The sequence below is a fragment of the Streptomyces sp. NBC_01197 genome (assembly GCF_036010505.1).
Taxonomy (GTDB): domain Bacteria; phylum Actinomycetota; class Actinomycetes; order Streptomycetales; family Streptomycetaceae; genus Streptomyces.
Genome location: NZ_CP108569.1, coordinates 4,992,809 through 5,050,264, shown reverse-complemented (window position 1 = coordinate 5,050,264; position 57,456 = coordinate 4,992,809). Strand labels below are relative to the sequence as shown.

General features: G+C 69.5%; 48 protein-coding genes, 1 tRNA gene and 4 pseudogenes (2 of these 53 only partly in view). 33 read left to right on the top strand and 20 right to left on the bottom strand.

Annotated features, from left to right (window positions below; translation table 11 throughout):
• Positions 1-1,190, bottom strand: the 5' portion of a protein-coding gene (locus OG452_RS23200) for a sodium:solute symporter (protein WP_327297511.1). Its footprint begins 319 nt before the window's first position; 1,190 of the gene's 1,509 nt are visible here — the first part of the coding sequence; its start codon is at positions 1,188-1,190; its stop codon lies off the left edge, out of view.
• A gap of 129 nt (positions 1,191-1,319) precedes the next feature.
• On the opposite strand from OG452_RS23200, the gene OG452_RS23195 reads away from it, so the two are divergent.
• The 4 genes from OG452_RS23195 (at position 1,320) to OG452_RS23180 (ending at position 4,852) form a co-directional block, all read left to right on the top strand.
• A complete protein-coding gene (locus OG452_RS23195; protein ID WP_327297510.1) occupies positions 1,320-2,807 on the top strand; it encodes a PucR family transcriptional regulator in 1,488 nt (495 codons plus the stop codon).
• Between the two features lie 71 nt (positions 2,808-2,878).
• A complete protein-coding gene (locus OG452_RS23190) occupies positions 2,879-3,118 on the top strand; it encodes a CopG family transcriptional regulator (RefSeq protein ID WP_327297509.1) in 240 nt (79 codons plus the stop codon).
• Positions 3,115-3,549 (top strand): PIN domain-containing protein, encoded by a 435-nt coding sequence (locus tag OG452_RS23185; RefSeq protein ID WP_327297508.1) that lies wholly within the window; start codon positions 3,115-3,117, stop codon positions 3,547-3,549. Before OG452_RS23190 ends, OG452_RS23185 begins: the two co-directional genes overlap by 4 nt.
• Positions 3,550-3,835: 286 nt before the next feature.
• Positions 3,836-4,852: a hypothetical protein gene (locus tag OG452_RS23180; RefSeq protein WP_327297507.1), complete on the top strand. Its 1,017-nt coding sequence runs from the start codon at positions 3,836-3,838 to the stop codon at positions 4,850-4,852.
• 66 nt (positions 4,853-4,918) lie between these two features.
• Here the strand turns inward: OG452_RS23180 and OG452_RS23175 are convergent, their stop codons facing one another.
• The gene (locus OG452_RS23175; protein WP_327297506.1) at positions 4,919-7,069 is read right to left on the bottom strand and encodes an ATP-binding protein; all 2,151 of its coding nucleotides are present in this window, start codon (positions 7,067-7,069) and stop codon (positions 4,919-4,921) included.
• Between the two features lie 514 nt (positions 7,070-7,583).
• Here OG452_RS23175 and OG452_RS23170 point away from each other — a divergent pair.
• The 3 genes and pseudogenes from OG452_RS23170 to OG452_RS23160 all read left to right on the top strand — a co-directional run.
• Positions 7,584-8,741, top strand: coding sequence for an acyl-CoA dehydrogenase family protein (locus tag OG452_RS23170; RefSeq protein WP_327297505.1), 1,158 nt, complete (start codon positions 7,584-7,586; stop codon positions 8,739-8,741).
• 29 nt (positions 8,742-8,770) lie between these two features.
• Positions 8,771-9,643 carry an acyl-CoA thioesterase gene (locus OG452_RS23165; protein WP_327297504.1) on the top strand — a complete coding sequence of 291 codons (873 nt, stop codon included), beginning with the start codon at positions 8,771-8,773 and terminating at the stop codon, positions 9,641-9,643.
• A 79-nt stretch (positions 9,644-9,722) separates the two neighbouring features.
• Positions 9,723-10,054 (top strand): annotated as a pseudogene (locus OG452_RS23160) (glutamate synthase-related protein); the annotation flags it as partial.
• Between the two features lie 403 nt (positions 10,055-10,457).
• Here the strand turns inward: OG452_RS23160 and OG452_RS23155 are convergent.
• Together OG452_RS23155 and OG452_RS23150 are read right to left on the bottom strand one after the other, a co-directional pair.
• A complete protein-coding gene (locus OG452_RS23155) occupies positions 10,458-11,027 on the bottom strand; it encodes a hypothetical protein (protein WP_327297503.1) in 570 nt (189 codons plus the stop codon).
• A gap of 7 nt (positions 11,028-11,034) precedes the next feature.
• The gene (locus OG452_RS23150) at positions 11,035-12,540 is read right to left on the bottom strand and encodes an alpha/beta hydrolase (RefSeq protein ID WP_327297502.1); all 1,506 of its coding nucleotides are present in this window, start codon (positions 12,538-12,540) and stop codon (positions 11,035-11,037) included.
• A gap of 182 nt (positions 12,541-12,722) precedes the next feature.
• Between OG452_RS23150 and OG452_RS23145 the strand changes: the two genes are divergently transcribed.
• A complete protein-coding gene (locus tag OG452_RS23145) occupies positions 12,723-13,031 on the top strand; it encodes a hypothetical protein (RefSeq protein WP_327297501.1) in 309 nt (102 codons plus the stop codon).
• Between the two features lie 135 nt (positions 13,032-13,166).
• Here the strand turns inward: OG452_RS23145 and OG452_RS23140 are convergent, their stop codons facing one another.
• Positions 13,167-13,946, bottom strand: a complete 780-nt coding sequence (locus OG452_RS23140; RefSeq protein WP_327297500.1) for a phosphatase — start codon at positions 13,944-13,946, stop codon at positions 13,167-13,169.
• A gap of 91 nt (positions 13,947-14,037) precedes the next feature.
• The gene (locus OG452_RS23135) at positions 14,038-14,664 is read right to left on the bottom strand and encodes an SACE_7040 family transcriptional regulator (protein ID WP_327297499.1); all 627 of its coding nucleotides are present in this window, start codon (positions 14,662-14,664) and stop codon (positions 14,038-14,040) included.
• Between the two features lie 157 nt (positions 14,665-14,821).
• Between OG452_RS23135 and OG452_RS23130 the strand changes: the two genes are divergently transcribed.
• Genes OG452_RS23130 through OG452_RS23115 form a run of 4 tightly spaced genes read left to right on the top strand, consistent with a single transcriptional unit; the run spans position 14,822 to position 20,635 of the window.
• Complete coding sequence (locus tag OG452_RS23130) at positions 14,822-16,444, top strand: carboxyl transferase domain-containing protein (RefSeq protein ID WP_327297498.1); 1,623 nt, start codon at positions 14,822-14,824, stop codon at positions 16,442-16,444.
• Between the two features lie 11 nt (positions 16,445-16,455).
• Positions 16,456-18,537, top strand: a complete 2,082-nt coding sequence (locus OG452_RS23125; protein ID WP_327297497.1) for an acetyl/propionyl/methylcrotonyl-CoA carboxylase subunit alpha — start codon at positions 16,456-16,458, stop codon at positions 18,535-18,537.
• The gene (locus tag OG452_RS23120) at positions 18,534-19,475 is read left to right on the top strand and encodes a hydroxymethylglutaryl-CoA lyase (protein ID WP_327297496.1); all 942 of its coding nucleotides are present in this window, start codon (positions 18,534-18,536) and stop codon (positions 19,473-19,475) included. The genes OG452_RS23125 and OG452_RS23120 overlap by 4 nt, the downstream gene beginning before the upstream one ends.
• A gap of 2 nt (positions 19,476-19,477) precedes the next feature.
• Positions 19,478-20,635, top strand: a complete 1,158-nt coding sequence (locus OG452_RS23115; RefSeq protein ID WP_327297495.1) for an acyl-CoA dehydrogenase family protein — start codon at positions 19,478-19,480, stop codon at positions 20,633-20,635.
• Positions 20,636-20,667: 32 nt separating this feature from the next.
• On the opposite strand, the gene OG452_RS23110 is transcribed toward OG452_RS23115, so the two are convergent.
• Positions 20,668-21,399 (bottom strand): ArsR/SmtB family transcription factor, encoded by a 732-nt coding sequence (locus tag OG452_RS23110; RefSeq protein WP_327297494.1) that lies wholly within the window; start codon positions 21,397-21,399, stop codon positions 20,668-20,670.
• Between the two features lie 65 nt (positions 21,400-21,464).
• Here OG452_RS23110 and OG452_RS23105 point away from each other — a divergent pair, with 65 nt between their 5' ends.
• On the top strand, positions 21,465-22,877 hold the full coding sequence (locus OG452_RS23105; RefSeq protein WP_327297493.1) for an MFS transporter: 1,413 nt from the start codon (positions 21,465-21,467) through the stop codon (positions 22,875-22,877).
• 2 nt (positions 22,878-22,879) lie between these two features.
• Here OG452_RS23105 and OG452_RS23100 read toward each other — a convergent pair whose 3' ends face one another.
• From OG452_RS23100 to OG452_RS23090, 3 genes are read right to left on the bottom strand one after another with little or no spacing between them, the layout of a single operon-like run.
• Positions 22,880-23,062 carry a DUF397 domain-containing protein gene (locus tag OG452_RS23100; protein WP_327299740.1) on the bottom strand — a complete coding sequence of 61 codons (183 nt, stop codon included), beginning with the start codon at positions 23,060-23,062 and terminating at the stop codon, positions 22,880-22,882.
• Entirely contained in the window at positions 23,062-23,178 is a 117-nt protein-coding gene (locus OG452_RS23095; RefSeq protein WP_327297492.1) for a DUF397 domain-containing protein, read from the bottom strand. Before OG452_RS23095 ends, OG452_RS23100 begins: the two co-directional genes overlap by 1 nt.
• The gene (locus OG452_RS23090) at positions 23,135-24,085 is read right to left on the bottom strand and encodes a helix-turn-helix domain-containing protein (RefSeq protein ID WP_327297491.1); all 951 of its coding nucleotides are present in this window, start codon (positions 24,083-24,085) and stop codon (positions 23,135-23,137) included. Before OG452_RS23090 ends, OG452_RS23095 begins: the two co-directional genes overlap by 44 nt.
• Positions 24,086-24,247: 162 nt before the next feature.
• On the opposite strand from OG452_RS23090, the gene OG452_RS23085 reads away from it, so the two are divergent.
• The 13 genes from OG452_RS23085 to OG452_RS23025 all read left to right on the top strand — a co-directional run bounded on the left by OG452_RS23085 (position 24,248) and on the right by OG452_RS23025 (position 38,070).
• Positions 24,248-24,658 carry a hypothetical protein gene (locus OG452_RS23085; protein WP_327297490.1) on the top strand — a complete coding sequence of 137 codons (411 nt, stop codon included), beginning with the start codon at positions 24,248-24,250 and terminating at the stop codon, positions 24,656-24,658.
• Between the two features lie 352 nt (positions 24,659-25,010).
• Positions 25,011-25,757, top strand: coding sequence for an IclR family transcriptional regulator (locus tag OG452_RS23080; protein ID WP_327297489.1), 747 nt, complete (start codon positions 25,011-25,013; stop codon positions 25,755-25,757).
• Positions 25,758-25,915: 158 nt separating this feature from the next.
• Positions 25,916-27,400, top strand: coding sequence for an ABC transporter substrate-binding protein/permease (locus OG452_RS23075; RefSeq protein ID WP_327297488.1), 1,485 nt, complete (start codon positions 25,916-25,918; stop codon positions 27,398-27,400).
• The gene (locus tag OG452_RS23070; protein WP_327297487.1) at positions 27,400-28,131 is read left to right on the top strand and encodes an amino acid ABC transporter ATP-binding protein; all 732 of its coding nucleotides are present in this window, start codon (positions 27,400-27,402) and stop codon (positions 28,129-28,131) included. The genes OG452_RS23075 and OG452_RS23070 overlap by 1 nt, the downstream gene beginning before the upstream one ends.
• 116 nt (positions 28,132-28,247) lie before the next feature.
• Positions 28,248-28,817, top strand: coding sequence for a hypothetical protein (locus tag OG452_RS23065; protein ID WP_327297486.1), 570 nt, complete (start codon positions 28,248-28,250; stop codon positions 28,815-28,817).
• Positions 28,818-28,881: 64 nt separating this feature from the next.
• Positions 28,882-30,072 (top strand): sensor histidine kinase, encoded by a 1,191-nt coding sequence (locus OG452_RS23060; protein WP_327297485.1) that lies wholly within the window; start codon positions 28,882-28,884, stop codon positions 30,070-30,072.
• Positions 30,073-30,121: 49 nt separating this feature from the next.
• Positions 30,122-30,814: a response regulator transcription factor gene (locus tag OG452_RS23055; RefSeq protein WP_327297484.1), complete on the top strand. Its 693-nt coding sequence runs from the start codon at positions 30,122-30,124 to the stop codon at positions 30,812-30,814.
• 193 nt (positions 30,815-31,007) lie between these two features.
• Positions 31,008-32,036, top strand: coding sequence for an ABC transporter substrate-binding protein (locus OG452_RS23050; RefSeq protein WP_327297483.1), 1,029 nt, complete (start codon positions 31,008-31,010; stop codon positions 32,034-32,036).
• Positions 32,037-32,039: 3 nt separating this feature from the next.
• A complete protein-coding gene (locus tag OG452_RS23045; protein ID WP_327297482.1) occupies positions 32,040-32,888 on the top strand; it encodes a siderophore-interacting protein in 849 nt (282 codons plus the stop codon).
• Between the two features lie 140 nt (positions 32,889-33,028).
• Positions 33,029-34,468, top strand: a complete 1,440-nt coding sequence (locus OG452_RS23040) for a pyridoxal phosphate-dependent decarboxylase family protein (protein WP_327297481.1) — start codon at positions 33,029-33,031, stop codon at positions 34,466-34,468.
• Positions 34,452-35,732 (top strand): lysine N(6)-hydroxylase/L-ornithine N(5)-oxygenase family protein, encoded by a 1,281-nt coding sequence (locus OG452_RS23035; RefSeq protein ID WP_327297480.1) that lies wholly within the window; start codon positions 34,452-34,454, stop codon positions 35,730-35,732. Before OG452_RS23040 ends, OG452_RS23035 begins: the two co-directional genes overlap by 17 nt.
• Entirely contained in the window at positions 35,729-36,280 is a 552-nt protein-coding gene (locus OG452_RS23030) for a GNAT family N-acetyltransferase (protein ID WP_327297479.1), read from the top strand. The genes OG452_RS23035 and OG452_RS23030 overlap by 4 nt, the downstream gene beginning before the upstream one ends.
• Positions 36,277-38,070 carry an IucA/IucC family protein gene (locus tag OG452_RS23025; protein WP_327297478.1) on the top strand — a complete coding sequence of 598 codons (1,794 nt, stop codon included), beginning with the start codon at positions 36,277-36,279 and terminating at the stop codon, positions 38,068-38,070. The genes OG452_RS23030 and OG452_RS23025 overlap by 4 nt, the downstream gene beginning before the upstream one ends.
• A gap of 73 nt (positions 38,071-38,143) precedes the next feature.
• On the opposite strand, the gene OG452_RS23020 is transcribed toward OG452_RS23025, so the two are convergent.
• Positions 38,144-39,838 carry a beta-N-acetylhexosaminidase gene (locus OG452_RS23020; protein ID WP_405561167.1) on the bottom strand — a complete coding sequence of 565 codons (1,695 nt, stop codon included), beginning with the start codon at positions 39,836-39,838 and terminating at the stop codon, positions 38,144-38,146.
• 156 nt (positions 39,839-39,994) lie between these two features.
• Between OG452_RS23020 and OG452_RS23015 the strand changes: the two genes are divergently transcribed.
• Both OG452_RS23015 and glmS read left to right on the top strand, forming a co-directional pair.
• Positions 39,995-40,273, top strand: coding sequence for a hypothetical protein (locus tag OG452_RS23015; protein ID WP_327297476.1), 279 nt, complete (start codon positions 39,995-39,997; stop codon positions 40,271-40,273).
• A 15-nt stretch (positions 40,274-40,288) separates the two neighbouring features.
• Positions 40,289-42,106 (top strand): glutamine--fructose-6-phosphate transaminase (isomerizing), encoded by a 1,818-nt coding sequence (gene glmS / locus OG452_RS23010; RefSeq protein ID WP_327297475.1) that lies wholly within the window; start codon positions 40,289-40,291, stop codon positions 42,104-42,106.
• A 100-nt stretch (positions 42,107-42,206) separates the two neighbouring features.
• Here glmS and OG452_RS23005 read toward each other — a convergent pair whose 3' ends face one another.
• Complete coding sequence (locus OG452_RS23005) at positions 42,207-42,728, bottom strand: universal stress protein (protein ID WP_327297474.1); 522 nt, start codon at positions 42,726-42,728, stop codon at positions 42,207-42,209.
• An 852-nt stretch (positions 42,729-43,580) separates the two neighbouring features.
• Between OG452_RS23005 and OG452_RS23000 the strand changes: the two genes are divergently transcribed.
• From OG452_RS23000 to argJ, 4 genes and pseudogenes are all read left to right on the top strand, one after another.
• Entirely contained in the window at positions 43,581-44,786 is a 1,206-nt protein-coding gene (locus OG452_RS23000; protein ID WP_327297473.1) for a GlxA family transcriptional regulator, read from the top strand.
• Positions 44,787-44,879: 93 nt separating this feature from the next.
• Positions 44,880-45,482 (top strand): oligoribonuclease, encoded by a 603-nt coding sequence (gene orn / locus OG452_RS22995; RefSeq protein ID WP_327297472.1) that lies wholly within the window; start codon positions 44,880-44,882, stop codon positions 45,480-45,482.
• Positions 45,483-45,594: 112 nt separating this feature from the next.
• Positions 45,595-45,667, top strand: a tRNA-His gene (locus tag OG452_RS22990).
• Between the two features lie 81 nt (positions 45,668-45,748).
• Positions 45,749-46,827 (top strand): annotated as a pseudogene (argJ, locus tag OG452_RS22985) (bifunctional glutamate N-acetyltransferase/amino-acid acetyltransferase ArgJ).
• A 26-nt stretch (positions 46,828-46,853) separates the two neighbouring features.
• Here the strand turns inward: argJ and OG452_RS22980 are convergent.
• From OG452_RS22980 to OG452_RS22945, 8 genes and pseudogenes are all read right to left on the bottom strand, one after another.
• Positions 46,854-47,903 (bottom strand): LacI family DNA-binding transcriptional regulator, encoded by a 1,050-nt coding sequence (locus OG452_RS22980; RefSeq protein WP_327297471.1) that lies wholly within the window; start codon positions 47,901-47,903, stop codon positions 46,854-46,856.
• Positions 47,904-48,128: 225 nt separating this feature from the next.
• Positions 48,129-49,586 (bottom strand): GH1 family beta-glucosidase, encoded by a 1,458-nt coding sequence (locus OG452_RS22975; RefSeq protein ID WP_327297470.1) that lies wholly within the window; start codon positions 49,584-49,586, stop codon positions 48,129-48,131.
• Positions 49,587-49,714: 128 nt separating this feature from the next.
• Positions 49,715-50,630: pseudogene (locus OG452_RS22970) on the bottom strand (carbohydrate ABC transporter permease).
• A gap of 15 nt (positions 50,631-50,645) precedes the next feature.
• A pseudogene (locus tag OG452_RS22965) lies at positions 50,646-51,639 on the bottom strand (carbohydrate ABC transporter permease).
• Positions 51,640-51,815: 176 nt separating this feature from the next.
• The gene (locus OG452_RS22960; RefSeq protein ID WP_327297469.1) at positions 51,816-53,144 is read right to left on the bottom strand and encodes an ABC transporter substrate-binding protein; all 1,329 of its coding nucleotides are present in this window, start codon (positions 53,142-53,144) and stop codon (positions 51,816-51,818) included.
• A gap of 424 nt (positions 53,145-53,568) precedes the next feature.
• Positions 53,569-55,059 (bottom strand): glycoside hydrolase family 18 protein, encoded by a 1,491-nt coding sequence (locus OG452_RS22955; RefSeq protein ID WP_327297468.1) that lies wholly within the window; start codon positions 55,057-55,059, stop codon positions 53,569-53,571.
• Between the two features lie 170 nt (positions 55,060-55,229).
• Positions 55,230-56,624, bottom strand: a complete 1,395-nt coding sequence (locus OG452_RS22950) for a sensor histidine kinase (protein WP_327297467.1) — start codon at positions 56,622-56,624, stop codon at positions 55,230-55,232.
• Positions 56,621-57,310, bottom strand: a complete 690-nt coding sequence (locus OG452_RS22945; RefSeq protein WP_327297466.1) for a response regulator transcription factor — start codon at positions 57,308-57,310, stop codon at positions 56,621-56,623. The genes OG452_RS22950 and OG452_RS22945 overlap by 4 nt, the downstream gene beginning before the upstream one ends.
• An 87-nt stretch (positions 57,311-57,397) precedes the next feature.
• Here OG452_RS22945 and OG452_RS22940 point away from each other — a divergent pair, with 87 nt between their 5' ends.
• Positions 57,398-57,456, top strand: partial view of a hypothetical protein gene (locus OG452_RS22940; RefSeq protein ID WP_327297465.1) — the beginning only. Its footprint extends 514 nt past the window's final position; 59 of the gene's 573 nt are visible here — the first part of the coding sequence; the start codon lies at positions 57,398-57,400; its stop codon lies off the right edge, out of view.

Here is a 57,456-nt window from a genome sequence, read left to right as displayed (position 1 = left end):
AGCAACCCGCCGACCAGCAGGTTGTACGCGACGGTGAGCGCCTCGACGACGTTGTTCAGCGCGATGGCGATACAGATGACCAGGACGCCCATGACGAGGATGAAGGCCCGGTTGCCGCGCACCTCGTCGTGGTCCTCGCCCTTTGCGCGCCCGCCGCCCCGTATCCCGCGCAGCCGCGACCAGATGTCGTTGTTGGCGACGGTGGCGCAGGCGATCAGCGCCCCGGACGAGGTGGACATCACCGCTGCCAGCGCGGCGGCGAGCACCAGTCCCCGTACGCCTATGGGCAGTTCGTCCTTCACGATGGTGGCGAAGGCGGCGTCGGAGCTCGGCAGCTTCGGGTACATGACCTTGGCGGCCGTCCCGATGACGGCCCCGGCGACCGCGTACACCAGGCAGTACGTACCGGCGACCGTGCCACCGAGCCGGGCGACCTTGTCGCTGCGCGCGGTGAACACCCGCTGCCAGATGTCCTGCCCGATCAGCATGCCGAAGGTGTAGATCAGGACATACGTGAAGATCGTCTCGGCGCCGATGCCCAGCGGGTCGAAGTACGAGGTGGGCAGCTTGGCCTTCATCTCGGAGAAGCCGCCGGCCTTGACGATCGCGATCGGCAGCAGCAGGAGGAGCACGCCGATCGTCTTGACGACGAACTGCACCATGTCGGTGAGGGTGATCGACCACATGCCGCCGAGCGTCGAGTACGCGACGACGATCGCACCGCCGAGAATGATCGCCACGGTCCGGTTCATGTCGAAGAGGACGTCGAAGATCGTGGCGTAGGCGATGGTCGAGGTGACCGCGAGCATCAGCGTGTACGCCCACATGACCACGCCGGAGATGACCCCGGCCCGGCCGCCGTAGCGCAGGTCGAGCATCTCGGAGACGGTGTAGACCTTCAACCGGGCGATGCGCCCGGAGAAGAAGATGCTGAGCGCGAGGAGCCCCAGGCCGATGGTGAAGACCATCCAGGCGCCGGAGAGCCCGTACTGGTACCCGAGGCCCACACCGCCGATGGTGGAGGCGCCGCCGAGCACGATCGCGGCCATGGTGCCGGAGTACATGGCGGGTCCGAGCCTGCGGCCCGCCACCAGGAACTCCGACTTGGACTTGGCGCGGCGCATGCCCCACCAGCCCATGGCGAGCATGCCTGCCAGATAGGCCACGATCACCGCGTAGTCGACTGCCATGCGCGCTCCCTCTTTTCGCGGGGGCCGTTGCACCTCTGCCACCTGCGCCGGACTGCTTTCGAACGTTGACCCTAGGTGGCCTGAAAGCGACGTTGAAGTGTACGTTCTATCCACTGAAACCCTCCCCTGATGGATGGAACATCCATGCCGGACGCCGCCGCTCCACCGACTTCCCCCGTCCAGCTGTCGGCCCTGCTCGCCCGCCGGGACCTCGGGCTGCGCCAGGTCGCGGGCCCTCCGGCGGGGGAAGGCGACGGTGCGGCGGTGCACTGGGTGCACACCAGTGAGATGGCCGACCCGTATCCGTATCTGCTCGGCGGCGAGCTGCTGCTGACCGCCGGGGTGCAGCTCGCCGACGACCCGGACCGGTACGCGGCCCGCGTCGTCGCGGCGGGCGGAGCGGCGCTCGGCTTCGGGCTCGCGCCGGTGTACGACACGGTGCCGGATGCGCTGGCCGCCGCGTGCGACCGCCATGGCCTGCCGCTGGTGGAGGTGCCGACCAGGACCCCGTTCACGGCGGTCGCCCGCGCGGTGTGGGGCCTGATGGCGGAGGCCCGCCACCACGAGCTGCGCCGGGTGACCCAGGCCCAGCAGGGCCTGGCTGCGGCGGCGGCCCGCCCGGATCCGGTACCCGCGGTGCTGCGCCAGCTGGCCACCCGGCTCGGCGGCCGGGCAGTACTGCTCGCCGCGGACGGCACGGTGCTCCAGGCCGCGGGCCGCGAGCCGGAGCCCGGTGCCCGCGAGGCACTGGCGACGCTCGCCCGGGTCGTACGGCCGGGGGCGCAGCCGTACCCCTCCCCCGCACCCGGGGCCGGTCCGGCCGGCCCGCGCCCCGCGCCCGCGTCCGCCACGGACACGGCGGGCTCCGCACATCTCGCGGCATACGCGGTGGCGGGCGGCGAGGGCCTGGTACTCGGCGTGGCCACCACCTCACGCGAACCGGGCGACCACACCATCGCCGGGGTCGCCGTCGTCCTGCTCTCCCTGCTCACCGCGGACCGGCAGGGCGCCGACGAGGCGGCGCGCTCGTCGGCGCTGGTCCGGCTGCTGCTCGGCTCCGCACCCGCCGACGTGGCGCCACTGCTGGGCGCGGGCCCCTGGACGGTGGTGCACGCCCACGGCACGGGGAGCCCGCCCGCGCTGGGCAGCCCACTGGTGGACACGTCGGCCGACCCCGTACGCATCCTGCTGCCCGCCGACCGCGAGGTGACCCGCCACCCCGGCTGGACGCTAGGGCTGAGCGCCCCGGCCGCGCTACGAGACCTCCCGGCGGCCGATGCCCAGGCGGGCCGGGCCCTGCGCCACGCGGAGGCGACCCGGGCCCCGCTGTCCCGGCACGGCGCGACGGGCCTCGCCGCCCTCCTCGACCCGTCCGAGGCCGCGGCCCACGCCCGCACCCTCCTCGCCCCGCTCGGAGACCCGCCGCCCGCGGCGCTGCTCGACACCCTGCGCACCTGGCTTGCGCTGCACGGCAGTTGGGACCGTACGGCGGTGGCGATGAGCATCCACCGGAACACGGTCCGCCAGCGCATCGGCCGCTGCGCGACCCTGCTCGGCTCGGACCTGGACGACATGGACGTACGGACGGAGCTGTGGGTCGCGCTGCGGCGGGGGTGAAGGGGGGCGGGTGGGGTGCGGCGGCACTCCGAGCTCTCACGCCATAGTTATGGCGGAGGTACCATAACCACATGGCACTCAAGAAGACGACGGTGATGGTCGAGGAGGAAGACCTCCGGGCCGTCAAGGAAGCCGCGGAGCGCGAAGGCAAACCCGAAGCGGAGTACTTCCGCGAGGCATTCCACATCGCGGCGCTGAGATCCCGGCGCTGGGATGACGACTGGGACATTCCGAGTCTCGACTTCGGCGGCCCGGTCTCGGCGGAGGACATCGACAAGGCCGTGGGCGATGGGGTGGCGGACAAGCGTTGATCGTCATCGGTGACACCTCGGGCCTGGTGGCCGCCCTCAACACGTCGGATCCCGAACACGAAGCGGCCCGCAAAGCACTGCGGAAAGCATCGACGACGGTGGTGTCCCCTCTCGTCCTCATGGAGATCGAACACATCACAACCCGGAACGTGAACAGGCGCGCAGCGCACTCGGTGAACGACTGGTTGCTCGGGCAGGAGCGCACACTTCGTGTACTCATTCCCGAGGTGTCCGCCGAGACGTTGCGCAAGGCGCGGGGAATCCAGAACCGCTACAGCGCGCTGGTGCTGGATCTCGCTGACGCGGTGAACGTCGTCCTTGCCGAGGCGTATGAGACCGACTGCGTTCTGACTCTGGACCGCCGAGACTTCAGGGCGGTACGACCATTGACCGGTCACCAGGCTTTTCGAGTACTGCCCGATGACCTCTGAAGCAGCGCGGAGGGTCCCTGCAGGAACAGCAGCGCGGCTAGTCCAGCAAGCCTGTTCCCAGCCGGTCCATGTCGGCGGCGGGCACGTTCGCACCGTTGAGGTCCAGCCCTTCTCGGGCGCGCCCGACCTCTCGAAGCAAGGGACCCTGACGCCGCTGTACGGCTCTCAAGTGAGCGAAGTACGCTGCCAGGACTGATCGTTCGAAATCCCCTATCGCAGAGGCCACTCCATGCACTCTCACGTAGGCCCGGCAGGGGATGCCGACTGGACCAAGGCCAAAGGGCCAGTGCGGCGTCCCTTGCAGGCGTCCTCCCCCCCCACCCACGCCAACGACACGGCACAGGCCGCCGCGACCCTGGCGCACCCCACCGCCGCGTCGATGCACGTTCTCCAGCGCAGCGTCGGCAACGCCGGTCTCACCGCCGCTCTGAGCAGAGGGCGAGGCGGCACCACCAGCACGACGGGTGGCAGCGCCCCGACCGTGCAGCGGGCCGGTAGCAGCCGACGGAGCAGTAGGTACTACGACGACGACGGGCCGGAGTACTACCCGGAGCCGCGGGACTACGACCACACGGAAGCGAGCTACATCGACCCGGCTTACCTGGGGAACCAGCCCCGCCGGCGGTACCCCTCCCAGAACAGTGTGATGGGCAACCGCTCGGCGGCCCGTCACTTGCGGGACGCCGGCGTGCACCCTGGCGGCCCTGTGTCCCACCTGCACCTCTCAGCCGCCTACAGCCACGGTGACCCGGTGTACGGCTCACCTCAGCGGTCATCGAACCTGGCCCCCGGGACGGACGGCACGAACCTCTCGCACCGCCGCTGGGAGTACGCCAACTCGGGGCACCAGACACCCATGGTGGATGTGCGTGGAAGCATCCCGCCCTACCAGAGCTCGCGGGTCTCGCGGTATGCCACCCCGGTCGATATGCACGGAATTCCGATCACGCAAGCCGGTATGAGCCGACGGGTCGGCCGAAGCAGTGTCTACCGTGAGATGGATTATTCGATGAGGTCGCCCCATGACCCCTTCGGCAGCGAAGCGTTCACGGCCAGGCTCGATCCCCTCGACCCCCGGACGGCCGCAGAGCGCGAACGGCGGGGAGACCTCCCGCACACCAACGAAATCCGCAGGCAGGCGCAGTACGCCGCGGCGCGTCAGGTGGTTTCGGGACTGGATGCCGGTGTCGTTCCGGAGTACGACGACTGGGAGCGGGAGCGTCTGAGGGGGCGGCGTTCGCGCAGTTCGCGCAGCCCTTCCCTGAGCCCGGCCCGACGGTCGTATTTCCGGGGCCGTGACTGACAAGGCCGTCACACCTCGGCCGGTCCGCTCACGGCCCAACGGCCGCGCGCGGACCGGCCCGTCCGCTCACCAGCTGACGTCGCCCACGACCAGGCGCCCGGCCTTGCGGTATTCCCTCCGCGCACCGGCCAGCAGGTCGTCCGATGTGACAGAACCGCCGCGGGTGGCCGCGGCGTAGGCGGCGGTCACCACGGCGCTGCGGATCGAGCCGCCGGCCAGCTCGAAGTCCCGGGCGCACGGTCCCGGGTCGATGTCGTCCGCGCACGGGACGTGGGCCAGGCTGTGCCGCCACAGGGCCAGCCGCTGGTCCTCGTCCGGGAACGGGAAGTCGACCACCAGGTCCAGCCTGCGGGTGAAGGCGTCGTCGATGTTGGCGCGCAGGTTGGTGGTGAGCAGGGCGACGCCGCTGAACGACTCCAGACGTTGCAGCAGGTAGGCGCTTTCGAGGTTGGCGTACCGGTCGTGGGCGTCCTTCACGTCGGAGCGCTTCCCGAACACGGCGTCGGCCTCGTCGAAGAGGAGCACGGCGTCGGTGCGGTCGGCCTCGCTGAAGATCCGCTCCAGGTTCTTCTCCGTCTCACCGACGTATTTGTCGACCACGGACGAGAGCTGCACGACGTAGAGGTCCAGGCCGAGGTCGGCGGCGACCACTTCCGCGGAGAGCGTCTTCCCGGTGCCGGAGTCCCCGGCGAACATCGCGAGGACGCCGCGGCCCCGGCCGCCCCCGGCACTCAACTGCCAGTCCCCGAGCACCCGTTCGCGGTGCCGGGCGCGCTGGGCCAACTCGTGCAGATGCTCCAGCGGAGCCTTCGGCAGGACCAGGTCGTGCCAGCCGACGGCCGGCATGATCCGGCGGGCGTGCCGTTCCAGCCCCGACGCGGACTGCTGTCGGGCGGCCACTCGCAGGTGCTCGGCCGTCACATCGGTGCCGTCCAGAGCGGCGAGGTCCAGCGCCGAGTGGGCGGCCCGGCGAATCCGGTCGCCGCCCAGCCGGTAGGTGGCGACCGTTCCGGCCAGATCGAAACCCAGGTCCTGCGCCGACTCCACTCCGAGGGCGGCGGCCCAGAGCCCGACCGTGTCCGACGTCGAACCGGGTGCGTCCAGGACGAGCGGGTCGGGATCGCACCACTGAGGGTCGTACGGCTCCGATCCGGCGAGGATCAGCGGCACGTCGCCTGCGTCCAGCGAGCGGATCAGGTCGGCCGGCTGCTCCGGCAGCGGCGAGACCACGATCGCGCAGCCGCGCAGCCGGGCCTCCAGCAGCAGTTGCGGCAGCGGACTGTGGGAGTGCGCGTACGTACCGCCGGGCCGTTCTTCGCCGCTGTCGCGCTGCTCGCCGGTCTCCCGTGAGCGTGTCTCCGCCGCGGTGGTGAGGTGCAGCGCGGGTCGGCCCGCGGCGGCGAGGGCCGCGGCCGCGCAGGCCAGGCCGTCGCCTTCCCGACGCTCGCGCAGGTAGATCACAGGAGGTTCGGGTTCGGCGAGGAGCTTGGCCAACTTGCCAGTCAGCGGATCACCCGCGCCGGCGGGAGAGGCCCGCACGGCGCGGACATGCCCCTCCAACGCGGCGTCAGGGGTGTCGTTGCCGACCAGGTGGGCGGCCAGCCGGTCGGGTACGCGCAGGGCACGGCCGAGGAAGGGAGCGTCCGGTTCCTCGACCCGCAACAGACCGAGCCAGGAGAGCGGCGCGGTCGGATGGAAGAGATCGCGGACTGTCGCGTCCAGGGCCGGCAGGCCGCACACGTCGAGCACCAGCCCGACGGTCGCCCGCCGACGGCTGACGTCGTTGTTGAGGTAGCCGTACAGCTGCTCGAAGTCGCGGTCGAGGTCCGGGGCGAGCGCAAGGAGCAGGACCGTGGTTTCCAGATCGGTCAGCCGCATTCGCGCGGCCAGGCCGGCAAGCCGGTCGGCGGGACCCAGCGGCGTGCTCCCGCCGACGAGAACTCCCTCCGCGGAATCCTCCCGTGCGGGGCCGGACTTCTCCAGAAGGTGATTCACGGCGTCTTTTGACAGATACAGCCCGCGCAGCGGGTCGTCGGCCGTGGGGTCATCGGCGGAGCGCTCCCGCACCAGGGCGGCGACCCGCTCGCGCTGGGCGGCGAGCCGGTCGCGCAGGGGACGGGCCGGGTTGTGGCCGGAAGTGCTGTGCACGGCGGAGCTGTCCTGGTCATCGGACGCGGTGCCGGTGCCGGCCGGCTCGCCGCCTTGCGGGGCTGTCATCGCGCGTCCGGACGCCGGGCTGCCCGGCCCGGTGCGGGAGCGCCGACGGGCACCTGGAGGCCGGAGTCCGTCGGCGAGCCGCCGTCGAGTGCGATTCTGAGACTCTCGTTCACTTCGCGGATCATTACTACGCTGCGCTCTTTCCGGCTGGTCCTGTCGGCAGCGAGTGCTGGTGCTGCGTGATCGGCATCATCGCGCGGGGGTTGACGGCGCCGCAAGAGTTGAGGGGACGATACGCGGGCACAGGACTCTGCCCGGTCGATCCCTTGATCTGCCTGTTCGGACAAGTAGCCGCGGCAGCCGCCGCTCCAGGAGGGCTCCGCCGGACCGGTCGTGTGGCAAGGTGTCCGACCACACACGAGGACCAAGAGCCGCGCCCCCCAAGCGTGCGCAGGCTCACCCTGGACAGTCCCGGTGACCACCCGGTAACTTCGACTGAGCAAGCGCTTAGCAGGAGCGGCCGACCGGGCCGATCAGACCCCGGGGCCAAGCCAGAACCGCAGAGGAGCCTTCCGTGCGCCGTACCGTTTACAACGAGGACCACGAGGCGTTCCGGGACACCATCCGGGCCTTCATCGAGGCCGAGGTCGTGCCCGTGTACGACGAGTGGCTGGCGGCGGGCCAGGCCCCGCGCGAGTTCTACTACAAGCTCGGCGAGCTGGGGATCTTCGGCATCGAGGTGCCCGAGGAGTTCGGCGGCGCGGGCGAGGAGTCCTTCAAGTTCCAGGCGATCATCTCCGAGGAGTGCGCCCGAGCCGGGGTCTCCTTCGGCGGTTCCGGGGTGCACGTCGCGCTCTGCCTGCCGTACCTGAAGGCGTACGCCACCGACGAGCAGAAGAAGCGCTGGTTCCCCGACTTCGTCAGCGGCGCCTCGATGTACGCCATCGCCATGACCGAGCCGGGCACCGGTTCCGACCTGGCCGGCATGAAGACCACCGCCAAGCTCTCGGACGACGGCACCTACTACGTGCTCAACGGCGCCAAGACCTTCATCACCGGCGGTGTGCACGCCGACCGCGTGATCGTCTGCGCGCGCACGGCCGCCCCGACCCCCGAGGACCGCCGGCACGGCATATCCCTGTTCGTCGTCGACACGAAGTCCGACGGGTACGCGGTCGGCCGCAAGCTCGACAAGCTCGGGCTGAAGACCTCCGACACCGCCGAGCTCTCCTTCACCGACGTCAAGGTCCCGGTCGGCGACCTGCTCGGCGAGGCGAACAAGGGCTTCTCCTACCTCGGCCAGAACCTCCCGCAGGAGCGCCTCGGCATCGCGGTGGGCGCGTACGCGCAGGCCGCCGCCGCCGTACGGTTCGCGCAGGAGTACGTCCAGGACCGCACGGTCTTCGGCAAGACCGTCGCGTCCTTCCAGAACACCAAGTTCGAGCTGGCCGCCTGCAAGGCCGAGGTGGACGCGGCCGAGGCGGTCTGCGACCGCGCCCTGGAGGCGCACGACCTGGGCGAGCTGTCGGCGGCCGAGGCCGCGTCCGCGAAGCTCTTCACCACCGAGGTCGCGCACCGCGTGATCGACAAGTGCCTCCAGCTGCACGGCGGTTACGGCTACATGAACGAGTACCCGATAGCCCGCCTGTACGCGGACAACCGGGTCAACCGGATCTACGGCGGCACCAGCGAGGTCATGAAGATGATCATCGCCAAGAGCATGGGCCTGTAAAGACACCGGCATCTTGTAGAAATGGCCTCATGAACCAGGCACTTGAGTCCCTGCTCGATCTGCTCGATCTTGAGCGGATCGAGCAGGACATCTTCCGCGGTCTGAGCCGCTCCGCCGTCGTACCGCGCGTCTTCGGCGGCCAGGTCGCCGCCCAGGCCCTGGTCGCCGCCGGACGCACCGTGCCCAACGACCGGACGGCTCACTCGCTGCACGCGTACTTCCTGCGCCCCGGCGACCCGGGCGCGCCGATCGTGTACACGGTCGACCGCATCCGCGACGGCCGCTCCTTCACCACGCGCCGGGTCGTCGCCGTACAGCACGGACAGCCGATCTTCCATCTCTCGGCGTCGTTCCAGACGTACGAGGAAGGGCTCGACCACCAGTTCGCGATGCCGCAGGCCCCGGACCCGGAGACGCTGCCGACGGCGGCCGAGATGCTGCCGCGGTACGCGGACCACTTCCTGGAGCCGGGGGTCGTTGACCGGCTGATCGAGGCCCGCGCGGCGGTCGACCTGCGGTACGCCGACGCCCCGCCGTTCGGCAGCGTCGGCACCCCGCGCGAGCCGCGCTCGCAGGTCTGGTTCCGCACGAACGGCAAGCTGGCGGACGACCCGCTGCTGCACGTCTGCCTCGCGACGTACGTATCCGACATGACGCTGCTCGACTCGGTACTGCTGGCGCACGGCCGCGGCGGCTGGGCGGTCGGCGACGTGGTCGGCGCCAGCCTGGACCACGCGATGTGGTTCCACCGCCCGTTCCGGGCCGACGAGTGGCTGCTGTACGACCAGGAGTCCCCGTCCTCATCCGGCGGACGCGGCCTCGGACAGGCCCGGATCTACACGCAGGACGGGCAGCTGGCGGTCACGGTGATCCAGGAGGGCGTGATCCGGGTCCCGAGGTGACGGTGGGCGGGCCCTGGCCGGCGCACTGCCGGCGACTGTGAGCGCGATGTCGTGGCACGGCCCGGTATGAGATGCGTAGCAGTGCCACACCAACACCTGTCCGGTCGGGGTGACCACCCAGGGCCCTCGGCGCACACGCGCGTTGGACGTCAACGACAAGTTCCGGCGTGTACACCGTTACCAGGCAGCCATGGTGAACAGCGCCCCGCAGATCATGGCGGCCATGGGGGTGCAGAACCCACGCGAACTGGGACCGACCGCACCAGCTGCGCCGCCGGCTGGACCCACGCACCGTTCTCTCCTGCGGAGAGCTGTACGACTGGCTCATTCCCGGGCAGCTCACGTCGGAGCCCCCGCAGGAGTGGGCAGCGGAACTGGCAAGCGGCGGACCCTGACAGTTTCCGTCACTGACTCCGGCTCCCCGGCGACCTGGCGGGGATCGGCCAACCGGCCGGGGCACGGGCGCAGGCGGGCCCCATGTTCATGCGCGACTTGGTGAGGAAGCCGAAGGAGACCTTCGAAGCTTTCTTGGGGTTGGAATTCCCGGCACCGAGTTCGAGGTGATCCAGGAGAAGCCGGGCCGTTTACGCATGGTGCTGCTGCTGATCGGCGCCCCTGCCACCAAATCCGGAGAGCTCGTGACCGGGCATTCCTGACAGAAGCCGTGCCCGGCAAGGGATACAGGGACGCCGGGGTACGGCCTGTTCCCCCGCCCTCACCCAGCGGACGCGGCGTCGGGCAGGCCCCCTGTTGTCTCGTCGACCAACGAAGTGAAGACTCCCCGGCGCCAGGCTGGTCCCCTTCAGCTTCCATGTCAGCTTTGATCGACCGTCTTTCCGTGCGGGACACGGAAACAGGCAGATGCGAGATCGACAGCAATGATGGAGACCTTGCTTGCACTCGGAGCGTTGCCACTCTTCTTTCGCCGATCGTAGAGGGTAATGTTCACTGAGAACTTCCCCTTCGTGGAGTTGGCGACGATTTCAAGGCTCTTGGACGGACTGCTGTCCGGACCAAATTTTACGATCTTCCAATCATGGCGCGGAAGTTCGACCTTAAGCTGCTCCATAGCCTTTTTCATATCCTCGACGGGGACTCCGTAGAGGGACCAGGGGTGACGAACAACGTACAGGTGATCCGGATCCTCATCGTCGCAGAGATCAACTCCAGGACCCGTGTTCGTCGTCTTGCCGTCCAATGCCATCAGATGGTGCAGCTGACTCGAAAGCCCCTGCGCCTCGTTTTTCACGCTGGAGACATCTCGGACTTCAGGGGTGTAACCGAGATCGTGGGATTTTGGCATACCCGAGCATCCCGTCAGAATGGATAAAGTCGCGGCGCTAGAAATTGTCACGACCACGCGGCGGCGGACCGCTCTGGCCATCCTTCGATTAGCCACGCTTCACCTCATCATAGTTGCCAGTGACTACGGCCGCTTGGTTCTTGAGGCTGGTAGAAGCTTCCCAATTACCCCCATGAGTACTTGCATCCCAATAGCCCCCGTGGCCATGAGAATCCGTTTGCATGATATTTGCCCCGAATGCCCTGTCGGACGGCACAACATCCACGTTGACGGCTGCATCGTAAGGAATTCCGTGCCATGTACGGACCTCCACACTGCTGCCACCCAGGCCAGCGACCTTACCGCCCGCTGGTACTTGGTCGTATTGGGTTGCGGCAGCTTCCGACCAGGTGTGCTTGGCGCCGACGTCGAGCTGATCAGCGTTTCCGACAAGCATGCCCGGGCTTCCGGCCACCACGATGTCATCGGCAGCGAAGTGGCCGTGTTGCTTGGAGGCATCGCCGACAAGGGTGCTGCCGTAGCTGTGGCCGATGACCGTGGCATGACTCGCGTTCGCTCCGCCTTGCGCAGTCTGAAGGCCGTCGAGGAAGCGATTGAGCACAGGGGCCCCCTTGTCGGCGTATGACGTCGACATGGCTTCCGGGACAATGCTCTGCGGAGCGTCATAACCGATCCACGTGATCGTAGAGACGCTCTGTCCAGGCGCCATCATCCTGGACGTCCTCCAGAGACTTTCCATGCGTTTGATATCGCCGCCCGCCCCCGCCAGCTTCGATGTCGTGCCGGGGACGTACACCGCGGTGTGATCGGCAGTGTCCGGGTTGCCGTTGGCAATGATGACATGACCAAGATGGTGTGTGTCGATCCCCAGCAGGTACGCCCGCGGCAGGCCGCCGGCGCCCGTTCGGCCAAGGCGCGAATGGATCGCGTCCATGCCCTTGAGCTGTCCTTCGAGCCGCCCCCTCTGCTCCTTCCAGTCCTGCCACGCCGAGGCCTCGAGCGCCTCGCCGAAGGGGTTGCTTCCCTGTTCGTACTGGGCAGGCTCCTGGGCGTTCAGTTTCGCCAGCTTCGCCTTGGCCGTCCCGTAAAGCTCGCCGAAGACAACGCGGTTGGTCCTGTCGCGGACTACAGCCGGCAGACCATCCATTGCTCCGATACGACCTGGGTAGAGGAATTGCACCTCGGCTTTCATCCCCGGGCTGAGGGAATCCCACCAGTCTGAATTCAGCCTGGGGTCTGAGCCAGTCGGGAGATCGCTGGCTCTGGGCGGCCCTTCGGCGACCTCGCCCTCATCAACCATGACCATTTCAGGGTGGTTGGGATAGTGCGAGAACGGATTTCCACCCTCATCGATGAGCACGGCCAGATGATGACGCCTGCGCAGCATGGGCAGTTGGTCGTTGGCCCAGGTGGCGATGTGGACGAGCTTCGTCAGGGGCTGCGCGTCGATCCCGAGACGATCGAATCGAGTCTTGAACCGTAACGCGCTTCCATGTAACCGGTCTGCGTCCGCCTTCAGAGAAGTGATCGTGCCTTGCAGCGCCTCAGGATTGATTCCACAGAAGGCGTCCCCGCGGCCACCCGGATCACTCATGCCTTGTCCCCGCCCCCATGCGACTATACGGCTACGGCACGCTATCAGTCGTGGCAGGAGTACACACTGGTGGCTTGAACGGCGGCTGCCTCGCGAAGAGTTGAGGGCCGACCTCTGGCGCTGTTGCCCCCATTGGACTCGTTCTGTGGAAGACTCATCCCTCTGACGGGAGGGGGAATCTGATGGGTGGGGATCCAGCCAAGGCCGAAAACCCTCGGCGCCAAGCCCTGGTGAGGCTGAAGAAGGACATCGAGCACGAGATGCATGTCCTCACGGGCTTACTGAAGAAGGCATCCTCTGACGTTGGCGACAAGCGATCCTGGGCAGGGCCGAACGCGAAGACCTGGCACTCCGATATCGAAGGGCGCCGGAAGGCCATGCTGACCCAGCTCGGAAACCTGATCCCGGTGGTGCAGGCAGAGATCAACAGGACTCCGGAAAGAGTGAGTCCCGCCGAGGCAAAGATGATGCGGCTGGACCTGCAGGGATGACGGCACGCTTTTCTGAGTAACCGTCTGGCGATTACTTCAAACCGGCGCGCCGCGGCACCGGAAACAATTCCGTCCTGCGTTGGTTCGTCCTGGATGCCATCAAGCTGACGGCGGGCCCGGCCGCCCCACCCGCCCTCACCCCAGCCCCGCGGCATCCAGCAGGTACGCCGTCATCGGGTCGTAGAAGCGCGGGTCCGTGACGTGGTCGTCCAGCGGGACCGTGACCTGGAGTGTGCCCTCGGCCTCGCCCAGGAAGAGCGCCGGGTCGTTGCAGTCCGCGTAGCCGATCGAGTCGAGGCCCCGCTGGCCCGCGCAGCCCGCCCAGCCGTGGTCGGCGACCACCAGGTCGGGCAGCGGTCTGCCGGCCCGCTCCAGGCCGTCGAGGATCGCCCGCATCGGCTCGGGCGAGTGCGTGTGCCAGAGGGTCGCGCCGCGCTCCAGCACCGCGACGTCGGCGAACTGGAAGACCATGCCCTCGTCGGCGGTGAGCCCGCCCGGGATCCGTACGATCTCGCAGCCCGCCGCACGCAGCGCTTCCGCGGTGGCCCGGTGTACGTCAAGGAGCCCGCCGGGGTGACCGGTGGCGAAGAGCACCCTCTCCTTGCCGTCGGCGGCCTTCCGCAGCCGGGCGGCCATCCGGTCCAGGGCGTCGACCGTCAGTTCCGGGTCGATGGTGTCCTGGCCGTGCCGGTGCCCGGGGTCGTCGTTGACGCCGCAGCGCTCGGCCATCACGGCGAGCACGTCCTGCTCGTCCGCCCAGCGGTCACCGAGTTCGAGCCCCAGCCAGAAGTGCCGGTCGCCGTTGGAGAGCTTGCGGTAGTGGGAGAGGTTGTTGTCGCGGGGCGTGGCGACGTGCCCGGCGATCCGGGTGCGGACGAGGTGGTCGACGAGTTCGGCGCGGCTGGGTATCGGCATGAGCCCATTGTGGACGCCAGATCCTGCCGCCGTCAGTCCGGTATCCGCGGTGGCCCGGGACCGGGCGGGGCCACCGGGACCGTACGGCCGGTCAGCTCGCCGCCGGCGCCCCGCCCGGTACCCCCCCCGGTGCCCGGTCCAGTGCCTCGAAAGCCCCGTGCGCGAGGCGGCGCAGCAGTGCGGCGGTGGTGGTCCGGCCGGGCAGGCCGCCGGTGCCCAGGTGCGGGGTGGAGTTCAGCAGGCCGAAGACGGCGTGCACGGCCGCGCGGGCCTCCTGCTCCGGGGTGCGGGGGTGCAGCTCGCGTACGACGGTGACCCACAGCTCGACGTACTGCCGCTGGAGCCTGCGGACCGCCTTGCGGTCGCTGTCGCGCAGCCGGTCCAGCTCCCGGTCGTGGACGGTGATCAGCGGGCGGTCGTCGAGGGCGAAGTCGATGTGCCCGTCGATCAGCGAGGCGAGTACCGCCGCCGGGCCGCCCTCGGCCGGCTCCGCCCGCCGCCGGCCGCCGTCGAGCAGCCGCTCGCTGATCCCGACGAGCAGTTCGGCGAGCATCGCGTCCTTGCCCGCGAAGTGGCGGTAGAGGCCGGGGCCGCTGATGCCCACCGCTGCGCCTATCTCGTCGACGCCGACTCCGTGGAAACCACGCTCGGCGAAGAGGCGGGCCGCCTCCTTGAGGATCTGCTCGCGCCGCGTCGGGGCGTCCGTCCTGGTGCTCATGGCTCCATTCTAGACAGCGGGGTTAGCGAGCGTTAACCTGGCCGCAGGTGTTAACGATCACTAACCGATCCCCGCCGATCACTGACCGCCCCGACCGGGTAGGGATGGTCGAAAACCACATCAGGGCAGAGCACACAGAGCAGAGAGGGCCCGACCGATGCAGCAGGCACCAGTCCTGGCGAGCGCGGCCGATCCCGCTTCGGAGGCCTGGCGGGCCAACGAGGCGGCGCACGAGGCGCTAGCAGACGAGCTGCGGACCAGGCTGGCAGCCGCGCGCCTCGGCGGCGGCGAGAAGTCCCGGGCCCGCCATGTGGCACGCGGGAAGCTGCTGCCGCGCGACCGCGTCGACACCCTCCTGGACCCGGGCTCACCGTTCCTGGAGCTGGCGCCGCTGGCCGCCGACGGTATGTACGGCGGGTCGGCGCCCGCCGCCGGGGTCATCGCCGGGATCGGCAGGGTCAGCGGGCGTGAGGTGGTGGTGGTCGCCAATGACGCCACGGTCAAGGGCGGCACGTACTACCCGATGACCGTGAAGAAGCATCTGCGCGCCCAGGAGGTGGCCTTGGAGAACCGGCTGCCCTGTGTGTACCTGGTCGACTCGGGCGGTGCCTTCCTGCCGATGCAGGACGAGGTCTTCCCGGACCGCGAGCACTTCGGCCGGATCTTCTACAACCAGGCCCGGATGTCGGGCCTGGGCATCCCGCAGATCGCCGCCGTGCTCGGCTCCTGCACGGCGGGCGGCGCATACGTCCCCGCGATGAGCGACGAAGCGGTGATCGTCCGCAACCAGGGCACGATCTTCCTGGGCGGCCCGCCACTGGTGAAGGCCGCGACCGGCGAGGTCGTCACGGCCGAGGAACTGGGCGGCGGCGAGGTGCACTCGCGGACCTCCGGGGTCACCGACCATCTCGCGGAGGACGACGCGCACGCGCTGCGCATCGTCCGGACCATCGTCTCCACGCTGCCCGAGCGCCCCCCGCTCCCCTGGTCCGTGGAACCGGTGGAGGAGCCGAAGGTGGACCCGGCCGGTCTTTACGGCGCGGTGCCGGTCGACTCCCGTACGCCCTACGACGTACGCGAGGTGATCGCGCGCATCACGGACGGCTCGCGGTTCGCCGAGTTCAAGGCGGAGTTCGGGACGACGCTGATCACCGGCTTCGCCCGGATCCACGGCCACCCGGTCGGCATCGTCGCCAACAACGGCATCCTCTTCTCCGAGTCCGCCCAGAAGGGCGCGCACTTCATCGAGCTGTGCGACCAGCGCGGCATCCCGCTGCTCTTCCTCCAGAACATCTCCGGCTTCATGGTCGGCCGGGACTACGAGGCGGGCGGGATCGCCAAGCACGGCGCCAAGATGGTGACGGCGGTGGCCTGCACCCGGGTGCCGAAGCTGACGGTGGTCGTCGGCGGCTCGTACGGCGCGGGGAACTACTCGATGTGCGGCCGGGCCTACTCGCCGCGCTTCCTGTGGATGTGGCCGAACGCCAAGATCTCCGTGATGGGCGGCGAGCAGGCCGCTTCCGTACTGGCCACGGTCAAGCGCGACCAGCTGGGCGACGACTGGAGCGCCGAGGACGAAGAGGCGTTCAAGGCCCCGGTCCGCGCGCAGTACGAGGAGCAGGGCAACGCCTACTACGCGACGGCCAGGCTCTGGGACGACGGTGTGATCGACCCGCTGGAGACCCGCCAGGTCGTCGGCCTCGCGCTGACCGCCTGCGCCAATGCCCCGCTGGCCCAGAAGGACCGGGCAACGCCCGGCTACGGCGTCTTCCGGATGTGATGAGGGTGGAAATGTTCGACAGCGTTCTGATCGCCAACCGGGGCGAGATCGCCGTACGCGTCATCCGTACGCTGCGGGAACTGGGCATCCGCTCGGTCGCCGTGTTCAGCGACGCGGACGCGGACGCCCGGCACGTGCAGGAGGCGGACACCGCGGTCCGGCTCGGTCCCGCGCCCGCCGCCGAGAGCTATCTGTCGGTGGAACGGCTGCTGAAAGCAGCGGCGCACTCCGGCGCGCAGGCCGTCCATCCCGGGTACGGTTTCCTCGCCGAGAACGCCGAGTTCGCGCAGGCGTGCGCCGACGCGGGCCTGGTCTTCATCGGTCCGCCCGCCTCGGCGATCTCCCTGATGGGCGACAAGATCCGCGCCAAGGCGACCGTACGGGCCGCGGGCGTCCCGGTGGTGCCCGGGTCGTCGGGCAGCGGGCTCTCCGACGCCGAACTGGCCGCGTCCGCACGGGAGATCGGGATGCCCGTCCTGCTGAAGCCGTCAGCGGGCGGCGGCGGCAAGGGTATGCACCTGGTCCGCGACGAAGCACTGCTGGCCGACGAGATCACCTCGGCCAGGCGCGAGGCGCGGTCCTCCTTCGGCGACGACACCCTGCTGGTGGAGCGGTGGATCGACCGCCCGCGCCACATCGAGATCCAGGTCCTCGCGGACGCCCATGGGAACGTGGTGCACCTGGGTGAGCGCGAGTGCTCCCTCCAGCGCCGCCACCAGAAGATCATCGAGGAGGCGCCGTCGGTCCTGCTGGACGAGGCGACCAGGGCCGCGATGGGCGAGGCCGCGGTCCAGGCTGCGCGCAGCTGCGGGTACACGGGCGCGGGCACGGTGGAGTTCATCGTCCCGGGCGGCGACCCGTCCTCGTACTACTTCATGGAGATGAACACCCGCCTCCAGGTCGAGCACCCGGTGACCGAGCTGATCACCGGCCTCGACCTGGTGGAGTGGCAGCTGCGGGTCGCCGCTGGTGAGCGGCTGCCGTACGAGCAGAAGGACATCACGCTCACCGGGCACGCCATCGAGGCGCGGGTCTGCGCGGAGGACCCGTCGCGCGGCTTCCTGCCGTCGGGCGGCACGGTGCTGGCGCTGCGCGAACCGCAGGGCCACGGCGTACGGACCGACTCGGGCCTCAGTGAGGGCGTGGAGGTCGGCAGCCGTTACGACCCGATGCTGTCGAAGGTCATCGCGTACGGCCCGGACCGCGCGACGGCGCTGCGCAAGCTGCGGGCGGCGCTGGCCGGCACGGTCACCCTGGGCGTCCCGACCAACGCGGGCTTCCTGCGCCGGCTGCTCGCCCATCCCGCGGTGGTCGCGGGCGAGCTGGACACCGGCCTGGTGGAGCGGGAGGCGGAGGGCCTGGTGCCGGACACGGTGCCGCCCGAGGTGTACACGGCGGCGGCCGCGGTACGGGCGGCCGGGCTGGCCCCGGAACCGGACGCCGGTGGCTGGACCGACCCGTTCTCGGTGCCGAGCGGCTGGCGGCTGGGCGGCGCCGCTCTGCCGGTGAAGCAGTGGCTGCAGATCCCCGGGCACGAGGCGGTGCCGGCCGGGGGCGCGGGCCGGGTCACACCGGACACGGTGACGGTCACGGTCGACGGGACTGTACACACCTTCCACCGCGCCGGGGACTGGCTCGGCCGGGACGGCGACGCCTGGCACGTCCAGGACCACGACCCCGTACAGACCACGCTGGACGCGGCGGCGGGCCGGGGCGGCGCGGGTTCGCTCACCGCGCCGATGCCGGGCACCGTCACCGTGGTCAAGGTCGCCACCGGTGACGAAGTGGTCGCCGGTCAGGGCCTGTTGGTGGTCGAGGCGATGAAGATGGAGCATGTCATCACCGCCCCGCACGCGGGCACCGTCACCGAACTGGACGTCGCCCCGGGCACGACGGTCGCGATGGACCAGGTACTGGCGGTCGTCACCCCGGCCGGTACCTCGGATGACGTTTCGGCAGGCACCCCGGCCGACCTCCCGGATGACATCACGAACGGTATCCCGGCCGACGTACCGGCCGGCCCCCGGATCGGCATCCCGACCGACACCCCGATCGCGACCCCGGCCGCCGGATTCCCGCAGGAGGACTCATGACCAACGGCCTGCCCATGTCCGTACGGGCTGACGGGCTCCCGCCACGGGTCCGTATCCACGAGGTCGGCGCCCGCGACGGGCTGCAGAACGAGAAGACGGTCGTACCGACCGAGGTGAAGGCGGAGTTCATCCACCGCCTGGCCGACGCGGGCCTGACCACCATCGAGGCGACCAGCTTCGTGCACCCCAAGTGGGTGCCCCAACTGGCCGACGCCGAGCAGTTGTTCCCGCAACTCGCGGACGTCCGAGGCGTGGACCTGCCGGTCCTGGTGCCGAACGGACGCGGGCTCGACCGCGCCCTGGCGCTCGGGGCCCGCCGGATCGCGGTCTTCGGCAGCGCGACGGAGTCCTTCGCCAAGGCCAATCTGAACCGCACCGTGGACGAGTCGCTCGCCATGTTCGCGCCGGTCGTCGCGGAGGCCCGCGCGGCGGGGCTGCATGTGCGCGGCTATCTCTCGATGTGCTTCGGCGACCCGTGGGAGGGGCCGGTCCCGGTCGCCCAGGTGGTCTCGGTCGCCGGGCGCCTGCTGGACCTCGGCTGCGACGAGCTGAGCCTCGGCGACACCATCGGGGTGGCGACGCCCGGCCATGTACAGGCCCTGCTCACCGGCCTCAACGAGGCGGGCGTCGCCACGGATGCGCTCGGAGTCCACTTCCACGACACATACGGCCAGGCGCTCTCCAACACCCTGGCCGCCCTCCAGCACGGCGTGACCACCGTCGACGCTTCGGCGGGCGGGCTCGGCGGCTGCCCGTACGCGAAGTCCGCCACCGGCAATCTCGCCACCGAAGACCTCGTCTGGATGCTCGAAGGACTCGGCATCGAGACCGGCGTCGACCTCGGCCGTCTCACCGCCACCAGCGTGTGGATGGCCGGACAACTGGGCCGACCCAGCCCGTCCCGCACCGTACGCGCCCTCTCCCACCAGGAGCAGTAACGATGGACCACCGTCTGAGCACCGAACTCGAAGAGCTCCGCCGCACGGTCGAGGCGTTCGCGCACGACGTCGTCGCACCGAAGATCGGCGACTTCTACGAGCGGCACGAGTTCCCGTACGAGATCATCCGCGAGATGGGCCGGATGGGCCTGTTCGGGCTGCCGTTCCCGGAGGAGTACGGCGGGATGGGCGGCGACTACTTCGCCCTGGGCATCGCCCTGGAAGAGCTGGCCCGCGTCGACTCGTCGGTGGCGATCACCCTGGAGGCGGGCGTCTCGCTGGGCGCGATGCCGGTCTTCCGCTTCGGCACCGAGGAGCAGAAGCGTGAGTGGCTGCCCCGGATGTGCTCGGGCGAGATTTTGGGCGCGTTCGGCCTGACCGAGCCGGAGTGCGGTTCGGACGCTAGCGGCACCCGCACCACGGCGGTGCGCGACGGTGACGACTGGGTGATCAACGGCTCCAAGTGCTTCATCACCAACTCCGGTACGGACATCACGGGCCTGGTCACGGTCACCGCGGTCACCGGCCGCAAGCCGGACGGCCGCCCGCAGATCTCCGCGATCATCGTCCCTTCCGGCACCCCCGGCTTCACGGTGGCGGCCCCGTACTCCAAGGTCGGCTGGAACGCCTCGGACACCCGTGAGCTGTCCTTCTCGGACGTCCGGGTCCCCGCGGCGAACCTGCTCGGCGAGGAGGGCCGCGGTTACGCCCAGTTCCTGCGCATCCTCGACGAGGGCCGGGTGGCGATCTCCGCCCTGGCGACGGGCCTGGCGCAGGGCTGTGTGGACGAGTCCCTGGCGTACGCGAAGCAGCGCCACGCGTTCGGCCGCCCGATCGGCGACAACCAGGCCATCCAGTTCAAGATCGCGGACATGGAGATGAAGGCCCACACGGCGCGCGTCTCGTGGCGGGACGCGGCATCCCGGCTGGTCAGCGGCGACCCGTTCAAGAAGGAGGCGGCGCTGGCGAAGCTGTACTCATCCACGGTCGCGGTGGACAACGCCCGCGAGGCGACACAGATCCACGGCGGGTACGGCTTCATGAACGAGTACCCGGTGGCCCGGATGTGGCGCGACTCCAAGATCCTGGAGATCGGCGAGGGCACGAGCGAGGTCCAGCGGATGCTGATCGCGAGGGAGTTGGGGCTGGCTACGGGGTGAGGCCCAGGCGGAGTCCTGGGCAGGCTGCGGTGTCACACGACCTGGTCGCCCCGTACGCCGAACACCGTCTCCAGTTGCTCCCGGCCCGTGTCCGTGAGGCGGATGACGCGGCGGTACTTTCCGTGGCGGAGCCAGTCCAGGGCGAACATGTGGTCAGCGATCGCGGCGCCGAGTGCCCCGGCGAGGTGATGGCGCTGTTCGGACCAGTCGACGCAGTAGCGGACCGTGGCGCGCCTGCGCGGCAGGGCATCGATGTCCACGCCGAGGGTGCCGAGTTCCTGGCGGCCCCGGGGCGTGAGCAGATAGGTGAGGTCCGTGGAGCCGTCGCCGCTCCGTGTCTCCTCAGCGGCGAGGATGTCCTGCTCCTGCATGGCATCCATCAGGGCGACACCGAGGCGTCCGGCCACGTGGTCGTAGCAGAGCCGGGCCCGCAGCAGCGCCTTCGCCCGGGTGTCGGCGCTGAGGGACTTCGGGGGCAACGGGCGGGCTATGCGCGCGAGTTGTTCGAGTGCGCGGGCGACGTCCGTGGTCGCGAGCCGGTAGTAGCGGTGACGGCCGTCGAGCTCGACGGTCAGCAGTCTGGCCTCGGAGAGCTTGGCCAGATGGCGACTGATGGTGGAATTGCTGACTCCTGCCTCGGCCGCCAGCGCGCTGGCCGGCAGAGCGCCGCCGCTCGCGAGGGCCATCAGCACCTTGGCACGGGAGGGGTCGCCGATCGCTGCCGCGACGTGCGCCACATCTGTTTCGGTCCGGGCCTTCGTCATGTTCCCCAGGGTATGTCGAGCACGTTTCGCCCGTCGGCGTAATGTTCCGGCACCACACTGGCGCCATGGCGACGAGAGATGAGCTGACGGAAGAGCCGACGGGCGGGCCCCGGAGGCCGGTGCTGCCCCTTGTGGCCATCTGCCTCGGCTACTTCATGGTCATCCTGGATGTCACGGTGGTCACCGTGGCCGTCCCGGTCATCGGCACCGCCCTGCACACCTCGGTGACCGGGCTGCAATGGGTGGTGGACGGCTACAGCATGGTGTTCGCCGGGCTGCTGCTCTTCTGCGGCGGGCTGGGTGACAAGCTCGGCAGCAAGCCGGTCTTCCTGGCCGGCCTGCTGGTGTTCACGCTCGCCTCCGCCGGCTGCGGGGCCGCTCCCAACGTGTGGGGCCTCATCCTCGCCCGGCTCATCCAGGGCGTCGGGGCGGCGCTGATGGTCCCGGCTTCGCTGGCGCTGCTGAAATCCTCCTATCCGGACAAGGCCGCACGCGCCCGCGCTTTCGGCGTCTGGGGCGCGGTCTCGGGTCTCGCCGCCGGGGCCGGGCCCGTCGTCGGTGGTGTTCTCGTCGCCGGGTTCGGCTGGCGGTCCGTTTTCCTCGTCAACATCGCCGTCGGGGCGGTCGCGATCACCCTGACCGCGCGGTACGTACCGGCCACGCGGACCGCCCGCTCCACCGCCCGGCCCGGACTGGACGTGCCGGCGCAGGCCGCGATGGCCGTGGGGCTGACCGGCCTCACCGGCGGGCTCATCGAGGCGGGGGCGCTGCACTGGACGCACCCCGTCGTACTCGGCGCCTTCGCGGTCTCCGTCACCGGGGGCCTGGCCTTCGTCCTGCTTGAGCGGCGCTCCGCCGCGCCGATGCTGCCGCTCTCGCTCTTCCGCGGCAGGGACTTCACCGCGTCGGTGGTCATCGGCGTGCTGCTCAACATCGGTTTCTACGGGCTGCTGTTCCTCGCCCCGCTGTACTTCCAGCGGGTGCACCACTACAGCGCCCTGCGCACCGGGTTCGCGCTTCTGCCGCTGGTGGGGGTCGTCGCCCTCTCCTCCGCGGTGGCCGGACGCATCACGGCGCACACCGGGCCGCGCCTGCCCATGGTGGTCGGTCTGACGGTGGGAGCGGCGGGCCTGGCCGGCTGGCTCCTGGCCGGCCCCCACACGTCGTACCTGGCCCTGGTCGCGCCGATGGCCGCGGCGGGATTCGGTACCGCGTTCACGATGCCGGCCTCCACCGCGGCGGTGATGGAGGCCGTCCCCGACAGCCGCAGCGGGGCCGCGGCTGCGGCGTTCAACGCCGCACGCCAGATCGGCAGCGCTTTCGGCGTCGCGGTCTTCGGCACGCTGGTGGCGGGGAATTTCCTGGGCGGGCTGCACATGGCGGTGTCTGTCGGCGCCGCGGGTTTCCTCACGGCTGCCGTTGTCGCTGCGCTGTTCGTACGGGGCGCATCCGATGACGACCGGGACAAGCAGACTTGAGGTCAGCGCTTCAACTGGCCGCGCTGGAGGGCTGATACGAACGAGGACCATGCGGACTGCTCAAGGACCAGCGCCGGGCCGTCCGGGTTCTTACTGTCCCGGACGGGGACGACGCCGGGGAATGCGGGGGCCACCTCTACGCAATTGCCGCCGTTGTCGCCGCTGTAGCTGCTCTTCACCCACATCAGCTGCTCCACGTCGAGACGAACACCGCCCAGGCCGCCCGCTCGAAGACCATGACCGGGCCGGCCGGCCGCTTACTGTCCCGGACGGGAACGACGCCGGGAAATCCGGGGGCCACCTCTACGCAGTTGCCGCCGTTGTTGTCGCTGTAGCTGCTCTTGACCCACGTCGCTACGCTGAGATCGTGCCTGTTCATGCTGCCCGTACCCTTCCATCGCCTCGCTGATCAGAGCGGCGGACTCGTGAGATGACGGAGCATCCGCCCTGAGCACATCATAGGTGCGGCTGTGGCGTGCGAAGACGGTTGGATCATCGCCGAAATGGCCACGATCCAAAGACTCCGAATAGACCCACTGGTGCCCATCGGGCAAGGCGATCAGAGACAAGGGCCGCGTGGGGCGCACGAGCCCAACCAAATCGGCCGGGACAACCTGGATGCGGAGATTGGGCCGCCAGGCAACGTCCAGCAGATGCGCACACTGGTCACGCATGACACCCGCGCTGCCCACAACATTACGCAGGCAACTCTCGTCGAGTACGGCAACATACAAAGGGCCGTCAGACGCGAGGAAACGCTGTTGCCGGCTCATTCGCGCCCTGACACGCTCCTCCACCTCTTCCCCGCTCGCGACATGGGCGAACAGCGCCCGCGCGTAGTCCTCGGTCTGCAAAAGCCCCGGCATCACCTGGGTTTGGTACTCGCGTAAGGCGATGGCCACGGCGTCCATGTCGGCCCTGCGCTGGAACCAGTCCGGATGCTCCACCTCCGCGTACCAGTCGATGCGTTCCCACATGCGGGACAACACCCCGCCAATGCTGAGCTGTTGGTCGCACTTCTTCGCGAAATCCAGCTGCGGCACCCGCGTGCCCGCCTCCACGCGTGCCATCTGCGAGCGATCACACGGAATCTTGCGCGCCAGGCCTTCCTGCGTAAGCCCCGCCGCCTCCCGGAAGTGCTTCAAGACCTCACCGAACACGGCCGCCGTGGTCGCGGCCGCACCCCCCGGCGCGTTTCGTCGATTCACGCTGCCCCCCTCCGCGCTTCGTGACAGTTGTCCAGTGGCACGCGATCAGCATTGCGCCCGGCCACTCCAGCGGGCAACGCTTCACATACGCACAGTAGTTGGCGAACCAGGCCGCGCGGGCGCAAACGGATAAACCGGCATAAATAATCCATGGAGGGATATATGGCACGGCAGGCGGACGAGGCGGCAGGGGCGACTCCCCCGACGCGTGGGGCGCTCGTCTACGACCCGGCGACGGGGCGCGTCGGGGAGTTCCGGGGCAGCGTGGCGTACGCGACACTGCGGCCCCTGGGCGGCGGGCCGGTGTGGCAGGCCGATCCGGAGCGCATCCGCCCGGCCACCCCGGCGGAACGGATCAGCGCCGGGGTACGGGCCGCCAACGGCCGCACCCGAGACGCGTCGACACTGCCGCACTTCGACGTGAGCCGCCCTCCCCTCCCCGCACCGGGGTGCGAGACCTGCGCAGGTCTCGCTGAACAGCGCGACTATGCCCGCGCACAGTTCGACGGGAGCAAGGAAACCGACTTCAACGTGCTGCTCCGCCATCACCAGCGGCAGGAACACCGCACATGAGGCGTCACGCCCGCCGCCCGGGTGCGCGCGCACGGCCAGCACGCGGCTGGAAAGTGACGTCAGACGGCGCGTTCTGGGGCGGGGTGCTCATGGTCGGCAGCGTCGGCGGCCTGCTGGCCGTGATCGCCATGGCCGTGACAGCGCGCCAATCGGCGCCGTGAGCCATCGCCCACACCTGGTCAGCCGGACAGACCGTCCGGCTGACCAACAATATCCATACAGCTGAGGGCAATTCACGCGAGCGGCTGACAACTCCGTCACATCACACATCTCCCACTGGTTGATAAGCAAGTTCCCAGTGGGTGAGACAACGGTCTCGTCGTGGCTGGATTTGTTCCCTAAGGTCTGCCGGGTGATTACCGGAATGACCGCTCCGGGTCCGGCTCGCAGAACCGGTGCCATCCTGGCCGTGCTCGCCGAGCAGGCCTCTGTGACCGCCCAGGACCTCTCCCGCCGCACCGGCATTCCGGTCAGCGCCGTCTATCGCCACCTGGGCGATCTGACGCAACTGGGTCTGGTCAGTCCGACGCGGACGCGCGGCCGGTACTGCGCGGGGTCGCTCGCGGTGCAGATGGCGGTGAACTACCGGCGCGAGATGCTCAGTGGCGGGGGCGTGAAGCGCCGTCTGGACCGCCTGGCGTCCGACACCGAGGAGCTCGCGGCCTTCCTGATCCCCAGCGGTCAGCACGTCCTGTGCGTCGAGGCCGCCGAGGGGTCACGGGTGATCAAGTGCAGCTTCTCGCCCGGGCTGAGTCAGCCGCTGACCTTCGGGGCGAGCGCCCAGGCGATCCTCGCCCATCTTCCGGCCGCACGCGTGGCCCATATCTGCGCGGCGCACCGCCTCGGCCCCGATGAGGCCGAGGCGCTGACCGCCGACCTTCCCCGCATCCGCGACCGGGGCTACGCCATGAGCACCGGAGTCGTCGACGAGGGCGTGTGGGGCGTCAGCGTCCCCGTCCTCAACCGGCAGGGGCAGCTCACCGGAACCGTCAGCACCATGGCGCCAGAGTTCCGGGGGCGCCGCAACCACCAGGCGCTGCTCACCCTCACCCATGCCGCGGCGCAGGACATCGGCCGCCTCGACGAGCCGCTGCCGTGACGGCCCGGGACGGTGACAGTCCGCGGGCCGCCGGTGACCAGGGCCTGCCCAGGGCGAGGAGGTGTGCCCGGCGACCGGCGTTACGCAACGCGGGCCCCCTCACCTGAACTCGCGCATCACACACGGTCCGAATGGAGTGGAACATGGTAAGAGCACCCGTGGGACGAAAGGCCGCAGCCGTTCTGGCCGGGCTCCTCTCGTCCTTCCTTCTGCTGGCGGCAGCCTCGCCCGCCGACGCAGCGCCGCAGGCGGACAAGGGGGCTCAGAAGCTCGAACAGCTGCGCTCGGGCCGGGCCACGCTGCGCGTGGGCACGGACGCCACGTTCCCGCCCTTCGAGTTCACCGACACCAAGGGCGGCCGGGTCGGCTTCGACATCGAGCTGGTCATGGCACTCGCCAAGCGCGCGGGCATCAAGAAGGTCGCCTTCACACAGATGCCGTTCGGGAACATCGTCCCGGCGTTGCAGGCCCATCAGATCGACATGGGCGCTTCGGGGATCTACATCAACCAGGAGCGGACCAAGGTCATCGACTTCTCGGACGTGTACTACCCGGGCGGTCTCGCGATGTTCACCGGCGCCAAGGACAGCACGGTCCACTCGCTGGCCGATCTGGCGGGCAAGCGGGTCGCGGTGCAGGTCGGTACCAAGTCCGTCGAGTGGGTCAAGGAGAACCAGCCCCGCGCAAAGCTGGTCACGGTGCAGACCAACCAGCAGATGTTCTCGTCCGTGAAACTGGGCCAGGCCTCGGCGGTCGTCACCGGCGCCCCGGCAGGCCAGTACTTCATCGCCCAGCAGGGCGGCCTCAAGCAGGTCGGCAAACGTCTGACGGGCGAGGACTACGGCTACGCCTTCCCGAAGACGGACAGCGCGGTGACCGCCGCGTTCAACGGCGCGCTCAAGGACATGAAGAGTGACGATTCCTACGGCAAGCTGACCCACAAGTGGTTCGGAGCCGGAAGCACGGAAAAGGCGAAGAAGAAGCACGCGCTCCTCAACCCGCAGACGATCATCGACTCCTGGGGTCAGATCTGGCACGGCCTGCTGGTGAGCATCGAAGTGATCCTCATGTCGCTGTGCCTGAGTCTCCTGTTCGGCATGACGGGCGGATTCGCCAAGCTGAGCGACATCGCGCCGGTGCGCTGGCTGGGCAACGCCTATGTCTCCGTGATCCGCGGCACGCCGTTCGTCGTCCAGCTGTTCCTGATCTACTTCGGGCTGCCCCAGCTCGGGCTGCAACTGTCGCCCATGGTCGCGGGTGTGTTCTCCCTCGGCCTGTACAGCGGCTCGTACGTCACCGAGATCTTCCGCGGGGCCGTGCAGTCGGTGGACCGGGGCCAGATCGAGGCCGCCAGGTCCTGCGGTATGTCCCACGCGTCGGCCATGCGCCACGTCGTCGTACCGCAGGCGTTCCTGCGGATGCTCCCCCCGCTGGGGAACGAGTTCGTGTCGCTGACGAAGAACTCCACGCTGGTCTCGTTCGTCACGATCAGCGAGCTGTTCCTGGTGGGCCAGGTGGTCATATCCAGGACGTTCGACGCCCTCACCGTCTATCTCTTCATCGGCCTTCTCTACTACGTCCTCACCAACATCATCGGTTTCGCGACCCATGCAATCGAGAAGAAGATGGCGGTGTACGTCTGATGGCACTCCTCGAAACCCGGGGCATCACCAAGTCGTTCGGCGACCACGAGGTGCTGCGCGGCATCGACTTCACCATCGAGCCGGGTCAGGTCGTGGCTGTCATCGGCCCCAGCGGCGGCGGCAAGTCGACGTTCCTGCGCTGCCTCAACCTGCTGGAGACGCCGACCTCGGGGCGCGTCGTGTTCTCGGGCGACGAGCTCAGCGCCACCGAGTCGAACCTGGACCGGTTGCGGGCCCGTATGGGCATGGTCTTCCAGCAGTTCAACCTGTTCCCGCACATGACGGCGCTGCGCAATGTGGTCCTGCCGCAGATGAACGTGCTCGGCCGGACCCGCCAGGAGGCGGAGGCCAGGGGGCGCGCCCTGCTGGAGCGGGTGGGGATGCTCGGGCGGGCCGACGTCTACCCGAACCGGCTGTCCGGTGGGCAGAAGCAGCGGGTCGCCATCGCGCGGGCCGTGGCCATGGACCCCGAGCTCATGCTGTTCGACGAGCCGACGTCCGCGCTGGACCCGGAGGTGGTCCAGGACGTACTGGAAGTCATGACCGGCCTCGCCAAGGAGGGGATGACCATGGTCGTGGTGACGCACGAGATGGGCTTCGCCCGCAAGGTGGCCGACCGGGTCGTCTTCATCGACGGGGGCCGGATCGCCGCGGATCTGCCGCCCGAGGAGTTCTTCTCCGACGAGAACGACAACGAGCGGGTCCGGACTTTCCTGGCGAAGGTGCTGTAAGGGGCGTCGGTGCTGTAGGAGTCGTCGTACGGATCGGCCCGGCTGCACCCGGCTTCCACCCCTGTTCCACCCGTGGGTTGAATGCATCCGGGGCGCCGGAGCGAATAGTCGAAGCCATGACGCTCACCGACTGGATCATCGACATCCTGCTTCTTCTCATCGTCTTCCGGCAGTTCCGGGAGGAACGGCTCACCGCCCGCACAGTCCTGCTGCCCCTCGGTATCATCGGCTGGACCGGCTACAACTACCTGCACTCCTTCCCGACCCGGGGGAACGACGTGACCCTGATCGCGGTGTTCGCCGGTGTGGGGATCGTCTTCGGCCTCGTCTCCGGCCTGCTGACCCGTGTCCGCTACGCGGAAGGGCACGTGCGCATCAAGGCCACCGTGAGCGCCGCGGCGCTCTGGGTGATCTGCATGGGCTTCCGGCTCGGTTTCACCATCTGGTCCAGCCACTCCTCCGGCCAGGCCCACCTCGCGCACTTCTCCGTCACCCATGACATCACCAGCGGCCAGGCGTGGGTGGTCGCTCTCGTCCTGATGGCGTTCGGTGAGGTCGTCGTCCGGCTCGGTACGATCGTCGCCCGGGGCGGGCTCCTGATGGCCCGCAACAACGGGGGCAACCGCAACGACCGCGCCGGATCGCCGTCCGCCGTACCGGCGCCCCGTCCCGACACCTACGTCTGACCTGGGCGGAGCGGCCGGCGGAGAACGGAGTGCGGGGATGAGCGGGCGCTGGTGGAGGAATCCGGTGGACTGGAGCACGCCGGTCTGGGAAGCGCCGGGCTGGCAGACGCTGGACCGGGGCACTTTCAGGGGCGCGGCGGCCTTGGTGGCCTGTATGACAGTCACCGTGGCCGAGGCCCAGGGGACGGGCCTCAGGATCGTCATCGGTGCGCTGGGAGTCCTCGCTGAGCTGGGAATGCTGCTGGGCCGGCGGACCCTGCCGTCTGTTCTGGGCGCCCTGGGCGCGGCGGTCGCCATCGGTTCCGGCCTCGCGATCACGCTCCTGGTGCCGGCCGGGCTCGGCTCCGTCGCGGCGCTCGCGGGCCTCTCCGTCCTCCCTCTGCGCCTGCCCGCGGGGCCCGTGCGGACGTCCGGCGTCGCGGTTGTGTCGGCCGCCTACGGGATCGCGATCATGGTGATCACCGGGAGTCTGGCCGGATTGCTGGCCGGGGTGGGCGCCTGGCTCCTCGCCGACCGGTCCGTGGAGCACACCGCCCTCCAGACGGAGCGGGACCGGGCCGTCGCGCTGCTGGCCGAGGTCGAGGCATCCCGGCAGGCCCTTCAGGAAGCGGCGGCCGTCGAGGAACGCAGCCGTATCGCCAGGGAGATGCACGACGTCCTGGCGCACAGCCTCGCCGGTCTGTCCGTGCAGTTGCAGGCGGTGCGGGCCATCGCCGGCCGGGAGGGCGCGCCCGCGTCGCTGACCGGCCCGATCGACCGGGCGGCCGACCTCGCGCGCGACGGCGTCCAGGAGGCGCGGGCCGCGGTCGGCGCGCTGCGCCACGCGCCGCTCCGGGGCGTGGACGACCTCAAGGGCCTGGTCGGCGGTTTCCCCGGCGATGCGCACCTGCGGGTCACCGGCAGGTCCTGCCCGCTCGGCCCCGAGGCGGGTCACGCGGTGTACCGGGCGGTGCAGGAGGCCATGACCAACGCGGCGCGCTACGCGACCGGGAGCGCCATCGAGGTTGATGTGGCGTGGTCGGAGCGGGAGTTGCGGGTGGACGTCCGCGACCAGGGGCTGCCGGCCGGCCGCGGGCCGTCGGGCGTCAAGGGGAGCGGCACCGGCCTGCGGAGCATGGCCGAGCGGATCGAGGCCGTCGGCGGGAAGCTGTCCGCCGGGCCGGTGCCCGGCGGGGCGGGCTGGCGGATCGATCTGCGCGTACCAGTGGCGGGGGCCGGGAGCGGCGCGGACCGGACAGGGAAGATGGGGTCGTGAACACATCAGCCGGCGTCCGGGCGCCGCACACGGGCGGGAAGGCCGACGCATGACGATTCGGGTTCTGGTGGCGGACGACCAGGCAGTGGTACGGGACGGGGTCGTGCTGCTGCTCTCATCGGCCGACGACATGGCGGTGGTCGGCGAGGCGGGCGACGGGCACGAGGCCGTGCGGCTGGCCACGGAGTCGCGGCCCGACGTGGCCCTCGTCGACCTGCGGATGCCGGGGCTGACCGGCGCCGAGGTGACGGCCCGGGTCGTCGCCGCTGACATCGGCGTCCGGGTGCTCATCCTGACCACGTACGCGGACGACGACGCGGTGATGCCGGCCCTGCGGGCGGGCGCTTCCGGCTATCTGACCAAGGACGCCACCGGCGAAGCGGTACTCGCCGCGGTCCGCGACGTGGCCGCGGGACACACCGTCCTGGACCCCGCGGTCCAGCGCCGCCTGGTCGAACTGGTCGTCAGCGAACCGGACTCCACCACTGCGGCGCCCGCGCCCGCCCCCGCAGCCTCGGCCGGGGTCCCTGCCGAGGCCGAGGGACTCACCCGGCGGGAGGTCGACGTCGTGCGGCTGGTGGCCCAGGGGCTCAACAACCGGCAGGTGGCCAAGGAGATGGTCGTCAGCCAGGCGACGGTCAAGACGCACCTCAATCACGTGCTGGCCAAACTGGCGCTGGAGGACCGCGGCTCACTGATTGCCTGGGCCTGGCGGTACGGACTGGCCGAGAGGACCCCGTAGCCACTCCCCCGCGCACCGCACACACACCTCTGCACAAGCACCGTCTCCGGGTTGAACCACACCAGGCCACACCAGGCCACACCAGGCCACCGGGCCGATCCCCCTGCCCCCTGGACAGCAAGTCAGGTTAGGCTAACCTGACCAGGAATCCCCCAGTGGCCGTCCCGGCACGTACGGAAAGCAGAGTCCAGCCATGCCCAACGCCCGCGCCTCCCACTTCTCCCGTCGCGGCATCCTCGCCGCAGGCGGCGTCATCGGAATCGGTGCCGCCCTCACCGCCTGCGGCGGCAGCGACTCGAAGAGCTCGGGCTCTGCGAAATCGGACTCCGGCCCCTGGTCCTTCAAGGACGACCGTGGCATCACCGCCAAGGCCGAAACAACCCCCACGAAGATCGTCGCCTTCACCGGGACCGCCGCCGCGCTGTACGACTACGGCGTCGAGGTCGCGGGGGTCTTCGGGCCGACCAAGACCAAGGACGGCAAGGCCGATGTGCAGGCCGGCGATCTCGACATCAGCAAGGTCGAGATACTCGGCAACGTCTGGGGCGAGTTCAACATCGAGAAGTACGCCGCGATCGGCCCCCAGCTGCTGATCACCGGCATGTACGACAAGGGCGCCCTCTGGTACGTCCCCGACGAGTCGAAGTCCAAGATCCTCAAGCTGGCCCCGAGCGTCGCCCTGATGGTCGCCCGCACCTCGATGCCCGCCGCCCTCCAGCGCCACGCAGAACTGGCCGAGTCCCTCGGCGCCGACCTGAAGGCCAAGAAGGTCACCGACGCCAAGGCCCGCTTCGAGAAAGCCGCGGCCCGGCTGCGCTCCGCCGCGAAGGCCAACCCGAAGATCAAGGTGCTCATCGGCTCGGCCAGCGCCGACCTGCTCTACATCTCCACCCCCGAACCCTCCGCCGACCTGCGGTACTTCAAGGAGCTCGGCGTCAACATCGTCGTACCGGACAAGGTCGACAAGGACGGCTGGTTCGAGGATCTGAGCTGGGAGAACGCCGACAAGCACCCGGCCGACATCATCATGATGGACAACCGGACCTCCGCCCTCCAGCCGGCCGCGCTGAAGTCCAAGCCGACCTGGGGCGAGCTGCCCGCGGTCAAGGCAGGACAGGTCATCCCCCGCTCGACGACGGACCCGATCTTCTCCTACGCCAAGTGCGCCCCGGCTCTGGAGGCGCTGGCCAAGGCGATTGAGACCGCGAAGAAGGTCAGCTGACCCATGTCGACGGCCGCCATCGCCCCCTTCCGTTTCTTCGGCCTGCATGTCGTACGGACGCGGCGGCTCGGCCCGTCGATGGTCCGCATCACGTTCGGCGGCGACGACCTCAGGGACTTCGCCGCCGGAGGCCGTGATCAGAGCCTCTCCCTGTTCCTGCCGCATCCGGGGCAGCGGGAACCACAACTGCCCTCCGGCGACGACTGGTTCGCCGAATGGCGGGCGCTGCCCGATGACGTACGGGCCGTGCTGCGCTCGTACACCGTGCGCGAACAGCGCCGCGACCCCGACGAGATCGACATCGACTTCGCACTGCACGGGACTGATGCGTCAGCCGCCGGCGCGGCGAGCGGCCCCGCCTCCCGGTGGGCCAGGCAGGCCGCCCCTGGACAGCGGGTCCGCGTCCTGGGACCCGCCGTCGAGCACAACACCGCCGTCCGCTTCCAGCCGCCCACCGGCACCGACTCGGTGCTGATCTGGGCGGACGAGACCGCCCTGCCCGCCGCGTCGGCCATCCTGGAGTGGCTGCCAGCCGGCACCAGGGCCCAGGTCTGGCTGGAGGTCCAGCACTCCGCCGACCGGCAGCCGCTGCGGACCGGGGCGGACGCGCGGATCACCTGGCTCGTACGGGACGAGGGCGCCCCGGCCGCCATCGACGCCGTACGCGCGGCCGAGCTGCCCGGCGCGCACCCGTACGCCTGGATCGCGGGTGAGTCCGGCTGCGTGAAGGAACTGCGCCGTCATCTCGTACGGGAGCGCCAAGTCGACCGCAGGCAGGTCACGTTCGTCGGTTACTGGCGCCGCGGGGTCAGCGAGGAACAGCTGAGGGAGACCGCGGCGCGCGCCGCCTGACCAATTGCGTCCCCAAGGGGGTGAGGCGTCATTGCGACGCTCGGATTAGTTAGGTTAGGCTTACCTAACCACGATCTACTCGGCCACGACGTCGCGGTGACCTCACCCCCCTTTTTTCTTCCTTCCCCGGAGGACCGTTCATGCGCTCACACCTGCTCAACGACACGACCGCGGAGCAGTACCGACTCACTGCCACCGCAGCAGTCGAGCGGGTGGCGGCCCAACTCGCCTCCACCAAACAGCCGTTCACCGGGACCTCCCCCCAGGAACTCGCCCCCGTCCTGGACTCCGTCGACCTGGACAAGCCGCTGGGCAGCACGGACGCGGCCCTGGACGAACTCGGCACCGTCTATCTGCGCGACGCCGTCTACTTCCACCACCCCCGCTACCTGGCCCACCTGAACTGCCCGGTCGTCATCCCGGCGGTGGTCGCCGAGGCCGTGCTCTCCGCCGTCAACTCCTCGCTGGACACCTGGGACCAGAGCGCGGGCGGCACCCTGATCGAGCAGCGGCTCGTCGACTGGACGGCCGGCCGGATCGGCTACGGCCCGGGCGCCGACGGGGTCTTCACCAGCGGCGGTTCGCAGTCCAACCTCCAGGCACTGCTGCTGGCCCGCGAGGAGGCCAAGTCCGAGGACACCTCCGCGCTCAGGGTGTTCGCCTCCGAGTGCAGCCACTTCAGCGTCCAGAAGTCAGCGAAACTGCTCGGCCTCGGCCCCGAAGCGGTCGTCTCCATCCCCTGCGACCAGGACAAGCGGATGCAGACTCTGGCGCTCGCCCGTGAGCTGGAGCGCTGCCGCGCCGAGGGCGCCGTCCCGATGGCCGTCGTCGCCACCGCCGGGACCACCGACTTCGGCTCCATCGATCCGCTGCCCGCGATCGCCGAGCTCTGTGCGCGGTACGGCGCCTGGATGCACGTCGACGCGGCGTACGGCTGCGGGCTGCTGGTCTCCCGCAGGCGTGCCCGTCTCGACGGCATCGAGCAGGCCGACTCGGTCACGGTCGACTACCACAAGTCCTTCTTCCAGCCGGTGAGTTCGAGCGCGCTGGTGGTACGGGACGGGGTCACCCTGCGGCACGCCACACACCACGCGGACTACCTCAACCCGCGCTCCGCCGCCGAGGCCCGCATCCCGAACCAGGTCGACAAGTCCCTCCAGACCACCCGGCGCTTCGACGCACTCAAGCTGTGGATGACGCTGCGGGTGATGGGCGCCGACGCGGTGGGCGGGCTCTTCGACGAAGTGGTCGACCTCGCCGAGGAGGGGTGGAAGCTCCTCGCCGCCGACCCGCGCTTCGATGTGGCCGTCGAGCCGCAGCTCTCCACACTCGTCTTCCGCTACATCCCCGGCGATGTCACGAGCCCCGCGCTGATCGACCGGGCCAACCAGTACGCGCGCAAAGCCCTGTTCGCGTCCGGCGAGGCCGTCGTCGCCGGAACGACGGTCAACGGCCGCGCCTATCTGAAGTTCACCCTGCTCAACCCGCAGACCACCCTCGCCGACATCGCGGCCGTCCTCGAACTCCTCGCCGAGCACGCCGGCCAGTACCTGGGAGAGACCCTTGTCCACGCCTCTTGAGCCCCACGCGCCTTATGACTTCATCGCGGTCGGGCTCGGACCGTTCAATCTGGGGCTCGCCTGTCTGACCGACCCGGTCGACGAGCTGAACGGCCTCTTCCTGGAGTCCAAGCCGGACTTCGACTGGCACAGCGGGATGTTCCTGGAGGGCTCCACGCTCCAGACGCCCTTCATGTCCGACCTGGTCACCCTGGCCGACCCCACATCGCCGTACTCCTTCCTCAACTACCTGAAGGAATCGGGGCGGCTGTACTCCTTCTACATCCGCGAGAGCTTCTATCCGCTGCGCGAGGAGTTCAACGACTACTGCCGGTGGGCCGCCGCGAAGATTCCCGCGATCCGCTTCGGCGAGTCGGTGGCGGAGGTGACGTACGAGGAGCGGGACGCGCTCTACGCGGTACGGACCGCCGGCGGCGCCGTGTACCGGGGACGCAGACTCGTCCTCGGCACCGGAACCCCCGCATACCTGCCGGAGCCCTGCCGGGACCTCGGCGGCGATCTGATCCACAACTCCCGCTACCTGGAGGCCAAGGAGTCCCTCCAGGCCAAGGAGTCGGTCACCGTCGTCGGCAGCGGGCAGAGCGCCGCCGAGATCTACTACGACCTGCTCCAGGACATCGACCAGCACGGGTACGCGCTCAACTGGGTCACCCGCTCGCCCCGCTTCTTCCCGCTGGAGTACACCAAACTCACCCTGGAGATGACATCCCCGGAGTACGTGGACTACTTCCACGGCCTGCCGCCCCGGACCCGCGACCGGCTCAACGTGTCGCAGAAGAACCTCTACAAGGGCATCAACTCCGAGCTGATCGACGCCATCTTCGACCTGCTGTACGCGAAGAACCGGCGCGGCCCGGTGGCGACCCGGCTGATGACCAACACCTCGCTGGAGAGCGCCGGTTACGACCACGGCACCTACACGCTGGGGCTGCGCCAGGAGGAGCAGGAGAAGGACTTCACCCTCGCCACGCAGGGGCTGGTCCTCGCCACCGGCTACAAGTACCGGGTGCCGGAATTCCTCGCCCCGGTGCACGACCGGATCGACTGGGACGAGCAGGGCCGCTTCGACGTCCACCGCAACTACAGCATCGACCAGGACCGGACGATCTACGTGCAGAACGCCGAGCTGCACACGCACGGCTTCGTCGCACCCGACCTCGGGATGGCCGCGTACCGCAACTCGTGCATCATCCGCGAGCTGCTCGACGGCCATGAGTACTACCCGGTCGAAAAGACCATCGCTTTCCAGGAGTTCGCCGCATGAACCGGTTCACCATCCGTCCGTTCGACCCTTCCCCACGTTCGAGCAGGGGAGGCCCCACGTCCGACGCCGAGCTGGTGCACGGCTGGGTCACCCACCCCAAGTCCGTCTACTGGATGATGCAGGACTTCAGCCTGACCGATGTCGAGCGCGAGTACATGGCGATAGCGGCAGCGGAGCATCACGACGCCTTCATAGGACTGCACGGCTCCACCCCGGCCTTCCTGATGGAGCGTTACGACCCCGCGTACGTCGAGCTCAAGGGCCTCTACGAGCCCGAAGCGGGCGATGTCGGGATGCACTTCCTGGTCGCGCCCACCGACACCCCCGTGCACGGCTTCACCCGGGCGGTGATCACGGCCGTGATGACGGAGCTGTTCGCGGACCCGGCGACTCGCCGGGTCGTGGTGGAGCCCGACATCCGCAACACGGCGGTCCACGAGCTCAACAAGGCCGTCGGCTTCGAGGCAGTACGCGAACTGGCGAAGCCCGAGAAGACCGCGCTGCTGAGCGTCTGCACCCGCGCCGCGTTCGAGGGAGCCCGCCGATGAGCGCCCATCTGACCCCCGTACTCTGGGCCGAGGCCGAGCGGCTTCTGATCCGCAAGGCGCTGGCGGAGTTCTCGCATGAGCGGCTGCTGTCCCCACAGCCGCTGGGCGAGGGGCCCGCACGTCTCGGTCCCGCCGGAGGGGACACCCCGTTCTCCGTACGCAGTGACGACGGCGGGACCGAGTACCGGTTCCGTGCCCGGATCCTCGCCCTCGACCACTGGCACATCCCGGCCGAGTCCATCACCCGCCACCGGGGAACCGACGAACTCCCGCTGGACGCACTGGAGTTCTTCATCGAGCTGCGCGGTGTGCTGGGGCTGAGCGAGGCGATCCTGCCGGTCTATCTGGAGGAGATCTCCTCCACATTGTCCAGCACGGCGTACAAACTGGCCCGGCACGCCGAACACCCCGTGTCCGCCGCCGGGCTGGCCGCGTCCGGTTTCCAGGACATCGAGACCGGGATGACCGAGGGGCATCCCTGCTTCGTCGCCAACAACGGTCGCCTGGGCTTCGGTTCGGACGAGTACCTCAGCTACGCGCCGGAGGCGGCGAGCCCGGTCCGGCTGATCTGGCTGGCCGCCCGGCGCGACCACGCCACCTTCAGCGCGGGCACCGGGCTCGACTACGAGTCGCTGATCCGGGCCGAACTGGGCGTGGGGACCCTGGAGCGGTTCGCCGCGACCATGACCGGTCTCGGGCTGGACCTCGACGCGTACTTCCTGATCCCGGTGCACCCCTGGCAGTGGCGGAACAAGCTGTCCGTCACCTTCGCCGCCGAGGTGGCCAAGCAGCGGCTCGTGCTGCTGGGGCACAGCGACGACTCGTACCTCGCGCAGCAGTCGATCCGCACCTTCTTCAACACGAGCGACCCGGCGAAGCACTACGTCAAGACGGCGCTCTCGGTGCTCAACATGGGCTTCATGCGCGGGCTCTCCGCCGCGTACATGGAGGCCACGCCCGCGATCAACGACTGGCTCGGGCAGCTCATCGAGAGCGACCCGGTGCTGAGGGCCACCGGCCTGACGATCATCCGCGAGCGGGCGTCGATCGGCTACCACCACCGGCAGTACGAGCAGGCGACCGTCAAGGGCTCGCCCTACCGGAAGATGCTGGCCGCGCTCTGGCGGGAGAGCCCGGTGCCCGCGCTCCAGCCGGGCGAGCGCCTCGCCACCATGGCTTCGCTGCTGCACACCGACCGGGAAGGCGCCTCGTTCGCGGGTGCGCTCATCGCCGAGTCGGGTCTCGATCCGGCCGACTGGCTGCGCCGCTACCTCGACGCGTACTTCACCCCGCTGCTGCACAGCTTCTACGCCTATGACCTGGCCTATATGCCGCACGGCGAGAACGTGATCCTGGTCATCGAGGGCGGTGTGGTGCGGCGGGCGGTCTACAAGGACATCGCCGAGGAGATCGCGGTGATGGACCCGGACGCGGTGCTGCCGCCGGACGTGGAGCGGGTCCGCGCCGATGTGCCCGACGACATGAAACTCCTGTCGCTCTTCACCGATGTCTTCGACTGCTTCTTCCGCTTCCTCAGCGCGACGCTGGCCACCGGGGGCGTGCTCGGCGAGGACGAGTTCTGGCGGACCGTCGGCGCCTGCGTACGGGACTACCAGAGCTCGGTGCCCCAACTGGCCGACAAGTTCCGCCAGTACGACCTGTTCGCGCCGGAGTTCGCGCTGTCCTGCCTCAACCGGCTGCAGCTGCGTGACAACCAGCAGATGGTGGACCTCCAGGACCCGTCGAGTGCGCTCCAGCTCTCCGGGACCCTGAAGAACCCGATCGCCTGAGACACGACAGGCCGCCATGGGGTGCCCGGCGTACGGAGACCGGTCCTCTCCGTACGCCGGACCGCTCATGCGGCTACTGCTGCGCCGGCCAGTCCACCTGCGGCGACCGGTAATAGTCGATGCCCAGCGCGTCCCACCGGGGCGCCTGCGCGGCGAGCCGGGTCCGGTACGCGCCCCAGTCGTGGGTGGACTGCGGCGACCAGCCCAGCTCGGCGATCCCGGGCAGCCTGGGGAACGCCATGTAGTCGATGTCCTTGCCGGTGGTCAGCGTCTCCGACCAGAGCGGCGCCTCGACCCCGAGGACCGAACCGGCCGGCGCGCCCGCCAGATAGGTCGCCGGATTCCAGTCGTACGAACGCTGCACCTCGACCAGCCCGGCCCAGGACAGGCCCAGCTTGGTGTCCGCCGTGTACTTCATGTCGAGGTACGCGCGGTCGGCCGGTGAGATCACCAGCTTGGTGCCCTTCTTCGCCGCGTCCACGACCTGCGTCCGCTCGGCGGCGCCGGTGCCGTCGTACCCCCAGTACTGGGCGATCTCGCCCTTCACCGGGGTGGCAGCGGTGATCTGGTGCCAGCCCTCGACCTTCTTGCCGTGCTTGCCGACGATGGCCGTCGCCTTGTCCATGAAGGCGTTGTAGTCGGCCTGGCTTGTGGAGTGCGCCTCGTCGCCGCCGATGTGCAGGTACTGGCCGGGGGTGAGCGCGGCCAGCTCGCGCACCACGTCGTCCACGAAGTCGTACGTCACCGGCTTGGGCACGCACAGCGAGCTGAAGCCGACATTGGTCCCCGTGTAGAGCGGGGGCGCGACTCCGTCGCAGTTCAGCTCGGGGTAGGAGGCCAGGGCCGCGTTGGTGTGCGAGGGAAGATCGATTTCGGGGATGACGTCAAGACGGCGCGAGGCCGCGTAACGCACGATCTCCCGGTAGTCAGCCTGGGTGTAGTAGCCGCCCTTGCCGCCGCCGACCTCGGTCGAGCCGCCGTATGTGGCCAGCTTCGGCCAGGAGGAGATGGCGATGCGCCAGCCCTGGTCGTCGCTCAGATGCAGATGCAGTTTGTTGATCTTGTAGAGCGCCAGCTCGTCGATGTACCGCTCGACCTGCCGGACGGTGAAGAAGTGCCGCGAGACGTCGAGCATGGCACCCCGGTAGGCGTACCGGGGAACGTCGGTGATGGTGCCGCCGGCGACCTGCCACGGGCCGGGCTGCCGCCGGTTCGCCTCGACGGTGGCGGGCAGCTGCTGGCGCAGTGTCTGGACGCCGTGGAAGAGCCCCGCGGACCTCCCGGCCGTGATCGTGACCCCGCTCGCGGAGCTGACCAGCCGGTACCCCTCGTCGCCGAGGCTGTGTTCACGGGGGCTGAGTGTCAGGGTGATGTCACCCCGGCCGCCGTGCGAGCCGCCGGTGACCGGCAGCGAGTATCCGGTCGAGGGCCTGAGCAGCCCCGCCAGATACGAGCCGACCTGGCGCGCTGCGCTGGAGTCCGCCCGGATGTGCGTCCTGCCGCTGATCGCGTACGGGGCTCCGCCGGCCTGGACGGAGGAGGGCGCCGGGATGACCGCGCCGAGTGGGCGGACGGTGGGGGCGGCGGATGCGGCCGGAGTGGCGGCCGGGGCCGCTCCGGTGCCGGCGAATCCGGCGGCCGCGACGAGGAGGAACGTACCGAGAAGCCGGGGCAGGGACCTGGATTCGAGTGTTCTGTGCAGTCTCACAAGCGGATTCCCTCCGGAGGGTCTCGCAACTGTGGTGCTGGGCAACCGAACGTGCCCCATGGGTATCGCGAGCCCCGGGGAAGGTCAAGGGTATAGACCACTTCGGGTCTCCCTCCCGGGCGGAACAACGGAATCCGAAGCAGCCAAGGCGCCTCCATCTGCCCGATAGCGGGCAGAAATATTGCGCACGGCCCCGCATCACTCCAATATCAACGGGTGCCCGCATCGTCCCGGCCGTCGTACGACGACCTCATCGACCACCTGGTGCGCAGCTCCGCCCTCCAGCGCGGCGAAGCCGCCCGGGTGGTCCTCGATGTGCTGGCCTACTTCGACGAGACAACGGAGGAGTTCGTCCGCAGGCGCCACCGCGAACTACAGGCCCGTGGGCAGACGAATCCGGATATTTTCCAACAGATCTCGGACGAGCTGCCTCACCGTGCGGTGGCACCGCCCGAGCTCTCCCTGCGGCAGCTGCGCCGCATGATCTACGGCTAGGAACCAAGGAGCGATATGTGCGGAATCGTCGGGTACATCGGCAAGCGTGATGTGGCCCCGCTGCTGCTGGAGGGGCTGCAGCGGCTGGAGTACCGGGGGTACGACTCCTCGGGCATCGTCATCTCCTCGCCCAAGTCCGCCGCGCTGAAGATGGTCAAGGCGAAGGGCCGGGTCCGCGAGCTGGAGGCCCGGGTACCCAAGCGGTTCGCGGGCACCACGGGTATCGCCCACACCCGCTGGGCTACCCACGGCGCCCCCAGCGATCACAACGCCCACCCGCACCTGGACGCGGAGAACAAGGTCGCCGTCGTCCACAACGGCATCATCGACAACGCGTCCGAGCTGCGCGCCCGGCTCAACGCCGACGGTGTGGAGTTCCTCTCCGAGACCGACACCGAGGTCCTCACCCACCTCATCGCCCGCTCCACCGCCGAGACGCTGGAGGAGAAGGTCCGCGAGGCCCTGCGGCTGATCGAGGGCACGTACGGCGTCGCGGTCATGCACGCGGACTTCCCGGACCGCATCGTCGTCGCCCGCAACGGCTCGCCGGTCGTCCTGGGCATCGGTGAGAAGGAGATGTTCGTCGCGTCCGACGTGGCGGCCCTCGTCTCGCACACCCGCCAGGTGGTCACGCTGGACGACGGCGAGATGGCCACCCTCAAGGCCGACGACTTCCGTACGTACACGACCGAGGGCTCCACCACCTCGTCGACGCCGACCACCGTGGAGTGGGAGGCCGAGTCGTACGACATGGGCGGCCACGACACGTACATGCACAAGGAGATCTCCGAGCAGGCCGAGGCGGTGGACCGGGTGCTGCGCGGCCGGATCGACGACCGCTTCTCCACCGTGCACCTGGGCGGCCTGAACCTGGACGCCCGGGACGCGCGGGGCGTGCGCCGGGTGAAGATCCTCGGCTGCGGCACCTCGTACCACGCGGGCCAGATGGGCGCCCAGCTGATCGAGGAGCTGGCCCGGATCCCCGCGGACGCCGAGCCCGCGTCGGAGTTCCGCTACCGCAACCCGGTGGTGGACCCCGACACGCTGTACGTCGCCGTGTCGCAGTCCGGTGAGACGTACGACGTGCTGGCGGCGGTGCAGGAACTCAAGCGCAAGGGCGCGCGGGTGCTGGGCGTGGTGAACGTCGTCGGCTCGGCCATCGCGCGCGAGACCGACGGCGGGGTGTACGTGCACGCGGGCCCGGAGGTCTGCGTCGTCTCCACCAAGTGCTTCACCAACACGGTGGTCTCCTTCGCGCTGCTCGCGCTCCACCTGGGCCGGATCCGCGACCTGTCGGTGTCCGACGGCAAGCGGATCATCGCGGGGCTGCGGAAGCTGCCCGGCCAGATCGCCGAGATCCTGGCCCGGGAGGACGAGATCGAGAAGCTGGCCGTCGAGTACGCGGACGCCAGGTCGATGATGTTCATCGGGCGGGTGCGCGGCTACCCGGTGGCGCGGGAGGCCTCGCTGAAGCTCAAGGAGGTCTCGTACATCCACGCCGAGGCCTATCCGGCGTCGGAGCTGAAGCACGGGCCGCTCGCGCTGATCGAGCCCGCCATGCCGACGGTCGCGATCGTGCCCGACGACGACCTGCTGGAGAAGAACCGTGCCGCGCTGGAGGAGATCAAGGCGCGCGACGGACGCATCCTCGCGGTCGCGCACCAGGAGCAGCCGAAGGCCGACCACACGATCGTGGTGCCCAAGAACGAGGACGAGCTGGACCCGATCCTGATGGGGATCCCGCTGCAACTGCTCGCCTACCACACGGCGTTGTCCCTGGGCCGGGACATCGACAAGCCGCGCAACCTGGCGAAGTCCGTCACGGTCGAGTAACCGTCCGAGCGGCGGCCGTCCCGGCTGCTCCCGGTGGCAAGCGCCCCGGGGGCGGCCGGTGTTGCGTGGCGGCGGATGCCCGGCCGGGCGGGCGAGCGGGTTACGGGATGACTATGACGGGCCGCTGGGCGCGCCGGGCGAGGCGTCCGGCCACCGAGCCGAAGATCCGCCCGACGATGCCGTGCGTCGAGCCGACGACGATCGCGTTCGCCTCGTACTCCCGGCCGACCTCCTCCAGCTCGTAGCAGATGTCGCCGCCGCGCTCCACGAGGATCCAGGGCACGTCGGCGAGATAGTCCGCACAGGCCAGTTCGAGGCCGAGCACTTCGGTCCTGTGGTCCGGCACGTCCACGAAGACGGGGGGCTCGCAGCCCGCCCATACCGTGGTCGGCAACCGGTTGGCGACATGGACGATGATCAGGCCTGAGCCCAGTCGTACGGCCATGCCGATGGCATAGGCGAGAGCCCGCTCACTGGAGGTCGAGCCGTCGAAACCGACGACGACCCCGTGCCTGAAAGCGGGATCACATGCGTGACGTAGTTCGTCCGCCGCATGGAGTTCGGCCGATGGATCGGCGATCTGCCTGCGGTCCGCGGGTTCGGAGAATTCGTAACCGGCCATCGGTGTCTCGGCGAAGAAGTTCCTCTTGGGAGGGAACGGCAGTTGACGGTGGAGCGTGTCCGGCGGAGCTGTGTCCGGGAATCATCTTCCCAAGCCCATACCCTCCAGAGTACGGCGACACTCCTCTCATGCCCACTGCCCGCCGGTCCAGTCCGGCGTTCCAGGGAGCATGCCCGAGCAGGCCGGTAAATGGCAATGCCTGGTGGTATCTACAGCTTCCCGCCCGGGGCCGCCGGCGCCGGAAACCGACCGTCGCGCGCCTCCCGTCCGTAACTCCTCCACGCGGCCCGGCACACCTGCCCGACGCCGGGCCGACACCCCCCGTTCACCGCGGCGCAGGCAGGGGGCGTACGGCCGCCGCCCGGCCGCCCTTCACCCGCCGCGCGGGCCCGACGTGCCGGGAGCGCACAGTTTCCGGTGGCAGTCTGAGCAGCGCACGCCGGTCCAATGACTGAATCCCACCCGCACGCCCGATCGTTTTCAGCCAACTTATGTGACCTACCCCGACCTTGGCGGAACGATACGTCAACCCCCGTGCCACCAGGGATGAAAGGACCAACGGCGGCCCACGCACCCTACTGGGACGGGCCATGCGCGGGATGCCCACTTCCCTGGCGGCTTCCTGAGTGAAACGCTTCCTGATCGAATGCTTCGCGCCAAGTTGCCATGTCGACATAACGCCGTCAGTCGAACTTGTCACGCCGGCAGCACGGGACACAGTAGATTCGATCTTGGGTAAGAGGCGGGGGATCTCGTGCTGGACCGAGGGGCTGTGACGATTAAAAGCAGTTTGCAGGAGCGACAGTCCCGACAGGATCAGGGAGCCGTGAGCACCGAGGGGGGCTTAGCACCATGAGTCAGGGCCAGGACTCCACAGCCGTGGCGGAGACCGGAAGGAAGCTCTCCGGGCGCCGCCGCAAGGAGATCGTCTCGGTACTGCTCTTCAGCGGCGGGCCCATATTCGAGAGCTCGATTCCGCTCTCCGTCTTCGGCATCGACCGGCAGGACGCCGGAGTTCCCCGCTACCGGCTGCTGGTGAGCGCGGGCGAGGAAGGCCCGCTGCGCACCACGGGCGGGCTGGAACTCACCGCGCCGTACGGCCTGGAGGCGATCAGCAGGGCCGGCACCGTCGTCGTCCCGGCGTGGCGGTCGATCACCTCGCCGCCGCCGCCCGAGGCCCTGGACGCGCTGCGCCGGGCCCATGAGGAGGGCGCCCGCATCGTCGGCCTGTGCACCGGCGCCTTCGTGCTGGCCGCCGCGGGACTGCTGGACGGCAGGCCCGCGACCACGCACTGGATGTACGCCCCGACGCTCGCGAAGCGCTATCCGTCGGTCCACGTGGACCCGCGTGAGCTCTTCGTCGACGACGGCGACGTCCTGACCTCGGCCGGTACCGCGGCCGGCATCGATCTGTGTCTGCACATCGTGCGGACGGACCACGGCGCGGACGCGGCGGGAGCGCTCGCCAGACGGCTGGTGGTCCCCCCGCGCAGAAGCGGCGGCCAGGAGCGCTACCTCGACAGGTCTTTACCGGAGGAAATCGGCTCCGACCCCCTCGCGGAGGTCGTCGCCTGGGCGCTGGAGCACCTCCACGAGCAGTTCGACGTGGAGACCCTGGCGGCCCGCGCGTACATGAGCCGCCGGACGTTCGACCGCCGGTTCCGCTCGCTGACCGGCAGTGCGCCGCTCCAGTGGCTGATCACACAGCGGGTGCTCCAGGCGCAGCGTCTCCTGGAGACGTCGGACTACTCGGTGGACGAGGTCGCGGGCCGCTGCGGCTTCCGTTCGCCGGTCGCGCTGCGCGGCCACTTCCGGCGCCAGCTGGGCTCGTCGCCCGCCGCGTACCGGACTGCGTACCGGGCCCGTAGGCCGCAGGGTGCCGAGCCGGTAACGGCAGCCCCGGCGGGGGGCGACCAGCAGTCGCGCCGCGCGCCCGCACCGGGCGGCACCCCGGCGCCGGCGCAGGGCTCCCCCGCCCTGTCCGACCCCGGAAAGCCCGGCTCGGACACATACGCACCGGGCCGCCCCACGGTCCCCGGGCAGCGGAGCGCGACGTAGGAACCCCGGGGGGGCCGGTCCGCACGGGCCGGCCCCCGGCTCCGTCAGGCGCGAGCGCCGACCGGTCCGACGAGAGGCCCTAAGGTAGGGCGTATGAACGATCGCATGGTGTGGATCGACTGCGAGATGACCGGGCTCTCGTTGACGGACGACGCACTCATTGAGGTGGCCGCACTGGTCACCGACTCGGAGCTGAACGTGCTCGGCGAAGGGGTGGACATAGTGATCCGCCCGCCCGCCGACGCGCTGGAGACCATGCCCGACGTGGTGCGGAAGATGCACACCTCATCCGGCCTGCTCGACGAACTGGACGGCGGCACCACGCTGGCCGACGCCGAGGCACAGGTGCTGGCGTATGTACGCGAGCACGTGAAGGAGCCGGGCAAGGCGCCGCTCTGCGGGAACTCGGTCGGTACCGACCGGGGCTTCCTGCTGCGCGACATGAAGGATCTCGAGGGCTACCTCCACTACCGGATCGTGGACGTCTCGTCGATCAAGGAGCTGTCCCGCCGCTGGTATCCCCGGGCCTACTTCAACAGCCCGGAGAAGAACGGCAACCACCGGGCGCTGGCGGACATCCGTGAGTCGATCGCGGAACTGCGCTACTACCGGGAGGCCGTCTTCGTACCGCAGCCGGGGCCGGACTCGGACACCGCGAAGAAGATCGCGGCCAAGTACGTCCTGCCTGCGGATTAGACCGCCGGGGTGCTCCGGGAGAACTGCCGGAGACCCGCCCGAAAGGCGGGAGCGAGCACCCTCCCGGACCCTGTACACTTTTTCTCGGCCGGTCGGAAACGACACGGTCATGGTGGGTATAGCTCAGACGGTAGAGCACCTGGTTGTGGTCCAGGATGTCGCGGGTTCGAGTCCCGTTACTCACCCTCTCCAGGGAAGCCCCTGATCTGCGGAAACGCCGGTCAGGGGCTTCTTCCGTTCTCTGCGCCGGCCGGCCGGGCCATGGCCTGACCCTGCGGGATTTCGATCCAACGCGCATATTTATTCAGTTAACTTTGTGGCGCAAAGCTCCGCACATAGCGGTATTTACCATCTATGCGGCGTCCCGGCAGCGGAGCCGCGGCATGGTCGTCATCTCCCGCAACGCCAATGTGGCCACCGGCCGGACCGGAGCGGACAACGCCGCCGAGGTACGCCGCAAGGTCGCCGAGATCGCGGGCATCGCCCCTGAGGAGTTGGTCATCGGCTCGACCGGAGTGATCGGCCGCCCCTATCCCATGGAGCAGATCCGGGACAGCCTCTCCGCTCTGGCCTGGCCCTTCCCGAGGCGGACTATGCCGCCGCGGCCAGAGCCATCATGACGACCGACACCCGCCCCAAGCACTTCACCGTGTGCGTCGGCGACTCCGTCCTCACCGGTATCGCCAAGGGCGTCGGCATGATCGAACCGGACATGGCCACCCTGCTGACGTTCTTCTTCACCGATGCCGACATCCCGGCCGGTGAACTCGACGCTCTCTTCCGGCGGGTGATGGACCGGACGTTCAACGCGCTGAGCATCGATACGGACACCTCGACCAGCGACACAGCGGCGATCTTCGCCAACGGGCTCGCGGGCTCCGTCGACCTGGCCGAGTTCGAGCAGGCCCTCCACACCTGCGCCCTCCACCTCGTACGCGACATCGCGTCGGACGGTGAAGGCGCGAGCAAGCTCATCGAGGTGCACGTCACCGGGGCCCGTGACGACGCCCAGGCCAAGCGGGTCGGCAAGAGCGTGGTCAACTCCCCGCTGGTGAAGACCGCGGTCCACGGATCCGACCCCAACTGGGGCCGTGTCGCGATGGCTGTCGGCAAGCTCAGCGACGAAACCGACATCGAGCCGCACCGCGTCCGTATCCAGTTCGACGACCTTGTCCTCTACCCCGAGGAACCGGGCGACGCCCTGCTGGAGAAGGCCGCGGAGTACCTCAGCGGCGACGAAATCGTCATCCGGGTGGACCTCGGAATCGGCGAAGGCGCGTTCACCGTCTACGGCTGTGATCTCACCGAGGGCTATGTGAAGATCAACGCCGACTACACCACCTGAGACTCCCGCACTGCGGGCGAGCCCGGTTACGAGCTGAGCCGTGGCACCAGATCCGTCGGGAGCACCAGTTGGGTCCGCTCGGCGGCGGCCGGCCCCGGCGACCGGTGCTCCTCTATCTCCGAGAGCAGCAGCCGGGCCATGGCGCGGCCCATCTCCTCGATCGGCTGTCGCACGCTTGTCAGCGGCGGGTCCATATGACGGGCGATCACCGAGTCGTCGAAGCCGACCAGGGCGACGTCGTCGGGGACCCGCAGACCGCGCTCGCGCAGCACCTGGCGGGCGCCGGCCGCCATCACGTCGGACGCGGCGAAGACCGCGTCCAGATCGGGGCGGCGGTCGAGCAGCAGCTCCATCGCCCGGCGGCCGCTCTCCTCGGAGAAGTCGCCCTGGACGACGAGCGCTTCGTCGCCGTCGGCACCCGCCGCGGCGACAGCCTTGCGGTATCCGTCGAGGCGGCACTGCGCGCCGTACACGTCGAGCCGCCCGGTGATCGTCGCGATTCTGCGCCGGCCGCGCGTGACCAGGTGTCCGACGGCGCTGCGCGCGCCCTGGTAGTTGTCCGAGTCGACCGACGGAAGCGTCTCGCGGTCGGAGCGCCGGCCGCTCACCACGGCCGGGATGTCGAGCTGCTGGAGCAGGTCGGGCAGCGGGTCGTCGGCGTGTACGGAGACGAGCAGCACCCCGTCCACCCGGTGCGCGGCCAGGTACTGGGCGAGCCGGTCGCGCTCGCGGTCGCTGCCGACGAGCGTGAGCAGCAGCTGCATCTCGGTGTCGGCGAGTGCGGCGCCGACGCCCCGCACGATGTCCGAGAAGTAGGGCTCGGCGAAGAAACGGGTCTCCGGCTCGGGGACGACGAGTGCGATGGCGTCCGTACGGTTCCCGGCGAGCGCGCGGGCCGCCCGGTTGGGCACGTATCCCAGCTCGGCGACCGCGGCTTCGACGGCCTCGCGGGCGCGGGCGCTGACCCGGGGCGATCCGTTGATGACCCGGGAGGCAGTGCCGCGTCCGACCCCGGCCCGTGCCGCGACCTCTTCGAGCGTGGGCCGCCCGCCGCTCCGTACTCGCGCTGCCGCCATGACTGCCTCCCGTTCGCGGTCAATTTCTCACACGCCGGACGACCGGACCAAGCCCGGTCGCCTGCTCCTCGAACACGCTCAGGAATGGTCCGCCCCGTACGCGCGCACCATCGGGAGCGCTCCCACTGTACGGGGCGGGCACGGCCACCGGAAAACGGAATGTGGAATACGGACGGGACCGGGCAACTGGCCCGGGTCCCGTCCGTCCGCCGGGGCCGGGCGCGGTCAGTCCACCGGCGGCAGTGCGTGGCGGCGGATCACGTCGGCGTACCAGTGCGCGCTCGCCTTCGGAATCCGGCGCTGGGACGCGTAGTCGACGTAGACCGCGCCGAACCGCTTCGAGTACCCGTACCCCCACTCGAAGTTGTCCATCAGGGACCAGAGGAAGTAGCCGCGCACATCGGCGCCGTCGGCCACCGCCCGCCGTACGGCGTCGAGATGGCCGCGCAGATAGTCGATCCGCTCGGGATCGGCGACCCGGCCCTCGGGTGATACGTAGTCGTCGAAGGCCGCACCGTTCTCGGTGACCATCAGTGGCAGTCCCGGGTGGTCCCGGCTGACGTCCGTCAGCAGGCTGTACAGCCCGTCGGGGTCGATCGCCCAGTTCATCGCGGTGCGCTTCTTGCCCTCCGCGAGATGGAAGGCGACCTGCTCGGAGCCGGTCCAGGGCGAGTGGTCGCTGCTGCCGTGGCCGTCGTCGCGGGTGTCCCCGGTACCGGTCTCCGGCGTCGAAACCAGCGTCGGTGTGTAGTAGTTGACGCCCAGCACGTCGATGGGCGCGGCGATGGAGGCCAGGTCGCCGTCCCGTACCAGCTGCTGCCAGTCCACCAGGTGCGCGGTGTCGGCGAGCAGGTCGTCGGGGTAGGCGCCGTCCAGGATCGGACCGGTGAAGATACGGTTGCCGACCGCGTCGATCCGGCGCGCGGCGTCCGCGTCGGCCGCGCTGCCGGTCAACGGGCGGACCTGGTGGAGATTGAGGGTGACCGAGAGCTGCGCGGTGGCGGGGAGTTGACCGCGCAGCACCTCGGTCGCCCGGCCATGGGCGAGGTTGAGATGGTGGGCCGCCCGCAGGGTCGCGGCCGGTTCGGTGCGGCCCGGGGCGTGCACCCCGGAGCCGTAACCGAGGAAGGCGGAGCACCACGGCTCGTTGAGCGTGGTCCACATGCCGACGCGGTCGCCGAGTGCGCCGGCCATGATCGCCGCGTAGTCGGTGAAGCGGTCGGCGGTCGCCCGGTGCGGCCAGCCGCCCGCGTCCTCCAACTCCTGCGGCAGGTCCCAGTGGTAGAGCGTGGCGACCGGGGTGATGCCCGCTTCGAGCAGTTCGTCGGCGAGTCTGCGGTAGAAGTCGAGGCCGCGCTCCACGGCCGGGCCCCGGCCGGTGGGCTGCACCCGCGACCAGGAGATGGAGAAGCGGTACGCCTTGAGGCCCAGCTCCTTCATCAGCGCCACGTCGTCGCGGTAGCGGTGGTAGTGGTCGGCGGCGATGTCGCCGGTGTCACCGTTGTGGATCTTGCCGGGGGTGTGGCTGAAGGTGTCCCAGATGGACGGGGTGCGGCCGTCGGCGGCGGCGGCGCCCTCCACCTGGTAGGCGGCGGTGGCCGCGCCCCAGACGAAGCCCACGGGGAAGTCCGTCGTCTCGGGCGCCTGCTCACGGGTGGTGGTCTCTGATCGTACGGCGGTCATGCGGGAACGCTCCCAGGGGTGGGCGGACAGGGGCAGTTGGAGAGGAGAGGGGGCTCTGGTGTCCCGTACAGCCTGCGGTCAGGAACGGGCCGTACGGGACGCACCGGGGAGGGCGGGGGACGCGGGCGTCACCCCTTGACGGCGCCGGACATGATGCCTCCGACGATCTTCTTGCCGAAGACCACGAACACCACGAGCAGCGGCAGCGTGCTGATCAGCGCGCCCGCCATCACGATGCTCTGGTCGGGCGTGTACGAGGCGCTCAGCTGGCCGAGTGCCACCTGGAGGGTGGGGTTCTGCTGGTTCAGGGCGAGGTAGGGCCAGAAGAAGTCGTTCCACGCCTGGACGAAGGTCAGCATCCCCAGCACCATCATCGCGGGGCGGGCCGCCGGGAGGACCACGCTGCGCACGATGCGGAGGTTGTTGGCACCGTCGATCTTCGCCGCCTCGATGAGTTCGTACGGCAGCGCCTCCAGCAGGTACTGCCGCATGAAGAAGACACCGAACGCGCTCACCAGGGTCGGGAAGATCACCGACTCCAGGTTCCCGCCCCAGCCGATCTTGGACATCATCATGAAGAGCGGCACGACGCTGAGCTGCGGGGGGATGGTCAGGGTGGCGATGACCGCGGTCATCAGCCCGCCGCGGCCCCGGAACCGCATCTTGGCGAAGGCGTAACCGGCCAGCGTGCAGAAGAAGAGCGTCGCCGCGGTGATACAGCCGGAGACGATGACGGAGTTGTCGATCGCCTTGCCCAGATGGGCCTGGTTCCAGGCCGCGTCGAGGTTGTGGAGGAGCCGCCCGCCCGGCAGGAACGGCGGTGGGGTGTTCAGAACTTCGTCCTGGGTGTGGGCACGCGGCCACCAGGGTCCAGTACAGCGGCAGGATCGAGCCGATGCCCACGAGGGCCAGGGCGAGATAGGCGAACGGGCCGCCCTTCAGCTGCTGGCCCGCGCCGGGCCGGAAGCGGCGGCGCTGCGCCGGCGGGGCGGCGGCCGGCGGGGTGGTGAGACCGGGCGCGTGGGTGGGGCTGGTCATAGTCATGGATTTCGCTCCCGGTCAGGCCGCGGATTTGCGTACGAAGCGGGCTGATGAGCCAGTTGATCGCGGCGATGAGCAGCAGCAGGACGAGCATCGCCCAGGCGACTGCGGCGGCCGGGCCGAGATGCCCCAGGTTCCAGCCGTAGTTGTAGAGATAGATACTGAGCGTCTCGTACTGGTTCTCGTTTCCGCCGATCGCTCCGAGCCTGCCGCCTTCCAGCAGCAGCGGCTCACCGAACAGCTGCATGGAGCCGATGGTGGAGATGACGATCGTGAAGAGGATCGTCGGCCGCAGCGAGGGGATGGTCACCTTGCGGAACTGCTGCCAGCGCGAGGCTCCGTCGATCGAGGCGGCCTCGTACAGATCGGTCGGCACGGCCTGCATGGCGGCCAGATGGATCAGGGTGTTGTAACCCGTCCACCGCCAGATGACGATGACCGAGATGGCGATCTTCGATGTCCAGTGCCCGTTGGCCCAGTTGGTGTGCCCCAGGCCGATGAAGTGAAGCACCCAGTTCAGCAGTCCGCCATCGGCCCGGAAGACCAGTGCGAAGACCAGGGCCGCGGAGGCCACCGACGTGGCGTACGGGGTGAGGATGATCGTGCGCCAGAAGGTACTGGCCCGCAGCTTGTAGTTCAGCAGATGCGCGAGGCCCAGCGCCACCAGCAGCTGCGGGACCGTCGACATCACGCCGATCAGGAAGGTGTTGCTGACCGCCGTCCAGAACTCGGAGTCCTGGAGGATCTTGGCGAAGTTGTCCCAGCCGACCCACTGCATCTGGTCGAGGCCGGTCATCTCCACCCGGTGCATGGCGATCCAGCCGGTGTAGATCAGCGGATACAGACCGAAGGCCCCGAAGACGAGGAAGAAGGGAGCGATGTACGCGTAAGGGGATGCTTTGTCGTCGAACCGCCAGAGCCGGCTCCGCCACGTCTGCCGGCGGGCCGACATCTGCTGCGAACCGCGGGGAGGCGGGGCGTGAGTGTCCCGGGTGGGGGTCGAGGTTGCCACAGGCGGGAGTCCTTCCCTGGGATGCGCCGACCCGGCGCGATGAGCGGACCCGTCCGGCCCGGTGTGGCGGTGTCGGAACGCTCGTACCGCCCCGGCGGCGTCCGGCCTGATCGGCTGGGCGCCGCCCGCGCGGGTACCGGCGCCGACGGCCCGGGGGCCGCCCGCACCGGTGATGATCAGCCGACCGTCTTGTCGATGTTGTTGATCGCGTCGTTCCATGCCTTGCTGGAACTGGTCTGGCGCTGCTCCATGTTGCTGATCTGCGTGGAGAACGCATCCTTGATGTCGGCGTCCTTCGGGCCGAGAACGGCAGCCGGGATGGTGCCGGCCTCCTGGGCGTAGATCTTGCCGATCGGCGCGTTGTTGAAGTAAGGAAGCTTGGCGTTCTTCACTTCGGGAAGGATGTACGCGTTCTTGTTGGACGGGAAGGCGCCGATCGCCTTGAAGACGGCGGCCTGCTGGGCCGGCGAGGTCAGCCACTTGACCAGTGCGCTGGCCTCGGCCACGTGCTTCCCGCTCTTGGGGACGCCCAGGAACGAGCCACCCCAGTTGGCCGAGGACGAGCCGGGGGCCGTGGTGATGTCCCAGTGGCCCTTGTTGGCCGGGCCAGCGTTGGTCGAGATCTGACCCGCCATCCATGCGGGACAGACGACGGTGGCGACGCTGTTCTTGCGCAGCGCCGGCGGCCAGGTGGGCGGGTCGAACTGCGCGAGACCGTGCGAGAGTCCCTCGGAGGCCGCCTGCGACGCCAGCTTCCAGCCGTCCTTGACGCTGGAGCTGGTCTTGTAGATCGGCTTGCCGCTGGAGTCGTAGTACTGCTGCGTGTTGGAGCTCACCACAGCGTTGAACATGGCGCTCGCCGAGTCCATGAAGTAGGTGCCCGCGGGCGCGTTCTTCTTGTACTCCTCACCCAGCGCGAGGTAGTCGATCCATCCGCCGGCGACCTTCTGGGCCACCTTGTCCCGGTCGGTCGGCAGGCCGGCCTTCTTGAAGAGGTCCGTGTTGTAGCAGAGCGGCATAGGGCCGATGTCGGTACCCGCGCCGATCACCTGCCCGCCCGACGTGGTGGCCTGCTTCTCCTTCCAGGACACATAGTCGCTGACGTTGATCACCTTGCTGAGGTCGGCGAACTTGTCCGCCTTGGTGTCGACCACTTCCTTGATACGGCCGACCTCGATGCCCTGGACATCGGACAGGCCACTACCGGAGTTCAGCTCCTGGAGCAGCTTGGGGTAGTAGACCTTCTCATCAGCGGTGACGTCTTCCTTGACCGTGATGTTCGGGTGCAGCTTGTGGTACTGGGCGAAGAGCCCGGCCTCCTTGTAGCCGAACTGCCCGTAGTCCGCGACGGTCAGGGTGATTTTCCCGTTCGCGTCGGAGCTCTTGCCCGAGTCCGACGAGCCGCTGCTGCAGCCGGCCAGCAACAGGGCGGTGGCCGTCAGGCCCGTGGTGGCGAGGACCGCGGCTCTGCGGCGGCGACCGCCGGCGGTGCGGGTGATGCGCATTCCACTACTCCTTGGTCCGTACGGGCAGCCCGTGCGATGCGGGAGCGATATGGGAGCGCTCCCATGCGCTGATGCCGGAAGGTTGCTGCCTTGGAGGGGTGGGTATCAAGAGTTGAAGACGGTTCCGTTGCCCGAGCGTGTCCCGCACGTCACGAGAACGTGTCCGGCACGGCTCTTGCCACGGGCGGACCGTCGTCAGAGCGGGATCAATTCCTGCAGCTCAGCGCGGTAATGAACGCAGAATGCCCGGCTGCGGTGCCGAAAGGGGCCGGGCCGGGACCGGGAGCGCGGGCGTACACCGAAAGGTGAACGGAGGCTGGGAGAGGGGACCGTCCCGGACGGGCCGCGCCTTTTTTTAGCGAAACAGCGAACGCCCCGGCCGGGTGGGGGGTGAGCCGGCCGGGGCGTCCGTCAGGAGGCGGCGTCAGCTGTTCGCGGCGAACGCCTTGGTGAACGCCAGCTCGTCCTGGACCACGGACGAACACGTCGGGTCGGCCGAGTTCTTCGCACCGCCGGGGCACTCCTTGTCCCGTGCGCCGGACCACATCGAGAGCCGCGCCAGGCCCTTCGCCTTGGCGAACCCGGCCAGCTTCTTCGCGTCGTCCACCGTGAACTTCTCGGTGTTGACGTCGTTGACGCCGATCATCGGCGTGACCGCGACGGCCTTCCAGGCAGCGGCGTCCGAGAGCCCGAGCACCCCCTTGATCTGGGCCTGCGTGGCGGTCGCCGCCTGGGTGGCGTAGTCGCCCATGTCACCGCTGTACGAGGCCCCGTAGTCCATCGCCATGATGTTGACGGCGGAGATGTCGACGCCGTTCTTCTTCGCGTTGGCGACGAGATCCACGCCGGGCTGGGTCAGCCCCTCGGGCATCACCGGCAGCGTGAACGAGACGTCGAGCCCCGGGTGGGACTTCTGGAGCTGCGCGATGGCCTGGGCGCGCCGGGTGTTGGCCGCGGTGTCCGGCAGTGCACCGCCCTCGATGTCGAAGTCGACCTTGGTGAGCTTGTAGGTGTCGATGACCTTGCCGTACGCGGCGGCCAGCGCGTCGGCGGACGTACAGGCCGCGCCCAGCTCGGTGCCGGAGGCCCCGCCGAAGGACACCCGGACGTCGCCGCCCTTGGCCCGCAACCCACTGACCTGCGAGGCCACCTTGTCGTCACCGAGGCCCGTGGTACCGCCCCAGAGCGGGGCGCAGCTGCCGCCGGAGGTGATGAAGGCCAGGTTGAACTCCTTCACGCCGGTCTTGGTCACGGTGTCGAGCAGGTTGTACGCGGGGTAGAGCGAGGTGTCGATGTACGGGGCGAAGCCCGCGCCGGACGAGGTGCCCGTTCCGGCGCCGGTGGTCCTGGTGGGCGTGGGTGCGGGCTTCGACGATGCGGTTGCCGTGGGCCTGGCCGACGGCTGCGGCGCCTTGGACGGGTCGGCCGGCCGGGACGGCTCGGCGGGCCGGCCGCTCGGCGCGGGCGCACCGCCGGTGTCCACCGAGCACTTGGCACCGTCGATGACACAGCCGGTGGGGTCGCCGGCGGTGGCGCCCGACGACGTGACGAAGCCGATGGTGAGGGACTTGCCCGCGGCGATACCCGCCTTGTCCCACTTCGCAGGCCGCACGGTGACGTGCTGTCCGTCGACCGTGGACTCGGCGTTCCAGAGCGAGCTGAGCCTGGTGCCCGCGGGCAGGTCGAACTCCAGCTTCCAGTCGGTCAGCGCCTTGCCCGCGGCGCTGCTGACGACGTACTGGCCGGTGTAACCGCCGTGCCAGTCACTGGTCTTGCTGTAGGCGGCGCCCACGTCGGCGGCGTGCGCCGTGCCGGTCAGTGCGAACGCGCCGCCCCCTGCGACGGCTGCGGCCACCACCGCACCCATCGCCTTGGTCTTGCCGCTCACCTTGCGCCGGTGGGTCGTCGTACTCATGCCGTGCCTGCCTCTGCGTTACGGAAATGGGGGGTGTGGCAGCACGCTAGCGATTCCGAACCGGACAATTGGGCAGTTCAGGAAGGAAGCCGAGGATCTTAGGGTGGGCTTAAGGAAGACAAAGGGAGCGGTTAATCCGGGTGGATGGAGGGGGGCGCCACTGTCCCGGATCAGCCCGGTACCGACCCCCGGAGCCCCCCGCGCCTGCGGCCCCTTACCCGGTGGCCGTGAGCAGGCAGCGCACGGCCGCCGTCGAGGGCGATCCACAGCCGGACCTCGGTGCCGCCGAGGACCGAGCGGCCGATCCGTACGTCGCCGCCGGTCGACTCGGCGACCCGGCGCACGATGTCGAGGCCGAGACCCGTGGAGCCGGTCCGTCCACCGCTGTTGCCGCGCGTCAGGGCGGCCGCCGGGTCGGCGATGCCCTCACCGGCGTCCGACACGAGCACGATGACGGCGTCCTCCGCATGGTGCACGTCCACCGAGAAGGGGGTGCCCTCGGGGGTGTGGCGGAAGACGTTGCCGAGCAACGCGTCGAGCGCGGCGGCCAGTTCGGAGCGTACGACCGGGATGCGGGCCGTCCGGCCCACGCCCGCCAGCCGTACCGTACGGCCCTCGTCCTCCGCCAGCGCCGACCAGAAGGCCATCCGTTCGCGGATCACCTCGGAGGCGTCGCAGCCCGCGGCCACGCTGTGCGCCCCCTGGGGCCGCGGTCGCTGTTCGCGGGCCGTGCGGATGATCGTGTCGACCTCCCGCTCCAGCTTCTCGACGGCCGCGCGGGTCTGCTCGGCGGCCGGTCCTTCACCCAGCGAGGCCGCGTTGAGCCGCAGGACCGTGAGCGGGGTGCGCAGCCGGTGCGAGAGGTCGGCGGCCAGTTCGCGTTCGTTGTCCAGGAGTTGGACGACCTGGTCGGCCATCGAGTTGAACGCCACGGCGGCCGAGCGCAGTTCGACCGGGCCCTCCTCGATGACCCGTACGGACAGCCTGCCCTCGCCCAGGTCGTGCGCCGCCCGCGCGAGCCGCTGCGCGGGGCGCACCATCCGTACGCCCAGCCGGTCGGCCACCGCGACCGAGCCGACGACCAGCCCGATACCGACGCCCGCGAGAACCAGCCAGGCGGTGCCGACGCCGTTGGAGACCTCCCCCTGCGGTACGTACACCTCGACGACCGCGATCCTCCCGGTGGGCAGCGCGGTCGGCTGGAGGAGCACGGAGCCGCCGGGCACCGCGGTGATCACGGCCTGGCGGCGGGCCGCCTCGACGTCCTTGGCCGCTGCCCGCCCGTGGCCGGTCTCGGTCGGCCGGCTGCCCGGTTCACCCGACGCCGGCACATGGATGGCGACGCGGCCTGCGGCGCCCGCCGGGGTGGAGGCGACCGCCTTCTCCAGCGCGAGGCGGTCGGTGGTGATGGAGAGGGTGGGGGCGAGGGCCGACGCGTTCCGCTCGGCGCCCGCGAACGCCCGGTCACTGGCCATCTCCTTGATGACCAGACCGAGCGGAATGGCGAAGGCCACCACGACCATGGCGGTGGCGGCCAGCGCCACCTTGACCAGGGCCCACCTCATCGGGGCGGCTCCAGCTTCACCCCGACACCCCGGAGTGTGTGCAGATAGCGCGGGCTCGCCGCGGTCTCGCCGAGTTTCCGGCGCAGCCAGGAGAGATGGACGTCGATGGTCTGGTCGTCACCGTACGACTGCTGCCACACCTCGGCGAGCAGCTCCTTGCGCGCGACGACCACACCGGGACGTCCGGCGAGGAAGGTCAGCAGGTCGAACTCCCGCCGGGTCAGATCGAGCCGCGCCCCGTCCAGCTCCGCCTGCCTGCGCAGCGGATCGACGCAGAGCCCGCCGACGCGGATGAGCCGCGGCGGCGGCCCGACGCCGGAGCTGCCGCGGGAGCGGCGCAGCACGGCCGCCATCCGGGCCGCCAGATGCTCCACGGAGAAGGGCTTGGTGAGGTAGTCGTCGGCGCCGTCGTTCAGCAGCCGTACGATCTCCGCCTCGTCGTCCCGCGCGGTGGCGATGATCACCGGTACGTCAGTGATGCCGCGCAGCATCTTCAGCGCTTCCGCCCCGTCGAGATCGGGCAGACCCAGATCGAGAATGACCAGGTCAAAGCCGATATGGGCCACCTCACGCAGCGCCTCTAGGGCCGTGCCGACGCTCCGTACGGTGTGGGAGGCCTCGGTGAGGTGCCGGATGAGGGCGGAGCGTACGAACTGGTCGTCCTCGACCACGAGCACACTTGCCATGGGCGGCACCGTACGCCATTCGGGGGTGCTCGGTGGCCGTCTCACCGTGTCACGACATCGATGGGGCGGGTGGGGCAGTATGGCGCGATGATCCGGCGACTGACACAGGCCCTGGCATGGTCGCTCGCCACCGGTGCGGCGACGAC

Coding starts and splice junctions, on each gene's coding strand:
- OG452_RS23165 (WP_327297504.1), top strand. CDS start 8,771: ATGAACCAGGCACTTGAGTCCCTGCTCGATCTGCTCGATCTTGAGCGG.
- OG452_RS23085 (WP_327297490.1), top strand. CDS start 24,248: ATGGCACGGCAGGCGGACGAGGCGGCAGGGGCGACTCCCCCGACGCGT.
- OG452_RS23155 (WP_327297503.1), bottom strand. CDS start 11,027: ATGGCCAGAGCGGTCCGCCGCCGCGTGGTCGTGACAATTTCTAGCGCC.
- OG452_RS23150 (WP_327297502.1), bottom strand. CDS start 12,540: ATGAGTGATCCGGGTGGCCGCGGGGACGCCTTCTGTGGAATCAATCCT.
- OG452_RS23195 (WP_327297510.1), top strand. CDS start 1,320: ATGGATGGAACATCCATGCCGGACGCCGCCGCTCCACCGACTTCCCCC.
- OG452_RS22980 (WP_327297471.1), bottom strand. CDS start 47,903: ATGGCGGCAGCGCGAGTACGGAGCGGCGGGCGGCCCACGCTCGAAGAG.
- OG452_RS23005 (WP_327297474.1), bottom strand. CDS start 42,728: ATGGCCGGTTACGAATTCTCCGAACCCGCGGACCGCAGGCAGATCGCC.
- OG452_RS23055 (WP_327297484.1), top strand. CDS start 30,122: ATGACGATTCGGGTTCTGGTGGCGGACGACCAGGCAGTGGTACGGGAC.
- OG452_RS23045 (WP_327297482.1), top strand. CDS start 32,040: ATGTCGACGGCCGCCATCGCCCCCTTCCGTTTCTTCGGCCTGCATGTC.
- OG452_RS22945 (WP_327297466.1), bottom strand. CDS start 57,310: ATGGCAAGTGTGCTCGTGGTCGAGGACGACCAGTTCGTACGCTCCGCC.
- OG452_RS23000 (WP_327297473.1), top strand. CDS start 43,581: ATGAGTCAGGGCCAGGACTCCACAGCCGTGGCGGAGACCGGAAGGAAG.
- OG452_RS23040 (WP_327297481.1), top strand. CDS start 33,029: ATGCGCTCACACCTGCTCAACGACACGACCGCGGAGCAGTACCGACTC.
- OG452_RS22955 (WP_327297468.1), bottom strand. CDS start 55,059: ATGAGTACGACGACCCACCGGCGCAAGGTGAGCGGCAAGACCAAGGCG.
- glmS (WP_327297475.1), top strand. CDS start 40,289: ATGTGCGGAATCGTCGGGTACATCGGCAAGCGTGATGTGGCCCCGCTG.
- OG452_RS23050 (WP_327297483.1), top strand. CDS start 31,008: ATGCCCAACGCCCGCGCCTCCCACTTCTCCCGTCGCGGCATCCTCGCC.
- OG452_RS23125 (WP_327297497.1), top strand. CDS start 16,456: ATGTTCGACAGCGTTCTGATCGCCAACCGGGGCGAGATCGCCGTACGC.
- OG452_RS23105 (WP_327297493.1), top strand. CDS start 21,465: ATGGCGACGAGAGATGAGCTGACGGAAGAGCCGACGGGCGGGCCCCGG.
- OG452_RS23070 (WP_327297487.1), top strand. CDS start 27,400: ATGGCACTCCTCGAAACCCGGGGCATCACCAAGTCGTTCGGCGACCAC.
- OG452_RS23115 (WP_327297495.1), top strand. CDS start 19,478: ATGGACCACCGTCTGAGCACCGAACTCGAAGAGCTCCGCCGCACGGTC.
- OG452_RS23130 (WP_327297498.1), top strand. CDS start 14,822: ATGCAGCAGGCACCAGTCCTGGCGAGCGCGGCCGATCCCGCTTCGGAG.
- OG452_RS22950 (WP_327297467.1), bottom strand. CDS start 56,624: ATGAGGTGGGCCCTGGTCAAGGTGGCGCTGGCCGCCACCGCCATGGTC.
- OG452_RS23100 (WP_327299740.1), bottom strand. CDS start 23,062: ATGTGGGTGAAGAGCAGCTACAGCGGCGACAACGGCGGCAATTGCGTA.
- OG452_RS23190 (WP_327297509.1), top strand. CDS start 2,879: ATGGCACTCAAGAAGACGACGGTGATGGTCGAGGAGGAAGACCTCCGG.
- OG452_RS22960 (WP_327297469.1), bottom strand. CDS start 53,144: ATGCGCATCACCCGCACCGCCGGCGGTCGCCGCCGCAGAGCCGCGGTC.
- OG452_RS23135 (WP_327297499.1), bottom strand. CDS start 14,664: ATGAGCACCAGGACGGACGCCCCGACGCGGCGCGAGCAGATCCTCAAG.
- OG452_RS22975 (WP_327297470.1), bottom strand. CDS start 49,586: ATGACCGCCGTACGATCAGAGACCACCACCCGTGAGCAGGCGCCCGAG.
- OG452_RS23145 (WP_327297501.1), top strand. CDS start 12,723: ATGGGTGGGGATCCAGCCAAGGCCGAAAACCCTCGGCGCCAAGCCCTG.
- OG452_RS23025 (WP_327297478.1), top strand. CDS start 36,277: ATGAGCGCCCATCTGACCCCCGTACTCTGGGCCGAGGCCGAGCGGCTT.
- OG452_RS23030 (WP_327297479.1), top strand. CDS start 35,729: ATGAACCGGTTCACCATCCGTCCGTTCGACCCTTCCCCACGTTCGAGC.
- OG452_RS23120 (WP_327297496.1), top strand. CDS start 18,534: ATGACCAACGGCCTGCCCATGTCCGTACGGGCTGACGGGCTCCCGCCA.
- OG452_RS23175 (WP_327297506.1), bottom strand. CDS start 7,069: ATGACAGCCCCGCAAGGCGGCGAGCCGGCCGGCACCGGCACCGCGTCC.
- OG452_RS23020 (WP_405561167.1), bottom strand. CDS start 39,838: ATGGGGCACGTTCGGTTGCCCAGCACCACAGTTGCGAGACCCTCCGGA.
- OG452_RS23110 (WP_327297494.1), bottom strand. CDS start 21,399: ATGACGAAGGCCCGGACCGAAACAGATGTGGCGCACGTCGCGGCAGCG.
- orn (WP_327297472.1), top strand. CDS start 44,880: ATGAACGATCGCATGGTGTGGATCGACTGCGAGATGACCGGGCTCTCG.
- OG452_RS23065 (WP_327297486.1), top strand. CDS start 28,248: ATGACGCTCACCGACTGGATCATCGACATCCTGCTTCTTCTCATCGTC.
- OG452_RS23140 (WP_327297500.1), bottom strand. CDS start 13,946: ATGCCGATACCCAGCCGCGCCGAACTCGTCGACCACCTCGTCCGCACC.